This window comes from Tepidibacter formicigenes DSM 15518 (assembly GCF_900142235.1).
Classification (GTDB): domain Bacteria; phylum Bacillota; class Clostridia; order Peptostreptococcales; family Peptostreptococcaceae; genus Tepidibacter; species Tepidibacter formicigenes.
In genome coordinates this window covers 1-49,585 of record NZ_FRAE01000016.1, presented here as the reverse complement: position 1 = coordinate 49,585, position 49,585 = coordinate 1, and the positions used below count along the sequence as shown (strand labels likewise).

Here is a 49,585-nt window from a genome sequence, read left to right as displayed (position 1 = left end):
GAAAGATTTAGAGAAAGAGAACTTCCTAGATATGGGAGAGGACGAGGAAGCGTATCCCTTTGGGATAGAAACAGACGAGAAGACTTACAGATATCAATGTTTGGAGTGTAGATTTGAAGAAGATGTACCTAGGTTTATTATTGATGAATTTATTGAAGATGACTTTTTTGCTTCTGGTTGTGATATTGAGAATTTTGAAGTAAAAATGCCTATACTTATATGTCCAAAATGTAATGGTGAATTAGTTTCAAAAAATACAGATGAGTAGCTCTGCTACTCATCTGAGAGTATCACGAAGTGATATTTTGTTCTTACGATGAAAATGTTAGAAAAAATTTTGAATAAAAATACTTATCTTTTAATATATTTATATAGATAATACATAAGAACATGGAGGGAGTAGAGATGATTAATATAAAAGAAGATACAAATGTTGTAAATCTGTTAGGAGAAGTTGTAGGAGGTTTAGAGGTTAGTCATGAAATCTTTGGAGAAAAGTTTTATACTGCTAAAATAAAAATAAAGAGATTAAGTGAATCAGAAGATATACTTCCTATTACAATATCAGAGAGGTTACTTGGGGATTTTAAATTAGATATAGGGAAAAAGATAAGTATTTTAGGACAATTAAGATCATATAATAAATCAATAAATGGAAGAAATAAATTGATATTAACTGTATTTGTAAGAGAAATATTAGAGTTTGAAGAAGAAAAAAAGGATCCAAACAATATATTTCTGGATGGATATATATGCAAAAAGCCTATTTATAGAAAAACTCCACTAGGAAGAGAAATAACTGATTTACTTTTAGCAGTAAATAGATCTTATAATAAATCTGACTATATACCTTCGATAGCATGGGGAAGAAATGCTAAGTTTTGTAAAAATCTCAAAGTAGGAGATAGAGTTCAAATATGGGGAAGAATACAAAGTAGAGAATATGAAAAAAAATTAGATAATGGTGAAGTGGATAAGAAGGTTGCTTATGAAGTATCTATTTCAAAGATGAAAAAGCTATCTGAAAATAATTCAAAATAAAACGTTAACATTGTTAATGCTATATTTAATCAATTAATGCAAACTATTTCTATTGAATAATGGAATCATATTTATTATAATAGATAAGTAATAACTAAAGAAAAGACAGAAGGTGAATTCTCTTGGAAAGAATATGTTTAGAGAGATCATATTACATAAAAGGCAGTATTTCTCCTAGTAAAAAAGAAAATAATATACACAATTTTTTAGATACTATAAACTGCTCTATTGGAGAGAAAGTTTTACTTTTAGGGGATATTTCTAACTATGGGAAATACTTAAAAAAATTAGGTGTAGATGTCATTATATTAGAAAATGAAAAATACTGCACTACTTCTGCTATATTAAATAATGAAAATTGTAATATAATAAAAGGGTCGGTTCAGTATATGCCCTTTAAAGATAAATATTTTGACAAAGTGATATTTTTAAATTACTTTAATTGCTTTGAAAATGAGGAAAAAGTCTTAAAAGAAGTTTATAGAGTTTTGAAATATAAGGGAAATGTGATAATAGAAGATAAAAACCCGAAAAATTTAATAACCAAGTTTAAAGTATTTCAGAATAAGATCAGAGGATATAATAGCAAATTTTACCACCCAGAAGAAGTATTAGATATATTTGATAAAAATGGGTTCCGTGGAAGTTTTAAAGAAATTGATAAAGAAAGATATATTTATATAGGAATTAAAATAGATTAAAGACTAGGTAATCCTAGTCTTTTTTTCTAAGGAAAAGGAGGAATTTAAATGAAAATACACTATAATGTTGTAGTTTGGATAATGCTTATTATTATACTTATGTCTATACAGTACTCTATAAATAAAGTAATAGTATTATTAAAAGATATTAAAAATATATTAATACAATTAAAAATGAAAGACAGGTTGTAAAATGATAAGTTTAGAAGTAATAAAAAAGGATATAAAAAATATAGCAGAAGTAATATCTTCTGTATTGAATGTAGATGTCACAATAGTAGATAAAGATTTAACTAGGATTGCAGGTACAGGTAAATATAGAAATAAAATAGGAGAGAAAGTAAGTTTGTATTCTGCTTTTAGAAATTCTTTAGATACAGGTAAAAGTTTTATAATTGAGAATCCTAGGTTTGATAAAATATGTCAGATGTGCAAGGGTAAAAAAGACTGTAAAGAATTTGCAGAAGTATGCTGTCCCATAAGACTATATGATAAGATATATGGAGTTATAGGACTTATAGCTTTTTCTAAAGAGCAAAGAGATAATATAATGAAAAACAAAAAGGAGCTTATGGATTTTTTAGCTAAAATGGCAGATTTTATATCAAGTAAAATAGAAGCGGAAAATAAATCTTACGAGCTTAAATTAGAAGCTAAAAGACTTGAAATGCTTTTAAATAATATGGATAAGGCTGTTGTTTCTACAGATATACATGGAAACATAGATAAGTATAATGATAAGTTAAAAAAAATATTTAATTTGAAAGATAGTTTTGAAAAAGATAATATATTCAATTTATTCTCTTTTATAAAAATGGAAGATATAAAAGGTATAAAAGAAAGATATAAAAGCACTAGCTTTGTATATAAAAAAGAAGGTCATACTTTAAGAGGCATTTATAATATAAATCCAATAATTATAGATACTGAAGTGAAAGGGTATGTATTTGATTTTATAGATAATTATTCTGCTATTAAAGAATTTAATGAAATAACAGGGGCTGATTATAATATAAAATTTAATAATATAATTGGAAATAGTCAACTGATGAAAAAAGTGAAAAAAGAAGCACAAATTGCATCTAAATCATCATCTACAGTATTAATTATTGGAGAAAGTGGAACTGGGAAGGAATTATTTGCAAGAGCTATACACAATAATAGTAATAGGCATGAAGGTCCTTTTATAGCTATAAATTGTGCTGCTATTCCAGATAATTTACTAGAGAGTGAATTGTTTGGATATGAGGAAGGTGCTTTTACAGGAGCTAAGAAAGGAGGAAAACTTGGAAAGTTTGAGCTTGCTAATAAAGGAACAATATTCTTAGACGAAATTGGAGATATGAGTCTTCATCTTCAAGGAAAGCTGTTAAGAGTTTTACAAGAAAGAGAAGTAGAAAAAATAGGAGGAAAAGCAAATATATCAGTAGATGTAAGAATAATAGCTGCTACTAATAAAAACCTAGAAAGTATGGTTGAAAAGGGAGAATTCAGAGAAGATCTATATTATAGACTTAATGTAATACCTATAAATATACCACCTTTAAGAGAACGAAGAGAAGATATTTCTTTATTAATAGAAAGTATTATAGATGATTATTCTAACAAATTAAACAAAGTAATTTATGGGATAGATGATGAAGCTATGAAAAGAATACTTCACCATTCATGGCCAGGAAATGTAAGGCAACTTCAAAATGTAATAGAATACAGCATAAATATGGCAAGTTCTAACATTATAAAATATGAGGATTTACCTCAAAAACTAAAAGATGAAAGTAAAAAAATGTTTTTTAATAAAGAAGAAGAAATTACACCTATTAAGGAACTAGAAAAAAAAGAAATAATTAAAGCTTTAGATAAATTTAAAGAATACAAAAAAGATAAAGAAAAAGCTGCAGATGCCTTAGGAATTTCAAGGGCTACTTTATATAGAAAACTAAAAGAATATAAAATTAATTAGTCTCAAAATGAGAAGGCAATCTCAGATTGAGACTTTTTTTTATATTTTTGAGACGAAACGTGATTATTAAATAAGGATGAAGAGATGAAGTTATTGGAAAAACTAATTTTTAAATTTTGGCACAGTTTATGCTATTAAGAATAATAATAAAAAATATAATTGGAGGGATTTACAATGAAACAAGTAATTATAGATATGTTAAAATCAGAAGTAAAGCCAGCTCTTGGATGTACAGAACCAGTTGCTGTAGCTTTAGCATGTGCCAAAGCAAAAGAACTTTTAAATGATGAAATAGTAGACTGCAATATATTTGTAAGTCCGAATGTATACAAAAATGGTATGTGTGTAGGCATACCAGGAACTACAAGGCTAGGACTTAAAATAGCAGCATCTATGGGGCTTTTAGGAGGTAAATCTGAGTTAGGACTTAGAGTATTAGAAAGTTTAGGAGAAGAAGAAGTAAAATTATCTGAAGAATATATGGATAAAAATATAGTTAAAATATCACCTATAAATACAAATGAAAAAGTATATATTGAAGTTAATTTAAAAGGAATTAAAAATACATCAAAGGCTATTATAATGACTAAACATGATAATTTTGTTCACCTTGAGGAAAACGATAAAGTACTTTTAAATGGGGAGATAAGTCTAGATATAGAGTATATTCATGTTGATAGTCCAATAGCGGGTATTACAATAAAAGAATTAATTGAAGAAATAGAAAAAATGGATTTAAATGACTTAGAGTTTTTACTTGAAGGAATAGAAATGAATGAGAAAATTGCAAAGGTTGCCCTAGATAATAAAATAGGAATAGGAGTAGGATACGGTATTAAAAAATCTATAGAAGATGGTATGCTTTCTGATGATTTAATGAATAAAGCTATGATGATTACAGCAGCAGCTTCAGATGCTAGAATGAGTGGAGTTAATATGCCTGTTATGACCTCCAATGGAAGCGGAAATCATGGTCTTACAGCTATACTTCCGATAGCTGCATATAACTCAAAATATCCTCAAAGTGAAGAAAAATTAGCAAAAGCACTTGCTATAAGCCATGGAGTTACAGCATATATAAAAAATTATACAGGAAGACTTTCGGCTGTATGTGGATGTGGTGTAGCAGCATCTACAGGAGCGTCTGCAGCAGTAACTTGGCTTATGGGAGGGGATTACAGTCAAATTGAAGGAGCAATTGAAAATATGATTGCTAATTTAAGTGGAATGATATGTGATGGAGCAAAAGCTGGATGTGCTCTAAAACTTGCTTCAGCAGCTTCGGCAGCAGTTCAAAGTGCAATAATAGCAAAATATAACTGTATAGTTCCTCCGTTAAATGGAATAGTAGGAAATAAAGTAGAAGAAAGTATAAAAAATTTAGGTAAAGTTAGTAGTGATGGAATGACAATAACAGATGAGGTTATAATAAAAGTTATGGATAATATGAATAAAAACTAAAGTGAGTTGACAAAAATCTACTTTTTAATTAAAATAGGCTTAAAATACTGTAGGAGGTATTATACATGGATATAGAAAAAAAAGTATGGGAAACACTGTGCTCTGAAGAAGACATCAAAAAAAGAGTTACTGAACTAGGTCAGCAAATATCTAATGATTATAAGGATAAGAAATTATTTGTAATATCTCTTTTAAAGGGAAGTTTTATATTTACAGCTGATCTTGTTAGAAAGATAGATATTCCTGTAAAAATAGGATTTATGACCACGTCTAGTTATGGCCATGGAGAAGAAAGTTCTGGAAAAGTAAACCTTCTTTCTGACATTGCAGATGATATATCAGGATATGATGTTTTAGTTGTAGATGACATAACAGATTCAGCACTTACAATGAGTCATGTAATGGAACATTTAAAAACTAAAAATCCTTCTAGTATTAAATGCTGCGTATTACTTGATAAACCAAATAGAAGAAAAGTAGATTTAGTTCCAGATTATGTTGGGTTCACAATAGAAGATAAATTTGTAGTTGGATATGGATTAAATTATGGAGATTATTACAGAAATATTCCATATGTATTTAATGTAACAAATGAAGATAGATAAAAAGTGGTCAAATGACCACTTTTTTTCTATTATAAGGAATTGATATCTCTATAAAGTTACTACATCTTTCATATTATAATATCCATTTTCTTTATTCACAATAAATTTAGCAGCTTTTAGTGAACCTTGTGCAAATATTTCTTTTGATAAAGCTATATGATTAAGTTCTACTATTTCATCTTTTCCAGCAAATATTACAGAGTGATCACCTACTATAGTTCCACCTCTTACTGCATGTATTCCTATTTCTTTTTCTTTTCTTTTTGCATCTTTTCCATATCTTCCATAATTAAACTCGGTATTATTTAAAACTTTTTGTATTTCATTAGCAAGCATTAAAGCTGTACCACTAGGAGCATCTACTTTTCTATTATGATGTTTTTCGACTATTTCTATATCAAAATTAGTTAAAGCCTTAGCAGAAACTTCTACTAATTTTAATAGTAGATTTACACCAAGTGACATATTAGAGCTATGAAAAATAGGAACTTCTTTAGAAGCTTCTTTTATCATATCAAGTTCATCATCATTATATCCAGTTGTAGCAATTACTAAAGGAGTTTTTGTTTTCTTAGAGTAAGTCAATAAATCTTTTAAACTTTCAGGGTTTGAAAAATCAATAACAACATCTGCTTTTTCCTTTACATCTAATATATTTGAGTATAGTTTATAGTTAGTATTTTCAGTTTCATATTTAGATACACCTGCTATAAGCTCAAAGTTTGCATCTTCAAATATAGAGTTAGTTAAAACTTTTCCCATTTTACCAAGAGAACCATTAACTATAATTTTAATCATAAAATCCTCCTAATTATAAAATGATTTATACTACTTAAAATTTAATTTTAGTTTAATTTAAATCCGTAATTAATTAATTCTTTTTTTAGAACTTCTAAATTATTAGGGCTCATTTCAACAAGTGGAAGTCTAAACTCTCCCATATCAAATCCTAATAAATTCATAGCAGTTTTAATAGGAATAGGATTTACTTCTATAAATAAAGCATCTATTAAAGGTTTCATATCAAGTTGTAACTTTCTAGAAGCTTTTATATCTCCTTCAAAATATTTAGCTACTAAATCATGGGTATCCTTAGGACATATATTTGCAACTACTGAAATTACTCCAGCCCCACCTAAAGATAAAAGTGGTAAAATCATATCGTCATTTCCTGAGTATATTGCAAAATCTTTAGGGCAAACTCTTGCCATTTCAGCAACTTGAGCTATATTTCCACTAGCCTCTTTTATTGCTACTATATTTTTTATTTTAGCAATTTCAGCAAGTGTACTAGGACTAATATTTACACCAGTTCTGCCAGGGACATTATAAACTATAATAGGTATATTTACAGAACTTGCAATGGCTTTAAAATGAGCTATAAGTCCTTTTTGAGTAGCTTTGTTATAATATGGAGTTATAATTAAAAGTCCATCAACTCCATATTCTTCTGCTTTTTTACTTAAATGTATTGAATGAGCTGTATTATTTGATCCTGTTCCTGCTATTACAGGAATTCTTTTATTTGTTTTTTCAACTACAAATTTTATGGTTTGAAGTTGTTCTTCATCAGTCATTGTAGATGCTTCTCCTGTAGTACCACATACAATTAAAGCATCAGTTCCTTCTTTAATATGATATTCTACAAGCTCTTCTAGTTTAGTAAAATTTACTTTACCATCTTTAAATGGAGTAACTAAAGCAACACCAGAACCTTTAAATAGCATGAAATTCACCCTTTCTACACTAAATTATATTTTAATAAAAGTTCAGCTATTTGAACTGTATTAGTTGCAGCACCTTTTCTTATGTTATCAGCAACTACCCACATGTTAATTCCATTGTTAACACTAAAATCTCTTCTAATTCTTCCAATATACACTTCATCTTTTCCTTCGATATTTACTGCTAGAGGATACTCATTTTCTTTTGGATTGTCAATAACAACTACCCCTTGAGTATTTTTTAAAGTAGTAAATATTTCTTCAAGTTCAAATTCTTTTTCAAATTCTACATTTACAGATTCACTGTGACCGTATAATACTGGAACTCTTACTGTTGTAGCAGTTATTTTAAGGTCATAATCGTTTAATATTTTTTTAGTTTCATCTATCATTTTCATTTCTTCTTTTGTATAACCATTATCCATAAAGACATCTATATGAGGTAAACAGTTATAAGCTATAGGGTGTGGATATAATTTGTTCTCGTTTCCTTTTACACCTTCTTCAAGATCTTTTATTCCTCTAACACCAGACCCAGAAACAGCTTGATATGTTGAATAAACTATTCTTTTGATTTTAAATTTATCATGCAGTGCTTTTAGAGGAACTACTGCTTGAATAGTTGAACAGTTAGGATTTGATATTATCCCATTGTGTTTTTTTACATATTCTGGATTAACTTCGGGAACTACTAGTGGAACATCTTTATCCATTCTCCAAGCGCTACTATTATCAACTACAATTACTCCTTTTTCTTTAGCTATTGGAGCATATTTTTTACTAATATCTCCTCCCGCAGAAAATAGAGCAATATCTATATCTTTATCAAAAGAATTTTCATTTAATTCTTCTATTATGTAATCTTTACCCTTAAAACTTATAGTATTTCCGGCAGATTTTTTTGATGCAAGTAAATAAAGATTTTCTATAGGAAAATCTCTTTCTTCTAGAACTTTTAAAAATGTTCTTCCTACCATTCCAGTAGCTCCAACTATTGCAATATTTGCTTTTTTCATTTTTATACCCCCTTTATTATAAATATATGATAATATATGTTTTATAATAAATAATTTAAATCATTGCTATTTTGCAAAAAGAAGACTTTAATATATAGTATCACTCCCTATAAATATATTCAATACAATATATTATTGTGATAATTATTTTAAAGAGGTGATAATTTTGATTTTAGAAAAAGAGATTTTAAGGTTAAAAGAAATTGTAGCTAATCATAGAAAGTGTTTGAATAAAATAGCAGAACTTGGTATGAAAGAGCATAAAACATCTAAATATATAAAGGATTATTTAGACTATTTGGGAATAGAATATGAAACTTTTTTAGAAACAGCAGTAGTAGGAAAAATTAAAGGTAGAAAAGGTGACAAAAATATAGCATTTAGAGCTGATATGGATGGGTTAAATGTAGATGGCAAAGTTATGCACTTGTGTGGACATGATGGACATATGAGCATATTACTAGGATTTATAGAGTATTTAAATAGTCATAAAGAATATTTAAATGATAATATAGTTTTTATATTTCAACCTGCAGAAGAATCTCCTGGAGGAGCGTTACCTCTTATAAAAGAGGGGGTTTTGGAAAAATATAATGTCAATGAAATATATGGACTTCATATTTATCCTGAAATTAATGAAGGATTTGTTGGTATAAGACCTTCTTATTTTTTAGCACAAACAGGAGAAATAGATATAGAAATAATAGGTAAAAGTGGCCATGGCGCAATGCCTCAAAATGCTATAGATTCTATTGTTATAGCTTCGAATTTTATAAATTCTATTCAAAGTATAGTATCTAGGAATATAAGACCATTAGATGAAGGGGTTTTGACTATTGGGAAAATAGAGGGAGGAAGTAGAAGAAATATAATAGCTGAAAGTGTTAATCTTGAAGGAACAATTAGAGCATTTAAGCAGGATGTTTATGATAAATTAAAAGAAAGAATATATGATATAGCTAATGGGTTTGAAAAAGCCTTTAACTGCAAAATAAACATTAATATAAAAGATGATTATCCAGCTGTAAATAATGATATAAAATTATTTGAAGAGTTTAAAAATGCAGTAGATGAAGAATATATAAAAGTATTAGAACCTCTTATGATATCTGAAGATTTTTCTTATTACCAAAAGTATGTGCCAGGACTTTTTTTTATGCTTGGATCTAGGAATGAAAAAAAGGGATTTATAAACGGACTTCATAATATAAACTTTAATTTTAATGAAGATATTTTATTAAATGGAATAAATGTTTATATTAAATTATTAAAATATAAAGGGGCGTTAAAAGAATAATATGAAAAAAAGTACAGCATCTAATAGTATATATTTATTACTTGCAGTATTATTTTTAACTGTTGGTGTTTATTTTCAAAAAAAAGATATTGATACAGGGCTTATAATAACAGAGTATATGATAATTTTTTTACCAGCTTTAATATTTTCATTTGCATTTAAAAAAGAAAAACTTAAAGAATTTTTAAGATTTAACAAAACAAGTTTTAAAAATATAATTTTAGCTATTTTTATAACATTATTTACTTATCCTATAGCGGTATTTGGAAATTTAATAATAATATCCATATTAAACTTTTTTGGACATAATAATGTTCCTCAAGTTCCGTTTGCAAATAGTGATATTCAATATGTATGGTTTTTATTTTTAATGGGAATAACTCCAGGTATATGTGAAGAAACTTTATTTAGAGGTTTTTTTCTTAGGATGAATCAAGATAAAGGGATGAAAAAAAGTATATTATATACAGCTTTTTTATTTGCTCTTTTTCATTTTAACATATATAATTTCATGGGACCGTTTATACTTGGAATTGTATTTGGATATATGACAATTATTACGAATTCAATATATCCTTCTATTGTAGGACATGCTATAAATAACTCTATTGCTACAACTTTAGGATATTTTGTTTTAAATAAAAATGGAAGCAATATTTCATCTGAAATTCCATTAAATATAATTTTATTTCAAATAATTTTTTATGGAGTATTGGCTATAGTTTCATTTTTTATGGTTAAATATTTATTTAAAATGATAAAAAGAAATAATAATTTAACTATAGAAAGTATAGAAAAAGATAATATATTTTCTTATATTCCAATAGTTATATGTATATTTATTTATATGTATATATTTGTAAAAATATGAAGATATATATAATAAAAGGCAACTGAAATGCATATTTTGGTTGTTTTTTTTTATTTTTGCATAAAAAAAATTATATAAAAGGGTTTTTGTAATGTTTTATAGAAAATATAATATTGTTTTAGTAGATTTATATTAAAATGACAGGAGGATGTAATGCATAATATAAGAAAGTATAGAATTTTATTTTTATTTATTGTAGCAGGGTTTATAGTTAATTTTTTCAAAATCCCATTATTACCAAATGTGAATTTTATACTTGGAAGTATTGCCACATTAACTACAGTTCAATTATATGGAATAACAAGTGGAATTATTGCCTGCATAATTATCAATAGTTATATTTTTATATCTTTTAATAATTTTTATTTTATTAATATATATATATTTGAAGTATTAGTTGTAGGGTTGCTTTTAAAATGCAGAAAAGAGAATATAGTTTTATTAGATACTTTTTATTGGCTGTGTATAGGTATGCCATATACATATATAATATGTAATATTTTGGATTTTAATAAAATATTGTCGCTTTCAACTATGCTTAAATTTTGTATTAATGGAATCGCTAATTCAATAATTGTAAATATCATAATTACCTATTCATCTATTAGGAAATTAGTATTAAAAAAGAATAAAAATAAATTTTATTTTGAAGAAATGGCTTTTAATTTAATTGTGGGCTGTATGGTTTTTTCTGCCTTAACTATTAGTATAGTAAGTGGATATAATAATAGTTATGATCTATTTAAAAATATGGGTATAATTTTAATTATTATTTTACTATCTTTTTTATTTTCTAATGTTTTATCAAGAATTATAGTAAATCCTATTTATAGATTGTCTAATATTGCTTTAAATCTGCCTAAAAAAATTTTTTATCAAAGGTCAGTTCGATGGCCAAATAGTATAATCATAGAGTTGAATTCTTTTATTAATAATTTAAAGCAGATGAATGCTGTATTAAATGAAAACTTTAGACAGCTTCAATATGAAAACAAAAGATTAAAGCAGTTAGTATATAAAGATAATTTAACGGGACTTCCTAATAGAATTATGCTTCAGGATAGTCTTAATGTTGAATTAAATAAGGCTAGACGATATAAAAATAAATTAGCAGTAATGTTTATAGATTTAGATGGATTTAAGCGTATTAATGATACGCTAGGACATAGCATAGGAGATCAATTGTTAAAAGAATTTTCTCAAAGACTACTAAATTGTATTGGACAAAAGGATATAGTATCTAGACTTGGTGGTGATGAATTTACCGTATTATTACCTAAAATTAATAATGAGAAAGAAGTTAAATATATAGCTGATAAAATTATAAAGTCTACTAAAAAGCCATGTATATTAAATGGAGAAGAATTTAGAATTACTAGTAGTATTGGAATTTCTATTTTTCCTCAAAATGGAAAAACCTCTGATGTTCTTTTGAAAAATGCAGATATAGCAATGTATCGTGCAAAACAAAATGGAAAAAACACCTATCAATTTTACACATCAGATATGAATTTTACAACTTTTGAGAATTTAATATTAGAAAATAAACTATATAATGCTCTAGAAAGAAAAGAACTTGAATTATATTATCAGCCTCAAGTAGATTTAAATACTGGACAAATAATAGGTATGGAAGCTCTTATTAGATGGATTAATCCAGAACTTGGATTGGTTTCTCCTGGAAAATTTATTCCTATAGCTGAAGAAACGGGACTTATTATACCTATTGGAGAATGGACGCTAAGATCTGCTTGTAAACAAAATAAGGTATGGCAGAATATGGGATATGAACCGATGCGTGTAGCTGTAAATATTTCAGCTTGTCAATTTCAACAGGAAGGTTTTGTTGAAAAAGTAGGACAAATATTAAATGAAACAGGTCTAGAGTCTAAGTGGTTAGAAATAGAAATAACTGAAAGTATTGCTATTAAGAACGTAGACTTTACTGCAAGAACCCTTAGAAAATTTAAAGATATGGGTGTTAAAGTTTCAATAGATGATTTTGGAACAGGTTTTTCTTCTTTAGCATATTTAAAGAATTTTAAGATTGATGCACTTAAGATAGATTATTCTTTTGTTAGAGATATAGGAATTAATAGTGATAACGAATCCATAATAAAGGCAATAATAATGCTTGCCAAAAATCTAAAGCTTAATGTAATTGCAGAAGGAGTAGAAACTAAAGAACAACTTAGTTTCTTAAGAGATGAAGAGTGTAATGAATCTCAAGGATATTTATTTAGCAAACCAGTTCCGTCGAAAGATTTCGAAAAATTATTAGTTAGACACAATGCTTTTGGTATTGTATAAAAAAAGAGACCTTTAAAAAGGTCTCTTTTTTTATACTAAAGGGGGAGTGGGAAAATAATATTATTTTGCGACAATGAATATTCTATCATTATAGTGAAAAAAAATCAATAATAAAAAAATTTTTGTAGAAAAAATAATGAAAATGTCGAGGTATATTTTTTTAAAACCTGATAAAAATAAGAAAAAAAGGAGGTAATAATATGAAAGAAAATAAAAATAAAAAGAAGAAAATAGTTACAGAAAATGATATAATGAAATATGAAATAGCTAATGAACTAGGACTTATGGAAAAAATTGATGAGCTTGGTTGGGCAGGGTTAACAGCAAAGGAAGCTGGAAGAATAGGAGGATTGTTAACTGCTAGAAAAAAAAATAAAAAGAAAAAGTAGGAGAAGAAAGTATGCAGTATGAAAGCTTTGCATTTATATATGACAAATTAATGGATAATGTAGATTATGGTATGTGGATAAATTACATAGAAAATATAATAAAAAGAGAAAATGTTATTGTAAAAAATATATTGGAGCTTGCCTGTGGAACAGGAAATTTAACTATACCTTTAGCACAAAAAGGATATGATATTGTAGGAATAGATATATCTGAAGAAATGCTTGATGTAGCAAAACAAAAATGTTTAGAAGAAGAAATTGATGTTGTATTTTTAAATCAAGATATGAGGGAGTTAGATTTTGAAATTTATGATTTAGATTGTGTTCTTTGTGCTTGTGATGGATTTAATTATATTCTAGAAGAAGAAGAACTTAAAAATATATTTGAAAATGTTTATAAATTATTAAAAGAAGAAGGAATTTTTATATTTGATATAAGTTCATATTTTAAAATGTCTAATATACTCTCTAACAATACTTTTGGAGAAAATAGAGAAGATATAGCCTATATTTGGCAAAACTATTTTGATGAAGAAGAAAATATAGTAGAAATGGATTTGGCATTTTTCATTAGAAATGGAAAATATTTTGAAAAATTTGAAGAAACTCATTATCAAAGAGCTTATAATAATGAAGAGATATTAGATATTTTAAAGCATACTGGTTTTAATAATATTAAAGTATATAAAGATTTTACTTTTTTACAAGCTGATGAAGAAAGCGAAAGAGTATTTTTTGTTTGTAAAAAGTAATGTTTTTAATTGACTTAGTATTATCTTGATGGTATACTTTTTCCCTGATAAATATCAGGGTTTTTTTGATTTATAATTAGAAGGAGGAAGTTTAAAATGAATAATTATGTAATAAGAGCAAGTGCTGGAAATCATAGTATCAGAGCTTTTGCTGCTTTTACAACAGATATGGTAGAAAAAGCTAGAAAATTACATAATACAACTCCCGTGGCAAGTGCTGCCCTTGGAAGAACTCTTACAGCTTCATCTATAATGGGGCTTATGATGAAAAATAAAGGTGATAAGCTTACAGCTAAGATAAATGGAAATGGTCCTATTGGAAATATAGTTGTAGTTTCTGATTCAAAAGGTATGGTAAAAGGTTATGTATCAAATCCTGATGTAGATATTCCTTTAAAATATGAAGGGAAACTAGATGTTGGAGGAGCAGTTGGTAAAGATGGAAGTATAACTATTATAAAAGACTTAGGGCTAAAAAAACCATATGGAGGTTCTTATCCTTTAGTTAACGGAGAAATAGCAGAAGACCTTACCGCATATTTTGCATATTCAGAACAACAACCATCTGCAGTTGCATTAGGAGTTTTAGTTGATACGGATTATTCAATTAAAGCTGCTGGTGGATTTATAATTCAACTTTTACCTGATGCTAGTGAGGAGAGTATATCTATTTTAGAGAAAAATCTATCCAATATTCCTCCAATATCAAAACTAATAGATGAAGGTAAAAAACCTGAAGATATTTTGGATATAGTATTGAACAATCTTGATTATGAAATATTAGATAAATATAATGTGGACTTTGAATGTGATTGTAATAAAGAAAGATTAGAAAAAGCACTAATAAGTGTTGGGAAAAAGGATTTAATGGAAATTTTAGAAGAGGATAAAAAAGCTGAACTTATGTGCCACTTTTGTAATAAAAAATATGAATTTAATGAAGATGATCTAAAGAAACTGATAGAAGAAATATAATTAAAAGAATCTTTCATATCCTTTGCAAAGGATATGAAAGATTCTTTTAAATTTTTTGAAAAAAAGATATAATATAAACTAGGATTCAAATAAAATTATTAAGGGGGAATATTAATGGGAAATGAAAATTTAAAAAATATTGGGTTTGGTACAAAAACTATACATGCAGGACATAAAAAAGACCCTGTTTCAGGTGCTTTAACTACACCAATATATCAAACTTCTACTTTTGTTTTTGATAGTGCTGAGCAGGGAGGTAGAAGATTTGCTCTAGAAGAGCCAGGTTATATTTATACAAGACTTGGAAATCCAACTTTGACTCAATTAGAAGAAAAAATAGCTGCTTTAGAAGGGGCACAATCTTGTATGGCTACAGCTTCTGGTATAGGAGCTATATCATCTACTTTTTGGACAGCTTTGAAAGCAGGAGATCATGTTATAGCAGATGAAACACTATATGGATGCACATTTGCTTTTTTAAATCATGGACTTACAAGGTTTGGAATAGATGTTTCATTTGTAGATTGTTCAAATCCTGAAAATATAAAAGAAGCAATGAAAGAAAATACTAAGGTAGTTTATATAGAAACTCCAGCTAATCCAACATTAAAAGTTGTAGATATTGAAAAAATAGCAAACATTACACATGAGAAAGAAGGGTGTATATTAGTAGTTGATAATACGTTTTGTACTCCTTATATTCAAAGACCAATAGAACTTGGAGCAGATGTAGTAGTTCACTCTGCTACTAAGTATTTAAATGGCCATGGCGATGTTATTGCTGGATTTGTAGTGGGAAGTGAAGAATTTATAACTAATGTTAGATTATTTGGAGTAAAGGATATGACGGGAGCAGTTCTTAGCCCATTTGATGCATATCTAGTAATAAGAGGAATGAAAACACTAGAAGTTAGAATGCAAAGACATTGTGAAAATGCTATAAAAGTTGCAAAATTTTTAGAAGAACATGAAGCTGTAGAAACTGTATATTATCCAGGACTTGAAAGTCATCCACAATATAAGATTGCTAAAAAGCAAATGAAAATGCCAGGGGCAATGATTGCTTTTGAGGTTCAAGGTGGAGTTGAAGGAGGAATAAAGCTTCTTAATAATTTAAACTTATGTACATTAGCAGTAAGTTTAGGAGATTGTGAGACATTAATACAGCATCCTGCTTCGATGACACATTCTCCATATACAAGGGAAGAAAGACTAGAAGCTGGAATAAGTGATGGACTTGTAAGAATTTCTATAGGTCTTGAAAATGTAGAAGATATAATAGATGATCTAAAACAAGGATTGGATAATCTTTTATAAAAAAGTATCTTACATACAAAAAGTCCCATATTAATTATAATATGGGGCTTTTGCTCTTATGGACGAATAAACATTTGAGTCCAATATTTAGTGCCATTGCTTTTTATAGCAAGACCTACACCTATTTGTGTATAATTAGGTGACAATATATTTTTTCTATGACCAGGTGAATTCATCCAAGCATTCATAACTTCTTGAGCAGTTCTTTGACCATAAGCTATATTTTCACCAGCAGATGAAAATCTAATTCCAAAATTTCTCATCATATCAAATGGGCTTCCATAAGTTGGAGATGTATGAGCAAAATAATTCTTATTAATCATATCTTGAGATTTATATCTAGCAACTCTTGACAATTCCCAGTTATGAGAAAGGGCTGGCAGTCCTTGTTTAGATCTTTCAATATTTACAAGTCTCATTACTTCTTGTTCTAGTGTTTTTACATCGTTTATTTGAGGTATTGTTATTTTATCTCCTGGATATATAAGGGCTGGATTTTTTATGTGGGGATTTGCGCTTATTATTTCAGATAACCCAATTTGATATTTTACTGCAATTTTCCACATACTGTCTCCTCGTATTACTGTATGAACTGTATCAGCATAAGAAATGTTTATTCCAGCCATAAAAAATAAAGCTGATAAACTTAATATTAAACCTTTTAATTTATTTTTCATTTGAATACCTCCTAATTAAATTAAGATTAAAAATATGAACTTTTAATTAGTATGTGAAAAATATAGAGATATATTTTTTAAAACATATTAAAAACTTTGTATTAAAAGGAATATATAGTTAAAATTAAATTAAACAAAAATAATTATGACTGTTGGAAATTAGAATTATAATAATAAAAACAAAAAATATATTTTGGGAATAAAAGCATAAACTGCATAAAGCAATATATTAGATAAAACAAATTTAATTAATTTTTTTGATATAATTGATAGTATAAGTATATTTTTATTGTAAAGGGTGGATTCCTAATGAAGATGAATTTTGGTTTAGAACTAAATCAATCTCAAAAATTAATATTAACAAAACAGCTAAAGCAATCTTTAGATATATTAAATATGAATATATATGAACTAGAGGAAGTTATAACTAAAGAAAATGAAGAAAATCCTGTTATTGAAGTTGAAAAAAAAGAAGAATTAGATTGGGAAAAATATATTGAGTATCTAAAGAATAAAAGAAATAAAGATAGAGAATATATACAATATCAAGACGAAGATTATAACATAGAGAATATGATTAAATATAACATATCTATATATGAATATTTAAAAGAACAAGTAAATTATTATAAAATAGATAAAAAAAATAAAGAGATAGTAGAATATATAATAGATTGCTTAGACGAGGATGGATATTTTAGATTAGATATTTGTGAAGTATCAAAACAGTTTGGAGTAAGTAATGAAACCATATTAAAAAATTTAAAAATAGTTCAAAGTTTAGATCCTTGTGGAGTGGGTGCTAGAAATCTTGAAGAGTGTCTTTTAATTCAAATAAGGGAAAAAGAGATAAACAATAATTTCTTAGAAAATATAATAAAAGAAGATTTGAAACTACTTGCTAATAAAAAATATAAAGATATTTGTAAAAAATATAAAATAAAATTAGAAGAATGTATTAAAATAGTAGATATAATAAAAAAACTTGAACCAAAACCCGGAAGAAAATACTCATCTTTTAAAAATAATTATATTGTACCTGATGTTATAGTAGAGAAGGTAGGAGATAAATATGAAGTATATTTAAATGATACAAATATACCTGGGATAAAAATAAATAAATTTTATGAAGAAGTTTTAAAAAATTGTAAAAAAGATGATGAAGCTAAGGAATATATAAAAGAAAAGTTAAATTCTGCTATTAATTTAATTAGAAATATACAAAATAGAAAAAATACAATATTAAAGATTTCAAAAGAAATATTAAAACATCAAATAGATTTTTTTGAAAATGGAAATAAATATTTAAAACCATTAATCCTTAAGGATATAGCTGAAAGTTTAGATATCCATGAATCTACAGTTAGCAGAGGCATAAATGGGAAATATATGTTAACACCTTATGGTTTGTTTGAACTTAAATATTTCTTTAGCAGTGGATTAAAAGATGGTGAAGATATAGCTTCAACAAGTATAAAAAATATAATAAAGGAAATAATAAACTCTGAAGATAAGAAAAAGCCATATAGTGATTCAAGAATATGTTCTTTATTAAAAGAAAAGGATATAAATATATCAAGAAGAACCGTTGCTAAATACAGAGATGAATTAGGAATATCGTCATCTTCAAAGAGGAAAGACTTTTATTAAAATAAAAAATCTAATAATATTACAAAAAAATATTGAAAAATATATAATAGTAGTATAAAATTAAATCAAGAGGTGGGACTAAAATATTAATAAGGGATAATTTGAGTCCCACCTGAAAAATGGTTTTATAGGGACAAAAAATAAGCATAGGGATTACAAGTGTCCCTAAGGGGCAATGAATTATGAAAAAACTAATACAAATTCAAAAGAAGATAATTCCAGAAGTACTAGAGGTAATGGAAAGAAGATATTTAATATTAAAGCAAATATCTTTAAATGAGCCAATAGGAAGAAGAGCTCTTTCTAGTAAGCTTGAATTAAGTGAAAGAATTGTAAGGTCTGAAGTAGAATTTTTAAAAAATCAAGACCTTATAAATGTACATACTTCAGGGATGAACATAAGTGAAAGTGGAATATGTTTATTAGATGATTTAAAAGAATTTATAGATGAAATGATGGGAATATCTTATTTAGAAGAAAGTTTAAGGGAAAAATTAGGAATAAAAAAAGTAATAATAGTGCCAGGTAATGCTGATGAAGATAGTTTAGTGATAAAAGATATAGGGAAGACTACTTGTAAATATATTACTAAAATAATAAAAAATAACTCTATAATAGGAGTAACTGGTGGGAATACTATGCATGAGTTTGCTGATTGTCTACAAGAAAGCAAAAAGTATGAAAATGTATTGGTAGTTCCTGCAAGAGGTGGTCTTGGAAAAGAAGTTGAAATACAATCAAATAATATAGCAGCAGTTGTTAGTAAAAAACTAGGTGGAAATTATAAGCTTTTACATGTTCCAGATAATATAACAAAGGAAACTCTAGAAAGTTTAATTTTAGAGCCTGAGATAAGTAAAACATTAAAACATATAGAAAATGTCAATGTTTTAATATTTGGAATAGGAAGAGCAGATGATATGGCTAGAAGAAGAAAAATGCCTAAAGATGAATTCGACTATATATTATCAAAAGGCGCTGTAGGAGAAGCTTTTGGATACTATTTTAATAGAAATGGAGAAATAGTACATGAAACTATTACTATAGGTATAAAGTTAGAAAATTTTAAATCTATACAAAATACCATAGGAATAGTTGGAGGTAGTAGAAAGGCAGAAGCAATACTTGCTATATCAAAAATAAAAAAAGATTTGATTTTAATTACAGACGAAGGAGCTGCTAACAAGATACTTGAGTTAATTTAATTATAAAATTTAAATAAATAAATTTAATTAGGAGGAATGAAAAATGATTAAAGTTGCTATTAATGGTTTTGGAAGAATTGGTAGATTAGCATTAAGATTAATGCTTGAAAAGCCAGAATTTGAGGTTGTTGCAATAAACGACTTAACAGATGCTAAAACTTTAGCTCACTTATTCAAATATGATTCAGCTCAAGGACGTTTCAACGGAGAAATAGAAGTTAAAGAAGGAGCTTTCCTTGTAAATGGGAAAGAAATAAAAGTAACTGCTGATCCAAATCCAGAAAACTTACCATGGAAAGAACTTGGGGTAGATGTAGTACTTGAGTGTACAGGATTCTTTACAGATAAAGAAAAAGCAGAAGCTCATATAAAAGCTGGAGCTAAGAAAGTTGTTATATCAGCACCTGCAAAAGGAGACTTAAAAACTGTTGTATTCAACGTGAATCATGAAATATTAGATGGAACAGAAACAGTTATATCAGGAGCTTCTTGTACAACTAACTGTTTAGCGCCAATGGTTAAAGTATTAAATGATAAGTTTGGTTTAACAAAAGGATTTATGACTACTATACATGCTTATACAAATGATCAAAACACATTAGATGCACCTCACAGAAAAGGAGATCTTCGTCGTGCAAGAGCTGCTGCATCTAATATAGTTCCAGGATCAACTGGAGCTGCTAAAGCTATAGGATTAGTTATACCAGAACTTAAAGGTAAATTAGACGGAGGAGCTCAAAGAGTTCCAGTTATAACTGGTTCTTTAACAGAACTTGTATGTACATTAGAAAAACAAACTACTGCTGAAGAAATAAATGCTGCTATGAAAGAAGCTGCTAATGAATCATATGGATATAATGAAGAGCCATTAGTATCTTCTGACATAATAGGAATAGAATATGGATCATTATTTGATGCTACTCAAACTAAAGTTATGGAAGTAAATGGTGAGCAATTAGTAAAAGTTGCTTCTTGGTACGATAATGAAATGTCATACACAGCTCAATTAATAAGAACTTTACAATATTTTGTAAATATTTCAAAATAATTTATTAAAATTGAAGTAAACTAAAAATGGTCCGGGTTTTGTAGTGATTATGCTACGGGACCGGACCTTTTTTATAATGAACGAGGAAATAAAAATCATATAAAAAAGTATAACGCTTTTATTGCAAATGTGATATACTTTTACTGGGAAGGAGCTGGATATTATGTCAATGTTAAACAAAAAAACTATAGAAGATATAGAGGTAACTGGTAAAAGAGTATTAGTTAGATGTGACTTTAACGTTCCATTAAAAGATGGTGTTATAACTGATGAAAATAGATTAGTAGGTGCTCTTCCTACGATAAAGTATTTAATGGAAAAAGGAGCAAAGGTTATATTATGTTCTCATCTTGGAAAGCCAAAAGGGGAACCAAAACCAGAACTTTCACTTGCTCCAGTTGCTAAAAGACTTTCTGAAATGCTAAATAAGGAAGTTGTATTTGTAGCGGATGATAATGTTGTTGGAGAAAATGCAAAATCTGCAGTTGAAAATATGAAAGATGGAGATGTTATACTTCTTCAAAATACAAGATATAGAAAAGAAGAAACTAAAAATGAAGAAAGTTTCTCAAAAGAATTAGCTTCTCTTGCTGAAATTTTTGTAAATGATGCTTTTGGTACAGCTCACAGAGCTCACTGTTCAACTGTTGGAGTTACAAATTTTGTAGAGACTAGTGTTTGTGGATATTTAATTCAAAAAGAATTAAAATTCTTAGGTGAAGCTGTTGAAACTCCTGCAAGACCATTTGTAGCAATACTAGGTGGAGCAAAAGTTTCAGATAAAATAAATGTTATAAACAATTTGCTTGAAAAAGTAGATACGTTAATAATCGGTGGTGGAATGGCTTATACATTCTTAAAAGCTCAAGGATATGAAATTGGAACATCTTTACTTGAAGAAGATAAAATGGAATATTCTAAAGAAATGATAGAAAAAGCAAAAGCTAAAGGAGTAAAATTGTTACTTCCAGTTGATCATGTAACTGGAGAAAAATTTGATAAAGATACTACTCCTGTTGTTACAGAAGATGAAAATATTAAAGATGGATTTATGGGACTTGATATTGGACCTAAAACTGCAAAAATATATGCAGATGCTGTAAAAGAAGCAAAAACTGTAGTATGGAACGGACCTATGGGAGTGTTTGAATTTGAAAATTTTGCAAAAGGAACTATAGAGGTTGCTAAAGCAATGGCAGAATCTGATGCTACAACAGTTATAGGTGGAGGAGATAGTGCTGCAGCTGTAAATCAATTAGGATTTGGAGATAAAATGACTCACATTTCAACTGGTGGTGGAGCATCACTTGAGTTCTTAGAAGGAAAAGAACTTCCAGGAATCGTTGCTTTAAATGACAAATAATTGAAAGGGTGTGAGAGAATGAGAACTCCAATCATTGCTGGAAACTGGAAAATGCACAAAACTATAAAAGAAGCTGTTGAATTTGTAAATGAAGTTAAAGATAAAATTGCTAATACAGATGTTGAAGCTGTTATATGTGCTCCGTTTACGTTACTTAAAGATTTAAAAGAAGTTACTAAAGGAACTAATATTAAAGTTGGAGCTCAAAATATGCATTTTGAAGAAAAAGGAGCATTTACTGGAGAAATATCTCCTCTTATGCTTAAAGAAATTGAAGTAGATTATGTTGTAATAGGACACTCTGAAAGAAGACAATACTTCAATGAAACAGATGAAACAGTTAACAAAAAAGTATTAAAAGCCTTAGAGTATGATATAAAACCTATAGTTTGTGTAGGAGAAACTCTTGAAGAAAGAGAAACTCAAAAAACAAAAGATGTAGTAAAGGTTCAAGTTGAAAAAGCTCTTGAAAATGTTGATAAAGAAAGAGTAAAAGATATAGTAATTGCTTATGAGCCAATATGGGCTATAGGAACTGGAAAAACAGCTAGTAGTAAAGATGCAAATGATGTTATAGCTTATATAAGAGAAGTTGTAGGAAATATATTTGGAAGTGAAGTTTCTGAAGAAGTAAGAATACAATATGGTGGAAGTGTCAAACCTGCTAATGTAGAAGAAATAATGAATGAAGAGGATATAGATGGTGCTTTAGTTGGAGGAGCGAGTTTAAATCCTTCAGATTATGTAGAGCTTGTTAATTTCTAAGGAGTTGATAAATATGAAAAAGCCTGTAGCTTTAATCATACTAGATGGCTGGGGTATTAACAATTTAGAACTAGGAAATGCTATAAAAGCAGCAAAAACTCCAAATATGGATAAATATATAAATACTTATCCAAATGTATATATAAAAGCAAGTGGACTAGATGTAGGATTACCAGATGGACAAATGGGTAACTCAGAAGTAGGACACTTGAATATAGGTGCTGGAAGAATAGTTTATCAAGAACTTACTAGGATAACTAAGGCTATAGAGGATGAAAGTTTCTTTAAAAATGAAGAACTTTTAAGAGCAATCAAAAATGCTAAAGAAAATAACAAAAGCCTTCATATAATGGGACTTTTGTCAGATGGTGGAGTTCATTCTCATATAGATCATCTTAAAGGACTTTTAGAATTAGCTAAAAGAGAAAATCTAGAAAAAGTGTATGTTCATGCATTTTTAGATGGAAGAGATACTGACCCTAAAAGTGCACTAACTTACATAGATGAAATAGAAAAATATATGAAAGATAATGAAGTAGGTAAAATTGCTACTGTATCTGGTAGATATTACTCTATGGATAGAGATAAAAGATGGGAGAGAACTCAGCTTGCTTATGATGCACTTACTTTAGGCAAAGGTGAAAATGCAAATAGTGCAAGAGAAGCTGTTGAAAAATCATATAAAAATGATAAAACTGATGAATTTGTTTTACCTACTGTTATACTAGAAAATGGAAACCCAGTAGCTAAAATAGAAGATAATGATTCTGTAATATTCTTTAACTTTAGACCAGATAGAGCTAGACAAATAACTAGAGCAATAGTAGATAAAGAATTTAATGATTTTGAAAGAAGTTATGTAAATACTACTTTTGTGTGCATGACTCAATATGATATAACAATAAAAGATGCTTATGTTGCATTTAAACCTCAAAAGCTTAAAAATACATTAGGAGAATATCTAAGCAAAAAAGGTATAAAACAGCTTAGAATTGCAGAAACTGAAAAATATGCACATGTTACATTCTTCTTCAATGGTGGAATAGAAGACCCTAATGAAGGAGAAGATAGAGCATTAATACCATCTCCTAAGATTGCAACATATGATTTAAAACCAGAAATGTCAGCTCATGAAGTTACAGATGAACTTTTAGCTAGATTAGATGAAGATAAATACGATTTTATAGTATTAAACTTTGCAAATCCTGATATGGTAGGACATACAGGGGTGTTTGATGCTGCAGTTAAAGCAGTTGAAACTGTAGATGAATGTTTAGGAAAAGTAATTGATAAAATAGTTTCATTAGGTGGTAAGGCTTTAATTACAGCTGACCATGGAAATGCAGAAGAAATGTATGATGAAGAGAAAAAGCCTATAACGGCTCATTCTACAAATGTAGTTCCTTGTGTAGTTGTAACTGATGAAGATATAAAATTAAGAGAAGATGGTAGACTTTGTGATTTAGCACCAACTATTCTTGATTTTATGAATATAGAAAAACCAGAAGAAATGACTGGAAATAGTCTTATAGTTAAATAATTTGATTTTAAGTAAATATTTAATATTAATATAAAAAGAGAGGAGAAATGAAAATGAGCTTTATTCAAGATGTATATGCTAGAGAAATATTAGATTCAAGAGGTAATCCAACAGTAGAGGTTGAGGTAGTACTTGAAAGTGGAACTATGGGAAGAGCTGCTGTACCATCAGGTGCATCTACTGGAGCTTTCGAAGCTGTAGAATTAAGAGATGGAGATAAAGAAAGATTTTTAGGAAAAGGTGTAACTAAAGCTGTTGAAAATGTAAACACTATAATAGCTCCAGAGCTTGAAGGAATGAATATATTTGATCAAGTTGGAATAGATAAAACTTTAATTGAACTTGATGGAACAGATAATAAAGGAAAATTAGGAGCTAATGCTATTCTTGGAGTTTCTATGGCTGTAGCTAAAGCTGCTGCTGAAGAATTAGGACTTCCATTATTCCAATACATTGGTGGAGTAAATGCTAAACAACTTCCAGTTCCAATGATGAACATATTAAATGGTGGAGAACATGCTGACAATAATGTAGATATACAAGAATTTATGGTAATGCCTGTTGGTGCTTGTTGCTTTAAAGAAGCTTTAAGAATGGGTGCTGAAATATTCCATAACTTAAAGAAAGTATTAAGCTCTAAAGGACTTAATACTGCAGTAGGTGATGAAGGAGGATTTGCTCCAAACCTAGGATCAAATGAAGAAGCTTTAGAAGTAATAGTTGAAGCTATAAAAGCAGCTGGTTATGAGCCAGGAAAAGACGTAAAACTAGCACTTGATGTAGCTGCTACAGAAATATACAACAAAGAAACTAAAAAATATGTATTAGCTGGAGAAGGAAGAGAATTAACTGTTGAAGAAATGGTAGAATTCTATGCTAATTTAGTTGAAAAATATCCAATTATATCTATCGAAGATGGTTTAGATGAAGAAGATTGGGATGGATGGAAATTACTTACTGAAAAATTAGGCAACAAAATCCAATTAGTTGGAGATGACTTATTCGTTACAAATACTGAAAGATTAAGAAAAGGTATAGAAAATAAAACTTCTAATGCTATACTTATAAAGCTTAACCAAATAGGTACAATAACTGAAACTTTAGATGCAATAGAAATGGCTAAAAGAGCTGGATATACTGCAGTTATTTCTCATAGATCTGGAGAAACAGAAGATGCTACAATAGCTGACTTAGCTGTTGCAGTAAATGCTGGACAAATAAAAACTGGTGCTCCATCAAGAACTGATAGAGTTGCTAAATATAATCAATTAATAAGAATTGAAGAAATAATTGGAGAAGTTGCACAGTATCCAGGATTAAATGCTTTTTATAATTTAAGATAAATAATGTATAAAAATATATATTAAGTCAAAAATAGGAAGAAGTAATATTCTTCCTATTTTTGACTTTAATGTTGATTGATTATAAGTTATATGTTACACTATGTATATTAATCTAGGTTTGTGTTAAGGAGGTGTCAGAGTGAAGACTTTTTTAATGGTAGTACAGCTTATAACGAGCATAATTTTAATTGCTAGTGTATTACTTCAATCAGGAAAAAGTGCAGGTCTTTCAGGAAGTATAGCTGGAGGAGCTGAGCAAGTTATGGGAACTAAGGCTAGAGGATTAGATGCTTTATTTTCAAAAATTACTTCTGTTTCTGCTTTTTTATTTATTATAGTTGCTTTGTCGTTAGTTGCAATACAATAATAATTAATCCCATTTTTGTGGGATTTTTTTACTCTATAGGATATTATAAATTTTTTAACTTGTGGACAGATATAATTTTACAAAAATTAATATTATTTCACATTGGAGCAAGATAAAAAGGAAGAATAATGGCGAAATTTTTCGGAATATTCTTGAAATTAATTTAAGGTATATGACATAGTAATTTAAAGGGAAGAATATAAAAAATATTATAAGGAGGTATCAGGGAATGAGTTCATATGCAATGTTTGCTCCTATTATTGGTATTATTGCCTTAGTATTTGCTTATATATTAGCAAGCAAAATTAATAAGGTTGATGTTGGGACTGAAAGAATGAGAGAAATTTCTTCCTACATTCATGAAGGTGCCATGGCTTTTCTAACAAGGGAATATAAAACTCTTGTTGTATTCATAACTGCTCTATTTATTGTATTAGGTATATGGATTAGTTGGCTTACTGCAATATGTTTTTTAGTAGGAGCTATATTTTCAACACTTGCAGGTTTTTTTGGGATGCAGGTTGCTACAAAAGCTAATGTCAGAACAGCAAATGCTGCTAAAGAAGGTGGAATGAATAAAGCCTTAAGTGTTGCATTTTCGGGTGGAGCAGTAATGGGTATGGCTGTTGTTGGTCTTGGTCTTTTAGGAATTGGACAACTATTTATATCATTAATTTCTATGGGAAATGATCCAACTACTTCTGCTGAAATATTAACTGGCTTTGGACTTGGAGCTTCCTCTCTTGCATTATTTGGGCGTGTTGGTGGAGGAATATATACTAAAGCTGCTGATGTTGGAGCGGATCTTGTTGGTAAAGTAGAAGCAGGAATTCCTGAAGATGACCCAAGAAATCCAGCTGTTATAGCAGACAATGTAGGGGATAATGTAGGGGATGTTGCTGGTATGGGAGCAGATTTATTTGAATCTTATGTAGGTTCTCTTATTTCTGCAATAACACTAGGACTAATGGCTTATGGAATAAATGGAGCAGTATTTCCTCTTGTTTTAGCTGGAGCAGGAATAGTGGCTTCTATAATAGGAACATTCTTTGTTAAAGGGGATGAAAATGCAGATCCTCACAAAGCATTAAAAATGGGTACATATGTATCTGGGGTTATAACTGTAATATTAGGATTTATTTTATCTAGACAGCTTCTTGGAGATTTAAAAGGGTTCTGGGCAGTTGTTATAGGGCTTATAGTAGGAACTATTATCGGACAGCTTACAGAAATATATACATCAGGAGATTATTCATCTGTTAAAAAGATAGCTGCACAATCAGAAACAGGACCTGCAACAAATATAATAGCAGGACTTGCTGTGGGGATGGTTTCAACTGCATGGCCAATAATAGTAATGGCTTTTGGGATATTATTTGCTTATGGAGCTGCAGGACTTTATGGTATATCACTAGCAGCTGTAGGTATGCTTGCTACAGCGGGTATGACTGTAGCTGTTGATGCGTATGGTCCTATTGCTGATAATGCTGGTGGCATAGCTGAAATGTGTGAACTTCCAGAGGAAGTTAGAAATATAACAGATAAACTAGATTCGGTTGGAAATACTACAGCTGCAATAGGTAAAGGATTTGCTATAGGTTCAGCTGCCTTAACAGCTCTAGCATTATTTGCTTCTTATACAGCAGCAGCTAATTTAAAAGGAATAGATTTAACAAATCCAACCGTTATAGCAGGAATGCTTATAGGAGGAATGCTTCCATTTTTATTCTCTGCAATGACCATGGAAGCTGTTGGAAAGGCAGCTTTTCAAATGATAGAAGAAGTTAGAAGACAATTTAAAGAAATTCCAGGTATAATGGAAGGTAAAGCAAAACCAGATTATGCAAGATGTGTTGATATTTCAACAGGTTCTGCACTAAAAGAAATGATTATTCCAGGAGTTCTTGCTGTAGTATCTCCTATAGCAACAGGGCTTTTACTTGGAACAGAAGGTCTAGGAGGACTTCTTGCAGGAGCATTGGTATCCGGAATACTTATGGCTATAATGATGGCTAATGCTGGGGGTGCTTGGGATAATGCCAAAAAATATATAGAAGCAGGCCATCATGGTGGAAAAGGTAGTGAACCACATAAAGCTGCTGTTGTTGGCGATACGGTAGGAGATCCATTTAAAGATACATCAGGACCATCTATAAATATATTAATTAAGCTTATGACTATAGTATCTTTAGTTTTTGCTCCATTACTTGTTCAATATGGAGGAATATTATTAAGATTTTTTAGATAATAAAATAGTTTTTTGATTAAAGACCTATATTATTTATTGCCTTAGCAATTTAAAATAATATAGGTCTTTTGTAATTTAATCACAATATAGTAAAAGATTAAATATTTTATAATGAATAGGGAATTATAATCCTTTTGAATTGTGGATGAATATAATTTTCGTTATGAATTTTAAGCAACGGAATTCGTTAGAATTCGTTGGCGCCATGAAATTTCAAAAAAGTCTACATTTAAAATCTTTAGAATAAAGACTTTTTTATTAATGTAGATAGTATATAATTATTAATGTAGTTGAATAGTATTAGAAAGAGGGGTACGTGTATGGATAAAAAAATTTATCGTTCTAGAAAGGATAAAGTTTTAGGTGGAGTATGTGGTGGAATTGCAGAATATTTTGGAGTTGATCCAGCTTTAATAAGAATACTTTGGATTATAAGTTTTTTTACAATAGGATTAGGTTTTTTAGCATATATAGTATGTATAGTTATTATACCTGAAAATCCTAATGTTGAATTCATGTATGAAAAATATGATGAAAATGAAGAAGAAAAATTTAACAAAAGCAAAAGGATATCAGGAATTATATTAATACTAATAGGATTATTATATTTATTTAAAAAATATTTTTACTGGATTGATTTAGACCAGTTTTGGCCATTTATATTAATAGGAATTGGAGTGTTTCTTGTTTTAAAGAAAAATAAATAAATTAATATATAAATATATTAACTATTTTTAGTTTCATTATTGAGGAAAAACATGGTATTATAGATTCTAGATAGAATAAAACTATGTTATTAAAAAGTGTTTATGAAAAATGTAAATTGATTATTTAAAAATATAAAAAATGGAAAAAATATATTTACAAGAGATTTGTAAATTATTAAATAGGAGGTTGTAAAATGATACCAGGAATGAAAGAATCATTATTAATGTTTATGAAAGAAAATGCATACAACCCTTTGACTAAAGAAGAGCTTGCTTTTATATTTGATATACATTCATCGGAAAGAGCTATGTTTTATAATTTTTTAGATGAACTTGAAGAAGAAGGATACATATATAAAACTAAAAAGAAAAAGTATGGACTTCCTAGTAAAATGAATTTATTTGTAGGAAGACTTGTAACACATCAAAGAGGATTTGGTTTTATAATATCAAGTGAAGAAGGAGTAGAAGATTTATTTATACCTGCAAATGCAATGAATGGAGCTATGCACAATGATAAAGTAATAGCAAGAATTATGGAAAAATCTAAAGAAAGCAGACGTGCAGAAGGAGAAATTATCAAAATAATAGAAAGATCAATTCAAACAGTAGTTGGAACTTATGAATCGAGTAAAAATTTTGGATTTGTTGTTGCTGACAATAAAAGATTTATTAGAGATGTTTATATACCTAAGGCAGAGTCTCTTGGTGCGAACCATGGAGATAAAGTTGTTTGTGAAATTACACAGTGGCCTAAAAAAGGTAGAAATCCAGAAGGGAAAATCATAGAAATATTAGGAAAAAAAGGAGAAAGAGGGGTAGATATTTTATCTATAATTAGACAACATGATCTCCCGGAAGAATTTCCTAATAAGGTTTTAGCTGAAGCAGAAAAAATAAGTGAAGAAATACCTGAAGAAGAAATACAAAGAAGAGTAGATTTAAGAAATATGACAATATTTACAATAGATGGAGCAGATGCAAAAGATTTAGATGATGCTGTATCTATTGAAATTCTTTCAAATGGAAATTATAAATTAGGAGTTCATATTGCTGATGTTTCTCATTATGTAAAAGAGGGAACAAAGCTTGATAAAGAAGCTTTAAAAAGAGGAACCTCAGTATATTTAATAGATAGAGTTGTTCCTATGCTTCCTACAAAGCTTTCTAATGGAGTTTGTAGTCTAAATCCAAATGTAGATAGACTTACTCTTTCTATATTTATGGAAATAGATGAAAAGGGAAAAGTGTTAAAGCATGAAATAGTAGAATCTATTATAAACTCTAAAGCTAGAATGGTGTATACAGATGTATCTGACATACTTGAAAAGAATGATGAAGAACTTATTAACAAATATAAGCACTTAGTAGATGATTTTAGAAATATGGAAAAATTGGCTAGAATACTTATGAAAAAAAGAGAAGCTAGAGGAGCCATAGATTTTGACTTTCCAGAAGCTAAGATATTACTTGATAAAAAAGGTAAAGTATTAGATGTAAAAAAATATGAAAGAAGAATAGCTAATAGAATAATAGAGGAATTTATGTTAATAAGTAATGAGACTATAGCCGAACATTTTTTCTGGCTTACCATTCCTTTTGTTTATAGAATACATGAAACTCCAAGTGCTGAGAGAATAGATCAGTTTAATAAGTTTATATCTTCGTTTGGATATCATATAAAAGGAGACCTTGAAGAAGTTCATCCAAAAGCTTTACAATCAATTGTTCATGAAGCAAAAGGAAAAAAAGAAGAATTAGTTGTAAATACATTAATGCTAAGATCTCTAAAACAAGCTAGATATTCTCCGGAATGCGCTGGACATTTTGGGCTTGCAGCAAAATATTATTGTCACTATACATCTCCTATAAGAAGATATCCTGATCTTCAAATACACAGAATAATAAAAGAAGCATTAAATGGAAAACTTACTGAAAATAGAATACAAGCTTTAAAAAATATAGTAGTTTATTCTTCAGAGCAATCTTCTTTAAGAGAAAGAGCTGCTGATGATGCTCAAAGAGAGGTTGAGGATCTTAAAAAAGCAGAATATATGGAAGATAGAGTTGGAGAAGAATTTGAAGGTGTAGTATCTAGTGTAACTTCTTTTGGAATATTTGTAGAACTTGACAATACAATAGAAGGGCTTATTAGGGTATCTAATTTAGATGATGATTATTATATATTTGATGCTGAGAATTATGTTTTAATAGGAGAAAATACTAAAAAAACATATAGAATAGGAGATGCTTTAAAGATAAAAGTATCTAAAGTGAATATTGATTTTAAGGAAATTGAATTTTCTATAGTTAAAGATTAGAAGGATTTTAATATTAATTAAGTTTCCCCATAGATTATTAGATCTATGGGGGGAAAAAACTTGACAGTTTAAAGATAGTATGCTATTATTATTTTTACGATAAGGAACAAGCAATTTAAAGTTTCAAGTTGTAAGAGGGTGAATTTATGGCAGAAGGAAAAAAAATTTTAGCAACAAACAGAAAAGCAAGACATAATTATTTCATAGAGGAAGTTTATGAAGCAGGAATAGAGCTTAAAGGAACAGAAGTTAAATCTATAAGAGCAGGAAGATTAAATTTAGGTGATGGATATGCTTCTATAGATAATAATGAAGTTTTTCTAAAGCAAGTTCATATAAGTCCTTATGAACAAGGAAACATATTTAATGTAGACCCTCTTAGAGTTAGAAAATTATTACTTCATAAACATGAAATCAGAAAGTTAATTGGAGCAATAACTCAGCAAGGATATTCGTTGATACCTCTTAGTGTCTATCTAAAAAGAGGCAAAGTAAAAGTTGAAATAGCTCTTGCTAAAGGGAAAAAACTTTATGATAAGCGTCAAGATATTGCTAAAAAAGATGCAAAAAGACGCATACAAAGAGAGCTTGCAGGAAAATATTAAAAATTAAATATATAACATGGGGGCGTAAAGGTTTCGACGGGGGCTTGGAACTTAGAGTAGCGAGCCGTGTTTCTCTGGTCCACGTAAAAACTGGGGACTAAATATAAACGCAAACGATAATTACGCATTAGCAGCTTAATAATAGCTGCTCGTTCTCCCTGGTCTTCCCGCAGACTAGGCTAGAACGTCATATAGGCGGGGAACTATCTTTAGGGTGCCTTGACTAAAGATGGACTAATTAAGGCTGGCCAAGCTCAAAGCCTGCTACTAGGCGTTGAGTAAGGTGAGATTCTAATATAGTAGCTACGCTCGTAGAAGCTTTAGGGAAAGAGCTTTCGGACAGGGGTTCGATTCCCCTCGCCTCCACCAATACATAAAAAAGAGACTAGAAAATTCTAGTCTCTTTTGTTGATTTTATATGATATAACATTATATTTTAAAAATTCAATGATATAAAGACTTAAAGAGCTGGTTATTTCAGTTCTTTATTTTTTTACAAATAAATATCAGAAAATTACGAAAAATAGATTAGCACTTTACAACTTTATCGCAGTAAAGTATAATAATTCTTAGATTATAAAAATAAGGAGGTAAGAAAATGAAAAGTAAAGTTTCAATTATGTTTTTATTATTTTTAGGAATAATTATATTACTTATGGGATGTGCATCTACAGAAAAAGAGGACAATTCTCTTGAAGAAATAAAGAAAAAAGGAGAATTTGTAGTAGGGCTTGATGATAACTTTCCACCAATGGGATTTAAAGATGAAAATGGAGAAATAGTAGGGTTTGATATTGATCTTGCAAAGGAAGCTGCTAAAAGGATGGGGGTAAATGTTAAATTTAAAGCAGTAGATTGGGATGGTGTTTTACTAAGCCTTAAAAATAAAGATATAGATGTTATTTGGAATGGACTTACAATTACAGAAGAAAGGCAAAGACAAATTAATTTTTCTAAGGTATATTTACAAAATAGACAAATTATTGTTGTAAATAACAATTCAAATATAAAAAGTAAAGAAGATTTAGATGGTAAAATAGTTGGAGTTCAATTAGGAAGTAGTAGTGAAAATGCTTTAAATTCAGATGAAATAGTAAAATCATTAAAAGAAATTAGAAAGTTTTCAAATAACACAGAAGCTTTAATGGATTTAAAAGCAGGAAGAGTGGATGCAGTAGTAGTAGATGAAATAGTTGGAAGATATTATATAGAAAAGAAGCCTGGTGTATATAAGGTATTAGAAGATGATTTTGGAAGAGAAAGTTATGGAGTTGGAATAAGAAAAGAAGATATTAAATTTAAAGAAGAATTAGATAAAATACTAGATGAAATGAAAAATGATGGAACTGCTAAAAAAATATCACAAAAATGGTTTGGAGAAGATATAGTCGCTAAATAGGAGGAGTGCAAGTGGATTATATATTAAAGGTTACAATAGCAATACTAAAAGGAAGTACTATAACTTTAAAATTATATATAATAACAGCGATTTTCTCTATACCATTAGGTATAATATCATCCATAGGGAAGATTTCTAAATTTAATTTGTTAAAAAGATTACTAGGTATATACACATGGGTTTTTAGAGGAACTCCTTTATTACTTCAGTTGTTTTTTGTTTATTATGGTCTTCCTATTTTAGGAATAGCATTAAAACCATTTACTGCTGCTTCATTAACTTTCATTTTAAATTATGGAGCATATTTTACTGAAATTTTTAGAGCAGGAATTGAATCTATAGATAAAGGACAGTATGAAGCAGCTAAAGTTCTTGGAATGAATTATAGACAAACTATGACAAGAATAGTACTTCCTCAAACAGTAAAAAGAGTAATTCCTCCTGTATGTAATGAGGCTATAACTCTTATAAAAGATACAGCATTAGTTGCGGCTATAGGAATGGGAGACTTATTAAGAGGGGCAAAGGAAATAGTAACAAGAGATTTTAATATTATACCATTTCTTGTAGTAGCCATAATTTACTTAATAATTACTTCTGTTATAGTATATATATTTAAGAATTTAGAAAAAAAATACTCTATATATGAATAGGAGTTTTAGTATGAATATAATAACAGTTAAAAACATAAGTAAAACATTCAATGATTTACAAGTTTTAAAAAATGTATACTTAGAAGTGAAAAAGGGTGAGGTAATTTCAATTATAGGACCTTCAGGATCAGGCAAAAGTACATTACTTAGATGCTTAAATGGACTTGAAAAAGTAGATGAAGGAATAGTGGAAACTGGATGTAATAAAATAGGAATGGTTTTCCAAAATTTTAACCTATTCCCTCATAAGACTGTTTTAGAGAATGTTATAGAAGCACCTATAATTGTAAATAAAATAAAAAAAGAAGAAGCTGTTAATTTAGGAGAGGAATTATTAGATAAAGTTGGTCTAATAGATAAGAAAAATCTCTACCCATCTCAAATATCAGGAGGTCAAAAGCAAAGAGTAGCAATAGCAAGGGCTCTTGCAATGAAACCTGACATTATGCTGTTTGATGAGCCTACATCTGCCCTAGATCCAGAATTAGTTGGAGAAGTTCTTAGCGTAATGAAAGATTTAGCAAAAGATAATATGACAATGATTGTAGTAACTCATGAAATGGGGTTTGCAAGAGAGGTTTCTAATAGAATAGTGTTTATGGATAAAGGGGAAATAATAGAAGATACAATACCTGAAAAATTATTTTTAAATCCTAAAAATAATAGAGTGAAAGTTTTTTTAGAGAAAGTTATATAAGTCAGAAGAATTTTTCTGGCTTATTTTTTTATCTCTTTTAATATATGATTTGCAAATTTTTTAGCTTTTTCTTCTATATTATAAACTTTTTTTATACTACCTGGATCATTTGCAGTAGCTATTAATGAAAAATAAGGTGGAAGTCTAAATCCTTTATTTATATTTAAAGCACCTATTAATTGTTTTGCAACAGAGTCACTTCCAGAATTACCAGATACAATGATTGAAAAGAATGTTTTATCATAAAATTTTGTTCTTCTATAAAGTACAGTCATTCTATTTATAACAGCCATTAATTTTGCTGATATTGCATCATTATAATTTGGACATATCCATACTATACAATCAGCTTTTTCTATTATAGGTAATAGTTCTTTTGTTATAACCCCTCCATAAAAACAGCTATTATTTTCACTGTAGTGCTTACATGTTATATATGAGCATCCTTTACAATCTGTTATTGTTCCGTTTTCAACGTGAAATTCTTTAATAGAGCAGTTTAAAAGATGTTTTTTTGTCATTTTCCAAAGCATAAGAGTATTTGATGTTTTATGAGAGCTAGCATGAAGTGCAAGTATCTTAGGTTTATTAATTAAAGAAATTTCCTTTTGAATAAAATTTTTTACAAGTTTTTTAGAAAGATGTAATTGTATATTTTCAAGAGACATATTTAATCTTTTCTGCCATGTAAGAAGATTATTTAAATTTCCTGTTGCTTCAACTATTGGATGCCCAATAAATGAGCATCCAATTTGGTTTGCTAAAAATATTATATTTTGAGATACGCTTTTTGTATATAATTCATTAGGACTTTTTATAATAATAATTCCCTTTGAATTTAAAAGAGAATTATTCCCTTTTTTATAAAGCTTTGAAAACAATTCAAATAAAGATATGTTAAATCCACACTCATCAAGCTCTACTGCAAATAAAATTTTTTTGTTTTTAAGGTCAGGAATAGTATATATATCTTTAATAATTATTTTATCTATATCTTGAGTTACATTTTCTATAAAAGAAGAAAACTTTTTTGATACATTACCAGGCATTATAATATAGAGATTATCCACTAAATCATCTCCTTAAAATTTTAATAACATAACTTAATATATGTAGATTTATTCTAAAATTTTGAGCAATCTATACAGTTTAACTTATCATAAGTAGATTGTAATTTTTCAAGTAAAGGCTTTGGTAAATTTAGCATTTCAATTTCTGTCCCTGATGGAAGTAATCTGTTTTTAGCTCCCATAAAGACTTCTCCCATATAAGTAGAACTATAGTGCCAGTTTCCTTTAAGTGTAGCAATTATTGAAAGTGATCCAGAAGATAGAGCAGGAGCTATATATGGTTTAAAACCAGTATTTCTTACATCTATATTTGCATTAACAGTTTTTTCTGTAAGGTATATAGACAAATCTTCATTATAATTTTTTATACTATCAGCAATTATTAAGTCTTTGCCATGGGGGCCAAATGCTCTTCCATCTTTTAGATAGTGATAAGTCTTAGGATTTTGCTTTGAATAATATATTGCACGTGCATTCATAACTCCAAGTCCATAACCTCTTATTTGCTCAGGAGCTAAACCATTAAAGTCAATATTATCATTTTCATTTTTATTGCTAGATATAAAGGCAACTTTACATAACGGGTCTACAGGATCAGAAACAACTGCAAATACTCCTTTGAAATCATATTCCCTAGCTTTTTTAGCGTAGTAGCTTACTATTTTGGAATTTTCTTCAAATTGAATCATTCTTACATCTTTTATTTTTTCATTAATAGAAGGTACACTTTTAGAAGCACAGAAGATAAACATATCGCAGTTGAAAATATCTTTTTCTTCTAAAATATTCACGTAAGGGTAATTTTGATTATTAAAAGGGTCTATAATTTGATTTACTTCATATTCTAGTCTTTGTAAGCTATTTTTGTTAAGACCATATAGACCTATGTTATCTATACAGTCTCCACCTAAAAGTCTTAATCCGATTAACAAAGTTGAACCAACATCACCAAGACCAACAATATTTACTTTCCATTTAGTAGGATGTTTATAATCTAAAATACTTTTCCAATTAGGATAATTAGTGTTTATTCCTATTATTTTCCTATCTTTTATTTTTGATAAAATCCAACCTGGAATTTCATGGTCAAAATTTTCTTTTTTATGAATTAAATTAATTCCTTCTTCTTTTATAAATATTAAATAGGAATCATATATACAAAACTTTTTTCTTGACTTTAAAGGGTTTAATTTATTTAAGTAATAGATTGAATCTTTACTTTCTTTTGCTTCATTTTCATATATTTCAGTTAAATCCTCGTATTTTAATAGTGAAAATAATATTTTATCTTTTAATTTATAGAAATACATACTATCACTCCAATGTTTAAATTATTATATTTTTCATACGATTTAAGAGTTCGAGGTCATTTTTTAAGTAATGAGATGGATTAAGATTTAAATCGTAATTCATATTTTTTCCACGATCGGGATATTTAGGGGATTTAAATACTTCACCTAAATGATTTAAAGTTAATTTTCTTTGATGAATTTTTTCATATTCAGATTCAAGTGTCTCTAAAATATCTATTGAATTTTCTATACATACTTTAGATAAATCATATAATGATTTTTTTGAAGCATCCTTAACAAAAGATAAAGATGTATATGGAAAAATCAAATTGATTGATGGTATTAAATTTCTTTTTGGAGATACTCCTCTCCAGAGAATATCCCCACCTATAAAAGGATATATAGCATGTTCATTAAACCATAATCTAAGATTAGGAATAAAATAAGCGCTATCAACATCTCTATTTTGTATATCCATAAGCTCTTTACCTCTACCTGAAAGTATTCCAACAATAATTTTTTTCACATTAATATTTTCTTCTTTTAGTATTGGATTAATAGCTTTTATCCTATATCCTTTATTAAGAATATCATCAACAAGTATAATGGGTTTATTAAATGATGATATAGTTTTGACTTGGCTTTTTAAATCTAAATAATAGGGATATGAAGCTATAGTAAAATCTTTAATGTTTGGCATAAATAGTTTTTCTGTATGAAGTGATTTAGTTATAGTGTTAGGAACTATAACGCCTTTTAGTAAATTTCCAAATGGTACACATACTAAATCTCCAAGAACTCTTGGATTTAAAGGAGTATTTGGAACATTATTTTCATGACAAATTTTTCTTATCAAATTTTCGTATAAAATATTTCGATCAAATGATAGTACAACATTTCCTGGGTAAAGATTTGTCAAAGCTTTTTGAAGTTTTTTTCTTGATTGTATAATTACTTTTTTAACATTTGAATTGCTTACAAAAGGATTTTTAATAACTGATTCTACGTCAAGAGTCAAAATACATGGTCTAGTCATATCTACAATAAAAATTGGAGTATATCCTTTACTATATGATAACTGATAAAAACCTTGAAGTTCTAAAGTTTCATATAATGAAGAGGATGAATCATTAGTTATATTGTTCTTATAAATAGCATAAGTATAATCCCTTTCAATACAATAAGAAAGAACTTCTGTAAGTATTATTTGATTTATGTTTTCTATTTTTGATTCATCTAAAGAAAAAATACCATCGATAATAATTGCTTTACCAATAACATTTTTACGTATATATTCTGAAATAAAACTATTTTTAAATTCCTTAAATAACATACTCCAAAGAAGTGGATGGAATGCACAAAATCCTAGTATTTTATTGTTTTCTGTAATATCTTGTATTAATAAAATTTTTATATTTTCTTTATTTAAAAGTTCAATAAGCTTATTTAAAGAATCTTCATCTTCTCTAAAAAACTGAATATAGATTTCTTTTATTAGTTTTTCGTCAATGATATCTATTACCTCAATATTTATTGATAGAGACTTCATTAATGTTTTATATTGAGGCTCTCTTTGATATAACCCCTTTTCATAAATATATTTTTGAGCAAGAGGGTCAATAAGCTCTGATATATCTCGATTTTGGTCAATATAGCTTCTTATTTGACTAGAGCTTATATCCTCATATTGAGGAGGAAGATTAAGCAGTATAGCTTCTTTTTCAAGATATTTTAATGCCTCCTCAAGCTTTTTTGAATCATCATCAGTAGAATAAATACTTTTTCTATCAAAAATAATATGGTTAAAAGTATGTATAGAATTATCTGTTTTTTCTTTTTTATAAGCAGATGCGTTTAAAATAACATCACTTCCTATTACAATATATATATCAGAATTAGGAAAATTTTCTCTTAGTTTTTTTAAATCATTTGGATTTGCAATATTAACTGGAATATCTTCTGGGTATAAATAAATATTTAACTCATCAGATATTGACATATTTATTATATTTCTTCTAAATAAGTTTGGTTGTGCTTTTTTAGACCATGAAAATTCATCAACAGCTAAATAAACTTCAAAACCAAGGGATTGAATTGCTTTTGTAATTTCCTTGTGTCCAAGAGAAAATGGATCAAATGTACCAGGGAAAAAAGCTATTTTTTGTGGTATTTCAAGCAATATATTTGAGTTAAAAAATGTATAATCAGATATAAATCTATATATATGATTAAGTGCAGCTGCATTTGTTAAAAAGACAATATCTTTTTCTTCAATAGAGTCTAGTAATATTAAAATTTTCTTTGCAATTAGTTTAAATATATATTTTTTTTCATCGAGAGAAAGAATTTTTGAACCAAATATTTCCTTTCCAATAACTCTAAAAGCAGTTTCTTTAACTTGAGAGTCGTAATGAGCAAGTCCATTTAAAAGTATTCCTAGTATTTTTATAAGTCTTTGATTATAAATTTCATCTTTTTCCAAAAATCTATTTTTATATTTAGGGTAATGTTCAAGAGCTATACCAATAGTTTTAAGAATGAGTGAATTTAATTGAACACTGGACTGCTTAGTTTTTTTCAATAAGTCATCTATAAGTTCATCTAGTTCCACTGGTTGAAGGTATAATATAATTTTACCTAGATAATATGGTATATATTTACTAAATTGATATTTTTCTACTTCAAGAGATCTTAAAAGCTCAATGGCTATATCATTTCTTTGTTCTAATGATAAGTGAGGCATAATTTTTAATATAGCTTTTCCTGCACTATTTCTAACATGTTCTATTCCACTAACTTTTAAAATATTGCAAAAATGCATAGCTGTATATACCATATTATTTAGGTTTTTAAGATTATATTCAAGTAAAAAATCTATATTTGTTTTTTTGATAATCCAAGGTGTTAGTGTTTTAAGATTACTTAAGAAAATATTTGCTATTTTAGATTCATCACCATTATGAAACTGAGTGTATCTATTAATTAAGTTATTTTCTAAATCTAGCATTTTTACGATTTTTAAAATTAAAAAATTTTCACAAGGAATAGTAGAGCTAGAAACTTTACTTTTAAAAAAATTTTTTAATTTTATTATAAAATTGCACTTTTTATTAATTTTTGGAATTAAATTATAAGTAGTATCAAGGGCAGAAATTCTTAGATTATCATTTTCACTTTTAAGCATATTGAGTATATAATTAAATAAAACTTCATCATCCTCTGATATAGGTATATATTTTGCAGTATGTAGTAAATAAAGCTTTATGCTATTTTTTTCATGAAAGTCTTTTTTATAGTAATTAAATAATACTTGTTTATAATCATTTGCTTGATTATTATTGCAATTAGAGAATAGTGAAGAAATCATAATTCTTATGCTGTAGCCTATCCATTTTTGATGAATATCTATTATTTTGTGATTAGGATTTATAAAAAAATCTAAATATTCATTTAAAAGGTCACAACTTGTTATAGACGGAGTATTTAATGTTACATTTTCAGGAATTTCTTTTCTATAATCTTCATCAAATATTGCAATTAAAGTTCCTATAAGTTCTGCACATTGTTTTCTTATATCATCTTCTGGATGAATTAATTGTTCATATAAAAATTTAAGCATAATAATTTTCTGGTTTTGAGTTAAATAAGTAGAATATTCTTCAAATACTTGTAAATATTCACGAAGATTTCTTCCATTATTTTCACTTCTTGCTAATTCTAAAATAAAATTAAGTGAATGTTCATCTCTAAGCTTATGCATCAAATTTATATTATGATGTACAGAAAGGTATTTAAGATTTTGTACTATTTTATCACCACTTATAAGTGAATAATAAGGCTGTTTCCTCTTTCTTTGAATTTGATTAGGTTCATTGTAATTTAAATCAATACCTATATGAATTAAATAATCTTCAAAATCCTTTAGTTTAGAATATACTCTAGTATATCTTTTTTCTTTTACAATATCTAGATTGTCAAGCTTTTTAAGTATTACTTCAAATGATTCTTTTAGACTAAAAATATTCATAAACACATTATTATTTTCATCTTTTTTATTTTTTACACGAAAGTCACAGTAAATAAGAATTAGAGATTCAAGAGATAAATTTTCAAGTTCTAAATCCCAAACAGAATGATTTAAAGCTATGTGACCAATATACGTTATATTATGTTTTTTAAACCATTGATCTGTATAGTAGTAATGAAGATAAGGTACTCTTTTAGATTCTGATTTTTTGCAACCAAATTTTCCTAAATCGTGTCCTGCTGAGCTACCTGAAACTCTTCCTAAATCTATAGAAATATTAATAGCTTTAAGTTGTCTAGCTATATGAAGCGCTAGGTGGTGAACTCCACATATATGATCAAGGGTATTGTGCTTTAGTATTTCTTGATTTAATTTCATCATTTCATATATATATTCATTCTTAAATGATTTAACAAATTTTTTATATTCAATTGGATTTTCAAGATTATTTACTTCATTATTAGTTAAAAAGTTTAAAGGATATTTAATGTGAAAATTTGAGGCATTTGAAATCTTTTCATATTCACAAAAAACTCTTAAAATTTCAAGATATATATGACAAGCACTTATAATAGTTTCTGGAATAGAATTTAAATCTATATCTACAGCATCAGGGAATGACTTATGTAAGGCTATATTATATATATATTTTAACCAATCATTTTTATCCAAGCCTTTATGTATATGATTTAATATATTTTCACATAGTAAAAATATTGATTTACAACTGTAGTTATTTTTTTTAATTATTTTGTGTGTATTGGCAATAAAGATATAGTTATCAATACTGTTTTTTATAAATGATTTTGATAAAGAAAATTTTTCTATAAAATTTGGATTTAAAAGTACATCTAAAATTTTTCTATGTATATCTATAGCAACTTTATTTTCCATAGATTACCTCCGTATAAAATATAGATTTAAATACATTATACTATGTATTATTAACTTCAAATATAGTTAAATTCATATAAATAAAATTTTATAGATATGAATTGTAATCTTGACACGAACATAGGTTTTGTGTAGTGTAAAATAGTAAATTAATAAAAAATAAGGTGGTAGTTTGTATGAAGAAAAACAATGAATATGGGAATAATAGTATATCTTCCCTTAAAGGTGCAGATAGAGTTAGGCTTAGACCTAGTGTAATATTCGGTTCTGATGGAATTGAAGGGTGTAAGCATTCTGTATTTGAAATATTATCAAATTCAATAGATGAAGCAAGAGAAGGATTTGGGGATGTAATAGAAGTAATTAGATTTAAAGATAAGTCGGTTATGGTAAAGGATAAAGGAAGAGGAATACCTCTAGATTATAATGAAAAGGAAGATAGATATAACTGGGAATTAGTTTTTTGTGAACTTTATGCAGGCGGTAAATATAAAAATAATTCAGGAGAAAACTATGAATTTAGCTTAGGTTTAAATGGATTAGGAAGCTGTGCAACTCAGTATAGTTCTGAATATATGGATGTTACTGTTTATAGAGATGGTTATAAATATGAACTTCACTTTGAAAAAGGTGAAAATATAGGGGGGCTAAAAAAAGAAAAATGCAAATATGATTATACTGGAACTATTATAAAATGGAAGCCTGATCTTGAGGTTTTTACAGATATAAATATTCCACTAGAGTATTATAAAGATACATTAAAAAAGCAAGCCATAGTAAATGCAGGACTTGTATTTAAGCTTTACGATGAAGAATTGGATGAAACTTATGAATATTTTTATGAAAAGGGTATTTTAGACTATATAAAGGAAGTTAATGAAGATAAAGGATTCACTAATATACAATTTTATGAAGATGAAAGAAAGGGAAGAGATAGAATTGATAAGCCTGAATATAAATTTAAAGCACAGGTTGGATTTTGCTTTAATAATGAAATAAATTTACTTGAGTATTATCATAACTCTAGTTTTTTAGAATATGGAGGATCACCAGATAAAGCTGTAAAAAATGCTTTTGTATATGCAATAGATAAATATTTAAAAGAAAATAATAAGTATAACAAAGGTGAAAAAAAAGTCACTTTTACAGATATCCAAGATAGCTTAATACTTGTGATAAACTCATTTTCAACAATAACTAGTTATGAAAATCAAACTAAAAAAGCAATAACTAATAAATTTATACAAGAGGCTATTACAGATTTACTTAAAAGTAAGCTGGAAATTTATTTTATAGAAAATAAGCTAGAGGCTGATAAAATAGCTCAGCAGGTTCTTGTGAATAAAAGAAGTAGAGAAAGAGCAGAAAAAACTAGAATTAATATAAAAAAACAGTTAAGTGGAAGTATTGATATAAAAAATAGAGTCAAAAAATTTGTGGATTGTAGAACTAAGGATATAAGTAAAAGAGAACTATTTATTGTTGAAGGGGATTCAGCACTTGGGTCTTGTAAAATGGGAAGAAATGCAGAGTTTCAAGCTATAATTCCTGTTAGAGGGAAAATACTTAATTGTCTTAAAGCAGATTATGATAAGATATTTAAGAATGACATTATTGTTGATTTATTAAAGGTACTTGGTTGTGGAGTAGAAATTGATTCTAAACACAATAAGGAGTTAAATACTTTTGATATAAATAATTTAAAATGGGATAAGATAATCATTTGTACAGACGCAGATGTAGATGGTTTTCAGATTAGAACATTAATTTTGACAATGCTGTATAGATTAGTTCCAACGCTTATTGAAGAAGGGAAAGTATATATAGCAGAATCACCACTATTTGAAATTAATACATCTAGAAAAACATATTTTGCTTATAATGAGAAAGAAAAAAATAAAATATTATCCAAAATAAAAAGCAAATACACAATACAAAGATCTAAAGGCCTTGGAGAAAATGAACCTGAAATGATGTGGAGAACAACTATGAATCCAGAAACTAGAAGATTAATTCAAGTATTACCAGAAGATATGGAAAATACCCAAAGAGTTTTTGATATGCTTTTAGGCGATGATATTAAAGAAAGAAAAAAATTCATATCAGAAAACGGGCATAAGTATATAGATATGACAGATGTTAGTTAAGAGGAGTGAAATTTTATGACAAATAATGTATATAGACAAAAAATTACTGAAACACTTGAAGAAAATTATATGCCTTATGCCATGAGTGTAATTGTTTCAAGAGCAATTCCAGAAATAGATGGATTAAAACCAAGTCACAGAAAATTATTATATACTATGTATAAAATGGGACTTCTTAAAGGAAATAAAACAAAGTCTGCAAATGTTGTTGGACAAACTATGAAATTAAATCCCCATGGAGATATGGCAATATATGCAACTTTAGTTAGATTAACAAGAGGGAATGAAACCTTACTTCATCCATTTGTAGACTCTAAAGGAAACTTCGGTAAAAAATATTCTAAAGATATGAGTTATGCAGCACCTCGTTATACAGAAGTAAAATTGGATAAGATTTGTGATGAATTATTTAAAGATATAGATAAAAATACAGTTGAATTTATTGATAATTATGATGGAACTTTAAAAGAGCCTACACTTCTTCCAACAACTTTTCCTAATATACTTGTAAATGCAAATCAAGGAATCGCTGTAGGAATGGCGAATAGTATGTGTAGCTTTAATTTAAAAGAAGTATGTGATACAGCTATTAATTATATAAGGAATGAGAATGTAGATATTGCAAAATACCTTAAAGCGCCAGATTTATCATCTGGAGGTTATTTAATATATGAAAAAGATCAAATAAATAAAATTTATGAAACGGGAAAAGGAAGCTTTAAATTAAGAGCAAAATATAATTATGATAAGAAAAATAACTGTATTGAAATTTATGAAATTCCATATACAACAAATATAGAAACTATAATAGATAAAATCGTTGATCTAGTTAAAAATAATAAAATTAGAGAAATTGCAGATATAAGAGATGAAACAGATTTAAATGGTTTAAAAGTAACATTAGATTTAAAGAGAAATACAAATGTAGATTTATTAATGAAAAAACTTTTTAAATTGACTCCTCTTGAGGATAAATTCACATGCAATTTCAATATACTTATAAATGGAAGTCCTAGAGTATTAGGTATAAAAGGAATATTAAAAGAATGGGTTACGTTTAGAATAAACTGTATTAAAGGCAGATTGTCATATGATATAGATAAAAAATCTGATAAGCTTCATTTATTATTAGGTTTAAAAAAAATATTATTAGATATTGATAAAGCTATAAAAATAATAAAAGATACTGAAGAAGATAAAAATGTTATTCCTAATTTAATGAAAGGATTTAATATAGATAATATTCAAGCTGAATTTATTGCAGAAATCAAACTTAGAAATTTAAATAAAGAATATATAATTAATCAAATTGAAAAAATAGATAATTTAAAAAAAGAATTGAAGGAATTAAAAGATATTATTGAAGATGATAAAAAAATTAAAAATATTATAATAAATGAACTTAAAGAAGTTTCTAAAAAACATGGTAAACCTAGAAGAACAGAGATAATTAGTGAAGAGCATATTGAAGAAATAAATGAAGAACACTTAATAGAAAATTATAATGTTAAACTATTTTTAACAAATGAAAACTATCTAAAGAAAATATCTCTTGCTTCATTAAGGGCATATTCAGATCAAAAACTAAAAGATGATGATTTTATAATACAAGAATTAGAAGCAAATAATAAAGAAGAACTTTTATTATTTTCTAATAAACGAAATCTATATAAATTAAAAATTTATGAAATTAATGATTGTAAAGCAAGCTCTTTAGGGGAATATTTAATAAATGTACTAGGATTAGATAAAGATGAAAAAATTATCTACATAGTTTTATCAAATAATTATGAAGGATATATGATTTATTGTTTTGAAAACGGGAAAATATCAAAAGTAGAACTATCAAATTATGAAACAAAAACTAATAGAAAAAAACTTGTTAAAGCTTATTCAGGGAAATCAAAATTAGTACGAATGTTTTATATAAAAGATGATGTAGATATAACTGTATTTAAAAATAATAAAAAAGCATTATTTTTAAATACAAAAGATATAGATATTCAATCAACTAAAACCTCTCAAGGAGTAGAAGTGTTAAGACTTGGTAAAAAAAGTAAAATAACAGATATAAAAATTGTTGATGAATTAAATTGATATTTAATAATTAAAGCCTCTATTATTTTAAAATAATAGAGGCTTTATAAATTAGATAGTAGTTTCTGTTATAAGTTGGTCTACTGCTACATTTACCTTATTAGAAGAGTCAATCTGTATTTTAGAAAAATCTTTTAATTTACACACTTCTTCATTTATTTTTTTTATTTCTTGTGTTATTTTCATTAGTATTTCATTTATTTCTTTTGCAAACTCTTCACTATTGTTGGCAAGTTTTTGAACTTCATTTGCAACAACAGAGAAACCTTTTCCATATTGACCTGCTCTAGCAGCTTCAATTGTAGCATTTATTCCTAATATTTTAGTTTGATTTGCAATTTTATTAACATATTGAATTATGGTATCAGTTTCTTCTATATATTTGATTGATGCTTTTGTAGAATCTAAAAGAATATCACTTATATTATATATATTATCAGTAGAATATAAAATTTCCTTTAATTCATCTTTAACAATATTAGAAGTATTATTTATCACAGATATTTGATTATTTAGTTTTTCAAAAGTATCAATATTTTTTTCAACGAGAGTCATTATTAAAAGAGCTCCTGTAGAATCAATTATTTTACATTTATTGCTGTATTTATTAGTCAATAAATTAGCAATAGTTTCACTTCCAGTGGCTTCAATTATTAAATCTATATTATAATTGCTTATATCATCTATGGACTGGGAGTAGTTTATTCCAAGTTTCTTACTTAATAGTATACCAGGTGCTTCTAAGTTTTTATCAACTACTAGTACAATATTAATGCTTTTTGTTTCGCTAACTGTTTTAATAATATTTTTTCCACCATTACCTGCACCGATTATTGCTATATTCAAAATAAAAACCTCCTTATATTAGTGTATTAAGTTTTAACACAATAATTTTATAATATATTGGCTATACTTACAATATATTGTTTGTTGCGAAAGTTAAAATTATTATGAAAATAACTTTTGTACTTTACAAATGATAAATAAGTGCTATAATACATTGTATACAATTCAATAGTGTCGGATGAAGGCATCAGGATAAAAACTGTTGTTGGACGAACCTCTGGAGAGACTCTATTTGAGCACCGAAGGGGAAAAGTTGGTTAATTAATCAGCGAAACTCTCAGGTAAAAGGACAGGGGATGTATTCTAGTTAGAATATGTTCAAAACCAGAGGCCAAATCATTTGATTTGGCTTTTATTTTAAAGGCCAAAATACTATTTTGGCTTTTTTTTATATTTAGTAAAAAATATTATATCTATGTATGATTTTAAAGTTAATAAAATTGGGCCTAATTAAATTAATTTTAAATCTAAATAAAAATATAAATTAGGAGAGATGAAAATGGAAAATATTACTCAAATATTTAATAAAATTGACTCTTTTATATGGGGACCACCGTTACTTATTTTATTAGTTGGGACAGGAATTTTTTTAACATTAAAGCTTGGACTTTTACAAGTATTTAAGTTACCTTTAGCTATTAACTATTTATTTAAAAAAGATGAAGATAGTAGTGGAGATGGAGATGTGTCAAGCTTTGCAGCTCTTTGTACAGCACTTGCTGCAACAATTGGTACAGGTAATATTGTTGGGGTTGCAACAGCTATAAAGGCAGGGGGACCAGGAGCACTTTTTTGGATGTGGATGGCAGCATTTTTTGGAATGGCTACAAAATATGCAGAAGGATTACTTGCTGTAAAATATAGAGAAGTAGATGAAAATGGTCAAATGTCAGGAGGGCCAATGTATTATATTGAAAAAGGATTTGGAAATAAATTTTTAGCGAAGGCATTTGCAGTATTTGGTATAGGGGTAGCTTTCTTTGGAATAGGTACATTTCCTCAAGTTAATGCTATTACAAGTGCAGTAAATGTTACATTTAATATTCCGATAATAGTAAGCGCCATGGCATTAACACTACTTGTATCATTAGTAACTTTAAGAGGAATAAAGAGTATTTCAAAGGTATGTGAACTTATAGTACCATTTATGGCGGTATTATACATAATAGGATCAATGATGATTATTATATATAACATAAAGGCTATTCCTCAAACTATTGCTTTAATTATAAAATCAGCATTTACTCCTACAGCGGCAATGGGTGGTTTTCTTGGAGCTACAGTTATGAAATCGATTCAAAGTGGAATAGCAAGAGGTGTATTTTCAAATGAATCGGGTTTGGGATCTGCTCCTATTGCCGCAGCCGCTGCTAAGACTAAATCATGTGTAAGACAAGGTTTAGTATCAATGACAGGAACATTTTTCGATACAATTATTATATGCAGTATGACTGGAATAACATTAGTTCTAACAGGAGCATACAAATCTGAATATGTTGGAGCACAGATGACTGCACTTGCATTTCAAAAAGGACTTCCTATGCCTCAAGTAGGAGAATTTATAGTTACTATAGGACTTATGTTCTTTGCATTTACAACTATTTTAGGATGGAATTATTATGGAGAAAGATGTACTGAATATTTATTTGGAATAAAAGGAATAAAACCATATAGATATATATATATTTTTTTAGTTGGAGTAGGAGCGTTTTTAAAATTAGATTTAATTTGGATAATTGCTGATATTGTAAATGGATTAATGGCTATACCTAATCTTATTGCAATTATAGGACTGAGCAGTGTAATAACATTTGAAACAAATAAATATTTCAAATATTTAAAAGAAGAAAAGGAAAAAAGGACTGTTATATAACCAATGTCATTAAGTTAATCAAATAATGATGTGAAAAAAATGAGGAAATTGAAAGGATATAACTTTCAATTTCCTCATTTTTTTATGAAATAGCTTTTTTAAGCATGGCAATTAGACAGAGAGGTCCTCTGTTTTAAAAAGATTCATATTTTCTAGTTTTTAGGATACCCTATATAAGAAGCTTACTGACGATTTGGTTCTGACTTTGCGGTGGTCTTTTCTTCCATTTCGTACAGGTAAAATATTCTTTTGAATAAGAGCTTCAACATTAGGTGGTGGTATATGACCTTTCCATTTGAAATATTGCATACATATTGCTATGGCCATTG

At 27.9% G+C, this 49,585-nt stretch carries 40 protein-coding genes, 1 other RNA gene and 1 riboswitch; of the genes, 33 read left to right on the top strand and 8 right to left on the bottom strand.

Annotated elements, in window-relative coordinates:
• The 7 genes from BUA77_RS13745 to hpt form a co-directional block, all read left to right on the top strand.
• Positions 1-268 (top strand): hypothetical protein (locus tag BUA77_RS13745; protein ID WP_072887859.1); only part of this gene is annotated, 268 nt, incomplete at its 5' end.
• 137 nt (positions 269-405) lie between these two features.
• On the top strand, positions 406-1,041 hold the full coding sequence (locus tag BUA77_RS04785; protein WP_072887857.1) for a single-stranded DNA-binding protein: 636 nt from the start codon (positions 406-408) through the stop codon (positions 1,039-1,041).
• A 122-nt stretch (positions 1,042-1,163) separates the two neighbouring features.
• A complete protein-coding gene (locus tag BUA77_RS04780; RefSeq protein WP_159428950.1) occupies positions 1,164-1,742 on the top strand; it encodes a methyltransferase domain-containing protein in 579 nt (192 codons plus the stop codon).
• A gap of 48 nt (positions 1,743-1,790) precedes the next feature.
• Positions 1,791-1,934, top strand: coding sequence for a hypothetical protein (locus tag BUA77_RS13740; protein WP_159428949.1), 144 nt, complete (start codon positions 1,791-1,793; stop codon positions 1,932-1,934).
• A 1-nt stretch (position 1,935) separates the two neighbouring features.
• Entirely contained in the window at positions 1,936-3,705 is a 1,770-nt protein-coding gene (locus BUA77_RS04775; RefSeq protein ID WP_072887855.1) for a sigma-54 interaction domain-containing protein, read from the top strand.
• A gap of 174 nt (positions 3,706-3,879) precedes the next feature.
• The gene (locus BUA77_RS04770; protein ID WP_072887852.1) at positions 3,880-5,166 is read left to right on the top strand and encodes an L-cysteine desulfidase family protein; all 1,287 of its coding nucleotides are present in this window, start codon (positions 3,880-3,882) and stop codon (positions 5,164-5,166) included.
• Between the two features lie 65 nt (positions 5,167-5,231).
• Positions 5,232-5,771, top strand: coding sequence for a hypoxanthine phosphoribosyltransferase (gene hpt, locus BUA77_RS04765; RefSeq protein ID WP_072887850.1), 540 nt, complete (start codon positions 5,232-5,234; stop codon positions 5,769-5,771).
• Positions 5,772-5,819: 48 nt separating this feature from the next.
• Here hpt and dapB read toward each other — a convergent pair whose 3' ends face one another.
• Genes dapB through BUA77_RS04750 form a run of 3 tightly spaced genes read right to left on the bottom strand, consistent with a single transcriptional unit; the run spans position 5,820 to position 8,511 of the window.
• The gene (gene dapB / locus BUA77_RS04760; protein WP_072887848.1) at positions 5,820-6,569 is read right to left on the bottom strand and encodes a 4-hydroxy-tetrahydrodipicolinate reductase; all 750 of its coding nucleotides are present in this window, start codon (positions 6,567-6,569) and stop codon (positions 5,820-5,822) included.
• Between the two features lie 47 nt (positions 6,570-6,616).
• Positions 6,617-7,498 carry a 4-hydroxy-tetrahydrodipicolinate synthase gene (dapA, locus tag BUA77_RS04755; protein WP_072887846.1) on the bottom strand — a complete coding sequence of 294 codons (882 nt, stop codon included), beginning with the start codon at positions 7,496-7,498 and terminating at the stop codon, positions 6,617-6,619.
• 14 nt (positions 7,499-7,512) lie between these two features.
• Positions 7,513-8,511 carry an aspartate-semialdehyde dehydrogenase gene (locus tag BUA77_RS04750; RefSeq protein WP_072887844.1) on the bottom strand — a complete coding sequence of 333 codons (999 nt, stop codon included), beginning with the start codon at positions 8,509-8,511 and terminating at the stop codon, positions 7,513-7,515.
• Positions 8,512-8,677: 166 nt separating this feature from the next.
• Between BUA77_RS04750 and BUA77_RS04745 the strand changes: the two genes are divergently transcribed.
• From BUA77_RS04745 to megL, 7 genes are all read left to right on the top strand, one after another.
• Positions 8,678-9,808, top strand: coding sequence for an amidohydrolase (locus tag BUA77_RS04745; RefSeq protein ID WP_072887842.1), 1,131 nt, complete (start codon positions 8,678-8,680; stop codon positions 9,806-9,808).
• A gap of 1 nt (position 9,809) precedes the next feature.
• Positions 9,810-10,679, top strand: coding sequence for a type II CAAX endopeptidase family protein (locus BUA77_RS04740; protein ID WP_072887840.1), 870 nt, complete (start codon positions 9,810-9,812; stop codon positions 10,677-10,679).
• Between the two features lie 153 nt (positions 10,680-10,832).
• Positions 10,833-12,989: a putative bifunctional diguanylate cyclase/phosphodiesterase gene (locus BUA77_RS04735; RefSeq protein ID WP_072887838.1), complete on the top strand. Its 2,157-nt coding sequence runs from the start codon at positions 10,833-10,835 to the stop codon at positions 12,987-12,989.
• Positions 12,990-13,189: 200 nt separating this feature from the next.
• The gene (locus tag BUA77_RS04730) at positions 13,190-13,378 is read left to right on the top strand and encodes a small, acid-soluble spore protein, alpha/beta type (RefSeq protein ID WP_072887836.1); all 189 of its coding nucleotides are present in this window, start codon (positions 13,190-13,192) and stop codon (positions 13,376-13,378) included.
• A gap of 11 nt (positions 13,379-13,389) precedes the next feature.
• The gene (locus BUA77_RS04725) at positions 13,390-14,130 is read left to right on the top strand and encodes a class I SAM-dependent DNA methyltransferase (protein ID WP_072887834.1); all 741 of its coding nucleotides are present in this window, start codon (positions 13,390-13,392) and stop codon (positions 14,128-14,130) included.
• Between the two features lie 96 nt (positions 14,131-14,226).
• Complete coding sequence (hslO, locus tag BUA77_RS04720; RefSeq protein ID WP_072887831.1) at positions 14,227-15,105, top strand: Hsp33 family molecular chaperone HslO; 879 nt, start codon at positions 14,227-14,229, stop codon at positions 15,103-15,105.
• Positions 15,106-15,219: 114 nt separating this feature from the next.
• A complete protein-coding gene (gene megL, locus BUA77_RS04715) occupies positions 15,220-16,422 on the top strand; it encodes a methionine gamma-lyase (RefSeq protein WP_072887829.1) in 1,203 nt (400 codons plus the stop codon).
• Positions 16,423-16,478: 56 nt separating this feature from the next.
• On the opposite strand, the gene safA is transcribed toward megL, so the two are convergent.
• Positions 16,479-17,099 (bottom strand): SafA/ExsA family spore coat assembly protein, encoded by a 621-nt coding sequence (gene safA, locus BUA77_RS04710; RefSeq protein ID WP_072887827.1) that lies wholly within the window; start codon positions 17,097-17,099, stop codon positions 16,479-16,481.
• 309 nt (positions 17,100-17,408) lie between these two features.
• Here safA and rpoN point away from each other — a divergent pair, with 309 nt between their 5' ends.
• From rpoN to BUA77_RS04630, 16 genes are all read left to right on the top strand, one after another.
• Positions 17,409-18,749 (top strand): RNA polymerase factor sigma-54, encoded by a 1,341-nt coding sequence (rpoN, locus tag BUA77_RS04705; protein WP_072887825.1) that lies wholly within the window; start codon positions 17,409-17,411, stop codon positions 18,747-18,749.
• A gap of 182 nt (positions 18,750-18,931) precedes the next feature.
• Positions 18,932-19,954 carry a sugar-binding transcriptional regulator gene (locus tag BUA77_RS04700; protein ID WP_072887823.1) on the top strand — a complete coding sequence of 341 codons (1,023 nt, stop codon included), beginning with the start codon at positions 18,932-18,934 and terminating at the stop codon, positions 19,952-19,954.
• 43 nt (positions 19,955-19,997) lie between these two features.
• Entirely contained in the window at positions 19,998-21,002 is a 1,005-nt protein-coding gene (gap, locus tag BUA77_RS04695) for a type I glyceraldehyde-3-phosphate dehydrogenase (RefSeq protein ID WP_072887821.1), read from the top strand.
• Positions 21,003-21,165: 163 nt separating this feature from the next.
• Entirely contained in the window at positions 21,166-22,365 is a 1,200-nt protein-coding gene (locus tag BUA77_RS04690; protein ID WP_200773921.1) for a phosphoglycerate kinase, read from the top strand.
• Between the two features lie 18 nt (positions 22,366-22,383).
• Positions 22,384-23,130: a triose-phosphate isomerase gene (tpiA, locus tag BUA77_RS04685; protein WP_072887819.1), complete on the top strand. Its 747-nt coding sequence runs from the start codon at positions 22,384-22,386 to the stop codon at positions 23,128-23,130.
• A gap of 13 nt (positions 23,131-23,143) precedes the next feature.
• The gene (gene gpmI / locus BUA77_RS04680; RefSeq protein ID WP_072887817.1) at positions 23,144-24,670 is read left to right on the top strand and encodes a 2,3-bisphosphoglycerate-independent phosphoglycerate mutase; all 1,527 of its coding nucleotides are present in this window, start codon (positions 23,144-23,146) and stop codon (positions 24,668-24,670) included.
• 53 nt (positions 24,671-24,723) lie between these two features.
• A complete protein-coding gene (eno, locus tag BUA77_RS04675; RefSeq protein ID WP_072887815.1) occupies positions 24,724-26,013 on the top strand; it encodes a phosphopyruvate hydratase in 1,290 nt (429 codons plus the stop codon).
• Positions 26,014-26,152: 139 nt separating this feature from the next.
• Positions 26,153-26,380, top strand: coding sequence for a preprotein translocase subunit SecG (secG, locus tag BUA77_RS04670; RefSeq protein WP_072887813.1), 228 nt, complete (start codon positions 26,153-26,155; stop codon positions 26,378-26,380).
• Positions 26,381-26,609: 229 nt separating this feature from the next.
• On the top strand, positions 26,610-28,628 hold the full coding sequence (locus BUA77_RS04665; protein ID WP_072887810.1) for a sodium-translocating pyrophosphatase: 2,019 nt from the start codon (positions 26,610-26,612) through the stop codon (positions 28,626-28,628).
• A gap of 320 nt (positions 28,629-28,948) precedes the next feature.
• Complete coding sequence (locus tag BUA77_RS04660; protein WP_072887808.1) at positions 28,949-29,335, top strand: PspC domain-containing protein; 387 nt, start codon at positions 28,949-28,951, stop codon at positions 29,333-29,335.
• A gap of 194 nt (positions 29,336-29,529) precedes the next feature.
• Positions 29,530-31,656: a ribonuclease R gene (gene rnr, locus BUA77_RS04655; RefSeq protein ID WP_072887805.1), complete on the top strand. Its 2,127-nt coding sequence runs from the start codon at positions 29,530-29,532 to the stop codon at positions 31,654-31,656.
• A 146-nt stretch (positions 31,657-31,802) separates the two neighbouring features.
• Positions 31,803-32,261: an SsrA-binding protein SmpB gene (smpB, locus tag BUA77_RS04650; RefSeq protein WP_072887803.1), complete on the top strand. Its 459-nt coding sequence runs from the start codon at positions 31,803-31,805 to the stop codon at positions 32,259-32,261.
• A gap of 18 nt (positions 32,262-32,279) precedes the next feature.
• Positions 32,280-32,630: a transfer-messenger RNA gene (ssrA, locus tag BUA77_RS04645) on the top strand.
• Between the two features lie 229 nt (positions 32,631-32,859).
• On the top strand, positions 32,860-33,660 hold the full coding sequence (locus BUA77_RS04640) for an amino acid ABC transporter substrate-binding protein (RefSeq protein WP_072887801.1): 801 nt from the start codon (positions 32,860-32,862) through the stop codon (positions 33,658-33,660).
• An 11-nt stretch (positions 33,661-33,671) separates the two neighbouring features.
• Entirely contained in the window at positions 33,672-34,313 is a 642-nt protein-coding gene (locus BUA77_RS04635) for an amino acid ABC transporter permease (protein WP_072887798.1), read from the top strand.
• A gap of 16 nt (positions 34,314-34,329) precedes the next feature.
• Positions 34,330-35,010 (top strand): amino acid ABC transporter ATP-binding protein, encoded by a 681-nt coding sequence (locus BUA77_RS04630; RefSeq protein WP_200773922.1) that lies wholly within the window; start codon positions 34,330-34,332, stop codon positions 35,008-35,010.
• A 20-nt stretch (positions 35,011-35,030) separates the two neighbouring features.
• Here the strand turns inward: BUA77_RS04630 and BUA77_RS04625 are convergent, their stop codons facing one another.
• Genes BUA77_RS04625 through BUA77_RS04615 form a run of 3 tightly spaced genes read right to left on the bottom strand, consistent with a single transcriptional unit; the run spans position 35,031 to position 42,293 of the window.
• A complete protein-coding gene (locus BUA77_RS04625; protein ID WP_072887794.1) occupies positions 35,031-36,080 on the bottom strand; it encodes a flavodoxin family protein in 1,050 nt (349 codons plus the stop codon).
• Between the two features lie 53 nt (positions 36,081-36,133).
• A complete protein-coding gene (locus BUA77_RS04620; RefSeq protein ID WP_072887792.1) occupies positions 36,134-37,390 on the bottom strand; it encodes a lactate/malate family dehydrogenase in 1,257 nt (418 codons plus the stop codon).
• Positions 37,391-37,406: 16 nt separating this feature from the next.
• Positions 37,407-42,293, bottom strand: coding sequence for a nicotinate-nicotinamide nucleotide adenylyltransferase (locus tag BUA77_RS04615; RefSeq protein WP_072887790.1), 4,887 nt, complete (start codon positions 42,291-42,293; stop codon positions 37,407-37,409).
• Positions 42,294-42,469: 176 nt separating this feature from the next.
• Between BUA77_RS04615 and BUA77_RS04610 the strand changes: the two genes are divergently transcribed.
• Both BUA77_RS04610 and BUA77_RS04605 read left to right on the top strand, forming a co-directional pair.
• A complete protein-coding gene (locus tag BUA77_RS04610; RefSeq protein WP_072887788.1) occupies positions 42,470-44,440 on the top strand; it encodes a DNA gyrase/topoisomerase IV subunit B in 1,971 nt (656 codons plus the stop codon).
• Between the two features lie 15 nt (positions 44,441-44,455).
• Positions 44,456-46,537, top strand: coding sequence for a DNA gyrase/topoisomerase IV subunit A (locus BUA77_RS04605; protein WP_072887786.1), 2,082 nt, complete (start codon positions 44,456-44,458; stop codon positions 46,535-46,537).
• A gap of 51 nt (positions 46,538-46,588) precedes the next feature.
• Here BUA77_RS04605 and BUA77_RS04600 read toward each other — a convergent pair whose 3' ends face one another.
• Positions 46,589-47,383, bottom strand: a complete 795-nt coding sequence (locus tag BUA77_RS04600) for a methyl-accepting chemotaxis protein (RefSeq protein WP_072887784.1) — start codon at positions 47,381-47,383, stop codon at positions 46,589-46,591.
• A gap of 207 nt (positions 47,384-47,590) precedes the next feature.
• Positions 47,591-47,686, top strand: a riboswitch (glycine riboswitch).
• A gap of 196 nt (positions 47,687-47,882) precedes the next feature.
• Between BUA77_RS04600 and BUA77_RS04595 the strand changes: the two genes are divergently transcribed.
• Positions 47,883-49,256, top strand: a complete 1,374-nt coding sequence (locus BUA77_RS04595) for an alanine/glycine:cation symporter family protein (protein ID WP_072887782.1) — start codon at positions 47,883-47,885, stop codon at positions 49,254-49,256.
• Positions 49,257-49,585 lie beyond the last annotated feature (329 nt).

Bases quoted from the DNA above. Each gene is read 5' to 3' on its own strand.
- BUA77_RS04785 (WP_072887857.1), top strand. From the start codon at position 406: ATGATTAATATAAAAGAAGATACAAATGTTGTAAATCTGTTAGGAGAA.
- BUA77_RS13740 (WP_159428949.1), top strand. From the start codon at position 1,791: ATGAAAATACACTATAATGTTGTAGTTTGGATAATGCTTATTATTATA.
- BUA77_RS04775 (WP_072887855.1), top strand. From the start codon at position 1,936: ATGATAAGTTTAGAAGTAATAAAAAAGGATATAAAAAATATAGCAGAA.
- BUA77_RS04770 (WP_072887852.1), top strand. From the start codon at position 3,880: ATGAAACAAGTAATTATAGATATGTTAAAATCAGAAGTAAAGCCAGCT.
- hpt (WP_072887850.1), top strand. From the start codon at position 5,232: ATGGATATAGAAAAAAAAGTATGGGAAACACTGTGCTCTGAAGAAGAC.
- dapB (WP_072887848.1), bottom strand. From the start codon at position 6,569: ATGATTAAAATTATAGTTAATGGTTCTCTTGGTAAAATGGGAAAAGTT.
- dapA (WP_072887846.1), bottom strand. From the start codon at position 7,498: ATGCTATTTAAAGGTTCTGGTGTTGCTTTAGTTACTCCATTTAAAGAT.
- BUA77_RS04750 (WP_072887844.1), bottom strand. From the start codon at position 8,511: ATGAAAAAAGCAAATATTGCAATAGTTGGAGCTACTGGAATGGTAGGA.
- BUA77_RS04740 (WP_072887840.1), top strand. From the start codon at position 9,810: ATGAAAAAAAGTACAGCATCTAATAGTATATATTTATTACTTGCAGTA.
- BUA77_RS04735 (WP_072887838.1), top strand. From the start codon at position 10,833: ATGCATAATATAAGAAAGTATAGAATTTTATTTTTATTTATTGTAGCA.
- BUA77_RS04730 (WP_072887836.1), top strand. From the start codon at position 13,190: ATGAAAGAAAATAAAAATAAAAAGAAGAAAATAGTTACAGAAAATGAT.
- BUA77_RS04725 (WP_072887834.1), top strand. From the start codon at position 13,390: ATGCAGTATGAAAGCTTTGCATTTATATATGACAAATTAATGGATAAT.
- hslO (WP_072887831.1), top strand. From the start codon at position 14,227: ATGAATAATTATGTAATAAGAGCAAGTGCTGGAAATCATAGTATCAGA.
- megL (WP_072887829.1), top strand. From the start codon at position 15,220: ATGGGAAATGAAAATTTAAAAAATATTGGGTTTGGTACAAAAACTATA.
- safA (WP_072887827.1), bottom strand. From the start codon at position 17,099: ATGAAAAATAAATTAAAAGGTTTAATATTAAGTTTATCAGCTTTATTT.
- rpoN (WP_072887825.1), top strand. From the start codon at position 17,409: ATGAAGATGAATTTTGGTTTAGAACTAAATCAATCTCAAAAATTAATA.
- BUA77_RS04700 (WP_072887823.1), top strand. From the start codon at position 18,932: ATGAAAAAACTAATACAAATTCAAAAGAAGATAATTCCAGAAGTACTA.
- gap (WP_072887821.1), top strand. From the start codon at position 19,998: ATGATTAAAGTTGCTATTAATGGTTTTGGAAGAATTGGTAGATTAGCA.
- BUA77_RS04690 (WP_200773921.1), top strand. From the start codon at position 21,166: ATGTCAATGTTAAACAAAAAAACTATAGAAGATATAGAGGTAACTGGT.
- tpiA (WP_072887819.1), top strand. From the start codon at position 22,384: ATGAGAACTCCAATCATTGCTGGAAACTGGAAAATGCACAAAACTATA.
- gpmI (WP_072887817.1), top strand. From the start codon at position 23,144: ATGAAAAAGCCTGTAGCTTTAATCATACTAGATGGCTGGGGTATTAAC.
- eno (WP_072887815.1), top strand. From the start codon at position 24,724: ATGAGCTTTATTCAAGATGTATATGCTAGAGAAATATTAGATTCAAGA.
- BUA77_RS04665 (WP_072887810.1), top strand. From the start codon at position 26,610: ATGAGTTCATATGCAATGTTTGCTCCTATTATTGGTATTATTGCCTTA.
- BUA77_RS04660 (WP_072887808.1), top strand. From the start codon at position 28,949: ATGGATAAAAAAATTTATCGTTCTAGAAAGGATAAAGTTTTAGGTGGA.
- rnr (WP_072887805.1), top strand. From the start codon at position 29,530: ATGATACCAGGAATGAAAGAATCATTATTAATGTTTATGAAAGAAAAT.
- smpB (WP_072887803.1), top strand. From the start codon at position 31,803: ATGGCAGAAGGAAAAAAAATTTTAGCAACAAACAGAAAAGCAAGACAT.
- BUA77_RS04640 (WP_072887801.1), top strand. From the start codon at position 32,860: ATGAAAAGTAAAGTTTCAATTATGTTTTTATTATTTTTAGGAATAATT.
- BUA77_RS04620 (WP_072887792.1), bottom strand. From the start codon at position 37,390: ATGTATTTCTATAAATTAAAAGATAAAATATTATTTTCACTATTAAAA.
- BUA77_RS04615 (WP_072887790.1), bottom strand. From the start codon at position 42,293: ATGGAAAATAAAGTTGCTATAGATATACATAGAAAAATTTTAGATGTA.
- BUA77_RS04610 (WP_072887788.1), top strand. From the start codon at position 42,470: ATGAAGAAAAACAATGAATATGGGAATAATAGTATATCTTCCCTTAAA.
- BUA77_RS04605 (WP_072887786.1), top strand. From the start codon at position 44,456: ATGACAAATAATGTATATAGACAAAAAATTACTGAAACACTTGAAGAA.
- BUA77_RS04595 (WP_072887782.1), top strand. From the start codon at position 47,883: ATGGAAAATATTACTCAAATATTTAATAAAATTGACTCTTTTATATGG.